Source organism: Amycolatopsis sp. cmx-11-32 (assembly GCF_047608695.1).
Lineage (GTDB): Bacteria > Actinomycetota > Actinomycetes > Mycobacteriales > Pseudonocardiaceae > Amycolatopsis.
In genome coordinates this window covers 284,493-341,628 of sequence record NZ_JADNQN010000006.1, presented here as the reverse complement: position 1 = coordinate 341,628, position 57,136 = coordinate 284,493, and the positions used below count along the sequence as shown (strand labels likewise).

The 57,136-nt window shown below is 68.5% G+C and carries 49 protein-coding genes and 3 pseudogenes (2 of these 52 only partly in view); 24 read left to right on the top strand and 28 right to left on the bottom strand.

Annotated elements, in window-relative coordinates:
* The 3 genes from ACM6LR_RS21275 to ACM6LR_RS21265 all read right to left on the bottom strand — a co-directional run.
* Window positions 1–1,638, bottom strand: partial view of an acyclic terpene utilization AtuA family protein gene (locus tag ACM6LR_RS21275; RefSeq protein ID WP_414944365.1) — the 5' portion only. It extends 60 nt beyond the left edge of the window; 1,638 of the gene's 1,698 nt are visible here — the first part of the coding sequence; its start codon is at window positions 1,636–1,638; its stop codon lies off the left edge, out of view.
* Entirely contained in the window at window positions 1,635–2,429 is a 795-nt protein-coding gene (locus tag ACM6LR_RS21270) for a TIGR03084 family metal-binding protein (protein ID WP_414937738.1), read from the bottom strand. The genes ACM6LR_RS21275 and ACM6LR_RS21270 overlap by 4 nt, the downstream gene beginning before the upstream one ends.
* Before the next feature lie 150 nt (window positions 2,430–2,579).
* Complete coding sequence (locus ACM6LR_RS21265) at window positions 2,580–3,995, bottom strand: hypothetical protein (RefSeq protein WP_414944364.1); 1,416 nt, start codon at window positions 3,993–3,995, stop codon at window positions 2,580–2,582.
* Window positions 3,996–4,226: 231 nt separating this feature from the next.
* On the opposite strand from ACM6LR_RS21265, the pseudogene ACM6LR_RS21260 reads away from it, so the two are divergent.
* Window positions 4,227–5,141 (top strand): annotated as a pseudogene (locus tag ACM6LR_RS21260) (DUF222 domain-containing protein); the annotation flags it as partial.
* Window positions 5,104–5,487, top strand: a complete 384-nt coding sequence (locus ACM6LR_RS21255) for an HNH endonuclease signature motif containing protein (RefSeq protein WP_414944402.1) — start codon at window positions 5,104–5,106, stop codon at window positions 5,485–5,487. The pseudogene ACM6LR_RS21260 and the gene ACM6LR_RS21255, both read left to right, overlap by 38 nt.
* 223 nt (window positions 5,488–5,710) lie before the next feature.
* Here ACM6LR_RS21255 and ACM6LR_RS21250 read toward each other — a convergent pair whose 3' ends face one another.
* The 3 genes from ACM6LR_RS21250 to ACM6LR_RS21240 are packed head-to-tail and all read right to left on the bottom strand — an operon-like array spanning window position 5,711 to window position 7,571.
* Complete coding sequence (locus tag ACM6LR_RS21250; protein ID WP_414944363.1) at window positions 5,711–6,055, bottom strand: zinc-binding dehydrogenase; 345 nt, start codon at window positions 6,053–6,055, stop codon at window positions 5,711–5,713.
* A complete protein-coding gene (locus ACM6LR_RS21245; protein WP_414944362.1) occupies window positions 6,052–6,693 on the bottom strand; it encodes an alcohol dehydrogenase catalytic domain-containing protein in 642 nt (213 codons plus the stop codon). The genes ACM6LR_RS21250 and ACM6LR_RS21245 overlap by 4 nt, the downstream gene beginning before the upstream one ends.
* A gap of 17 nt (window positions 6,694–6,710) precedes the next feature.
* A complete protein-coding gene (locus tag ACM6LR_RS21240; RefSeq protein ID WP_414944361.1) occupies window positions 6,711–7,571 on the bottom strand; it encodes an NAD(P)-dependent oxidoreductase in 861 nt (286 codons plus the stop codon).
* A 50-nt stretch (window positions 7,572–7,621) separates the two neighbouring features.
* Here ACM6LR_RS21240 and ACM6LR_RS21235 point away from each other — a divergent pair, with 50 nt between their 5' ends.
* From ACM6LR_RS21235 to ACM6LR_RS21190, 10 genes are all read left to right on the top strand, one after another.
* The gene (locus ACM6LR_RS21235) at window positions 7,622–8,014 is read left to right on the top strand and encodes a MerR family transcriptional regulator (protein WP_414944360.1); all 393 of its coding nucleotides are present in this window, start codon (window positions 7,622–7,624) and stop codon (window positions 8,012–8,014) included.
* Entirely contained in the window at window positions 8,011–8,490 is a 480-nt protein-coding gene (locus tag ACM6LR_RS21230; RefSeq protein WP_414944359.1) for a tetratricopeptide repeat protein, read from the top strand. Before ACM6LR_RS21235 ends, ACM6LR_RS21230 begins: the two co-directional genes overlap by 4 nt.
* Window positions 8,491–8,531: 41 nt before the next feature.
* Window positions 8,532–9,371: an enoyl-CoA hydratase-related protein gene (locus ACM6LR_RS21225; RefSeq protein WP_414937731.1), complete on the top strand. Its 840-nt coding sequence runs from the start codon at window positions 8,532–8,534 to the stop codon at window positions 9,369–9,371.
* On the top strand, window positions 9,368–9,976 hold the full coding sequence (locus ACM6LR_RS21220; protein ID WP_414944358.1) for an acetoacetate decarboxylase family protein: 609 nt from the start codon (window positions 9,368–9,370) through the stop codon (window positions 9,974–9,976). Before ACM6LR_RS21225 ends, ACM6LR_RS21220 begins: the two co-directional genes overlap by 4 nt.
* A 222-nt stretch (window positions 9,977–10,198) precedes the next feature.
* Window positions 10,199–13,165 (top strand): ribonucleoside-diphosphate reductase subunit alpha, encoded by a 2,967-nt coding sequence (locus ACM6LR_RS21215; RefSeq protein WP_414944357.1) that lies wholly within the window; start codon window positions 10,199–10,201, stop codon window positions 13,163–13,165.
* Window positions 13,166–13,240: 75 nt separating this feature from the next.
* Window positions 13,241–14,317, top strand: a complete 1,077-nt coding sequence (locus ACM6LR_RS21210) for a ribonucleotide-diphosphate reductase subunit beta (RefSeq protein WP_414944356.1) — start codon at window positions 13,241–13,243, stop codon at window positions 14,315–14,317.
* 90 nt (window positions 14,318–14,407) lie between these two features.
* Window positions 14,408–14,656 carry a hypothetical protein gene (locus tag ACM6LR_RS21205; RefSeq protein WP_414944401.1) on the top strand — a complete coding sequence of 83 codons (249 nt, stop codon included), beginning with the start codon at window positions 14,408–14,410 and terminating at the stop codon, window positions 14,654–14,656.
* A gap of 150 nt (window positions 14,657–14,806) precedes the next feature.
* The gene (locus tag ACM6LR_RS21200; RefSeq protein WP_414937965.1) at window positions 14,807–16,252 is read left to right on the top strand and encodes a cytochrome P450; all 1,446 of its coding nucleotides are present in this window, start codon (window positions 14,807–14,809) and stop codon (window positions 16,250–16,252) included.
* Window positions 16,253–16,478: 226 nt separating this feature from the next.
* Window positions 16,479–18,329, top strand: a complete 1,851-nt coding sequence (locus ACM6LR_RS21195; RefSeq protein WP_414937726.1) for a putative bifunctional diguanylate cyclase/phosphodiesterase — start codon at window positions 16,479–16,481, stop codon at window positions 18,327–18,329.
* Window positions 18,330–18,346: 17 nt separating this feature from the next.
* The gene (locus ACM6LR_RS21190) at window positions 18,347–18,811 is read left to right on the top strand and encodes a peroxiredoxin (protein WP_414937725.1); all 465 of its coding nucleotides are present in this window, start codon (window positions 18,347–18,349) and stop codon (window positions 18,809–18,811) included.
* Here the strand turns inward: ACM6LR_RS21190 and ACM6LR_RS21185 are convergent.
* The 4 genes from ACM6LR_RS21185 to ACM6LR_RS21170 all read right to left on the bottom strand — a co-directional run bounded on the left by ACM6LR_RS21185 (window position 18,798) and on the right by ACM6LR_RS21170 (window position 22,696).
* Window positions 18,798–19,328 (bottom strand): GNAT family N-acetyltransferase, encoded by a 531-nt coding sequence (locus tag ACM6LR_RS21185; RefSeq protein WP_414944355.1) that lies wholly within the window; start codon window positions 19,326–19,328, stop codon window positions 18,798–18,800. The two genes, ACM6LR_RS21190 and ACM6LR_RS21185, sit on opposite strands and share 14 nt — an antisense overlap.
* An 84-nt stretch (window positions 19,329–19,412) precedes the next feature.
* Window positions 19,413–20,621, bottom strand: a complete 1,209-nt coding sequence (locus ACM6LR_RS21180; protein ID WP_414944354.1) for an LCP family protein — start codon at window positions 20,619–20,621, stop codon at window positions 19,413–19,415.
* Window positions 20,622–20,714: 93 nt separating this feature from the next.
* Complete coding sequence (locus ACM6LR_RS21175) at window positions 20,715–21,977, bottom strand: class I SAM-dependent methyltransferase (RefSeq protein ID WP_414944353.1); 1,263 nt, start codon at window positions 21,975–21,977, stop codon at window positions 20,715–20,717.
* A 23-nt stretch (window positions 21,978–22,000) separates the two neighbouring features.
* On the bottom strand, window positions 22,001–22,696 hold the full coding sequence (locus ACM6LR_RS21170) for an alpha/beta hydrolase (protein WP_414944352.1): 696 nt from the start codon (window positions 22,694–22,696) through the stop codon (window positions 22,001–22,003).
* A 130-nt stretch (window positions 22,697–22,826) separates the two neighbouring features.
* Here ACM6LR_RS21170 and ACM6LR_RS21165 point away from each other — a divergent pair, with 130 nt between their 5' ends.
* A complete protein-coding gene (locus ACM6LR_RS21165; protein ID WP_414937720.1) occupies window positions 22,827–23,555 on the top strand; it encodes a sugar isomerase domain-containing protein in 729 nt (242 codons plus the stop codon).
* A 247-nt stretch (window positions 23,556–23,802) separates the two neighbouring features.
* Here the strand turns inward: ACM6LR_RS21165 and ACM6LR_RS21160 are convergent, their stop codons facing one another.
* Window positions 23,803–25,668: an ABC transporter ATP-binding protein gene (locus tag ACM6LR_RS21160; RefSeq protein WP_414937719.1), complete on the bottom strand. Its 1,866-nt coding sequence runs from the start codon at window positions 25,666–25,668 to the stop codon at window positions 23,803–23,805.
* A gap of 148 nt (window positions 25,669–25,816) precedes the next feature.
* Between ACM6LR_RS21160 and ACM6LR_RS21155 the strand changes: the two genes are divergently transcribed.
* A complete protein-coding gene (locus ACM6LR_RS21155; protein ID WP_414944351.1) occupies window positions 25,817–27,112 on the top strand; it encodes a glycosyltransferase family 87 protein in 1,296 nt (431 codons plus the stop codon).
* On the opposite strand, the gene ACM6LR_RS21150 is transcribed toward ACM6LR_RS21155, so the two are convergent.
* The 5 genes from ACM6LR_RS21150 to ACM6LR_RS21130 form a co-directional block, all read right to left on the bottom strand.
* The gene (locus ACM6LR_RS21150; RefSeq protein ID WP_003071237.1) at window positions 27,113–27,322 is read right to left on the bottom strand and encodes a helix-turn-helix domain-containing protein; all 210 of its coding nucleotides are present in this window, start codon (window positions 27,320–27,322) and stop codon (window positions 27,113–27,115) included.
* 178 nt (window positions 27,323–27,500) lie between these two features.
* Window positions 27,501–29,129, bottom strand: a complete 1,629-nt coding sequence (locus tag ACM6LR_RS21145) for an ABC-F family ATP-binding cassette domain-containing protein (RefSeq protein ID WP_414937717.1) — start codon at window positions 29,127–29,129, stop codon at window positions 27,501–27,503.
* Window positions 29,130–29,271: 142 nt separating this feature from the next.
* Entirely contained in the window at window positions 29,272–29,940 is a 669-nt protein-coding gene (locus tag ACM6LR_RS21140) for an acVLRF1 family peptidyl-tRNA hydrolase (protein WP_414937716.1), read from the bottom strand.
* 199 nt (window positions 29,941–30,139) lie between these two features.
* On the bottom strand, window positions 30,140–33,013 hold the full coding sequence (locus tag ACM6LR_RS21135) for a S8 family serine peptidase (protein WP_414937964.1): 2,874 nt from the start codon (window positions 33,011–33,013) through the stop codon (window positions 30,140–30,142).
* 237 nt (window positions 33,014–33,250) lie between these two features.
* Entirely contained in the window at window positions 33,251–34,813 is a 1,563-nt protein-coding gene (locus tag ACM6LR_RS21130; protein WP_414937715.1) for a deoxyguanosinetriphosphate triphosphohydrolase family protein, read from the bottom strand.
* Between the two features lie 43 nt (window positions 34,814–34,856).
* On the opposite strand from ACM6LR_RS21130, the gene ACM6LR_RS21125 reads away from it, so the two are divergent.
* The 3 genes and pseudogenes from ACM6LR_RS21125 to ACM6LR_RS21115 form a co-directional block, all read left to right on the top strand.
* Complete coding sequence (locus tag ACM6LR_RS21125) at window positions 34,857–35,984, top strand: lycopene cyclase family protein (protein WP_414937714.1); 1,128 nt, start codon at window positions 34,857–34,859, stop codon at window positions 35,982–35,984.
* Between the two features lie 72 nt (window positions 35,985–36,056).
* Entirely contained in the window at window positions 36,057–37,739 is a 1,683-nt protein-coding gene (locus tag ACM6LR_RS21120) for a GGDEF domain-containing protein (RefSeq protein WP_414937713.1), read from the top strand.
* 81 nt (window positions 37,740–37,820) lie between these two features.
* A pseudogene (locus tag ACM6LR_RS21115) lies at window positions 37,821–37,964 on the top strand (adenylyl-sulfate kinase); the annotation flags it as partial.
* A 327-nt stretch (window positions 37,965–38,291) separates the two neighbouring features.
* Here ACM6LR_RS21115 and ACM6LR_RS21110 read toward each other — a convergent pair.
* The 4 genes and pseudogenes from ACM6LR_RS21110 to ACM6LR_RS21095 all read right to left on the bottom strand — a co-directional run.
* Window positions 38,292–38,915 (bottom strand): annotated as a pseudogene (locus ACM6LR_RS21110) (serine hydrolase); the annotation flags it as partial.
* 186 nt (window positions 38,916–39,101) lie between these two features.
* Complete coding sequence (locus ACM6LR_RS21105; RefSeq protein WP_414937711.1) at window positions 39,102–39,755, bottom strand: response regulator; 654 nt, start codon at window positions 39,753–39,755, stop codon at window positions 39,102–39,104.
* Complete coding sequence (locus ACM6LR_RS21100; protein WP_414937710.1) at window positions 39,752–40,981, bottom strand: sensor histidine kinase; 1,230 nt, start codon at window positions 40,979–40,981, stop codon at window positions 39,752–39,754. Before ACM6LR_RS21100 ends, ACM6LR_RS21105 begins: the two co-directional genes overlap by 4 nt.
* Window positions 40,982–40,990: 9 nt before the next feature.
* Window positions 40,991–41,560 (bottom strand): TetR/AcrR family transcriptional regulator, encoded by a 570-nt coding sequence (locus tag ACM6LR_RS21095; protein WP_414944350.1) that lies wholly within the window; start codon window positions 41,558–41,560, stop codon window positions 40,991–40,993.
* An 89-nt stretch (window positions 41,561–41,649) separates the two neighbouring features.
* Between ACM6LR_RS21095 and ACM6LR_RS21090 the strand changes: the two genes are divergently transcribed.
* Together ACM6LR_RS21090 and ACM6LR_RS21085 are read left to right on the top strand one after the other, a co-directional pair.
* A complete protein-coding gene (locus ACM6LR_RS21090) occupies window positions 41,650–42,867 on the top strand; it encodes an MFS transporter (protein ID WP_414944349.1) in 1,218 nt (405 codons plus the stop codon).
* A gap of 12 nt (window positions 42,868–42,879) precedes the next feature.
* A complete protein-coding gene (locus ACM6LR_RS21085; protein WP_414944348.1) occupies window positions 42,880–44,847 on the top strand; it encodes an AarF/UbiB family protein in 1,968 nt (655 codons plus the stop codon).
* 10 nt (window positions 44,848–44,857) lie between these two features.
* On the opposite strand, the gene ACM6LR_RS21080 is transcribed toward ACM6LR_RS21085, so the two are convergent.
* From ACM6LR_RS21080 to ACM6LR_RS21045, 8 genes are all read right to left on the bottom strand, one after another.
* Window positions 44,858–45,187 carry a YnfA family protein gene (locus tag ACM6LR_RS21080; RefSeq protein ID WP_414944347.1) on the bottom strand — a complete coding sequence of 110 codons (330 nt, stop codon included), beginning with the start codon at window positions 45,185–45,187 and terminating at the stop codon, window positions 44,858–44,860.
* A gap of 220 nt (window positions 45,188–45,407) precedes the next feature.
* Window positions 45,408–45,815 carry a metal-sulfur cluster assembly factor gene (locus ACM6LR_RS21075; RefSeq protein WP_414937706.1) on the bottom strand — a complete coding sequence of 136 codons (408 nt, stop codon included), beginning with the start codon at window positions 45,813–45,815 and terminating at the stop codon, window positions 45,408–45,410.
* Entirely contained in the window at window positions 45,812–46,261 is a 450-nt protein-coding gene (gene sufU / locus ACM6LR_RS21070) for a Fe-S cluster assembly sulfur transfer protein SufU (RefSeq protein WP_076163767.1), read from the bottom strand. Before sufU ends, ACM6LR_RS21075 begins: the two co-directional genes overlap by 4 nt.
* A complete protein-coding gene (locus ACM6LR_RS21065) occupies window positions 46,258–47,619 on the bottom strand; it encodes a cysteine desulfurase (protein WP_414937705.1) in 1,362 nt (453 codons plus the stop codon). The genes sufU and ACM6LR_RS21065 overlap by 4 nt, the downstream gene beginning before the upstream one ends.
* 40 nt (window positions 47,620–47,659) lie before the next feature.
* Complete coding sequence (gene sufC / locus ACM6LR_RS21060; protein ID WP_396561227.1) at window positions 47,660–48,430, bottom strand: Fe-S cluster assembly ATPase SufC; 771 nt, start codon at window positions 48,428–48,430, stop codon at window positions 47,660–47,662.
* A 35-nt stretch (window positions 48,431–48,465) separates the two neighbouring features.
* Window positions 48,466–49,665 (bottom strand): Fe-S cluster assembly protein SufD, encoded by a 1,200-nt coding sequence (gene sufD / locus ACM6LR_RS21055; RefSeq protein WP_414944346.1) that lies wholly within the window; start codon window positions 49,663–49,665, stop codon window positions 48,466–48,468.
* 2 nt (window positions 49,666–49,667) lie between these two features.
* Entirely contained in the window at window positions 49,668–51,074 is a 1,407-nt protein-coding gene (gene sufB, locus ACM6LR_RS21050; RefSeq protein ID WP_409492618.1) for a Fe-S cluster assembly protein SufB, read from the bottom strand.
* 38 nt (window positions 51,075–51,112) lie between these two features.
* Window positions 51,113–51,874 carry a helix-turn-helix transcriptional regulator gene (locus ACM6LR_RS21045; protein WP_414937963.1) on the bottom strand — a complete coding sequence of 254 codons (762 nt, stop codon included), beginning with the start codon at window positions 51,872–51,874 and terminating at the stop codon, window positions 51,113–51,115.
* Window positions 51,875–52,202: 328 nt separating this feature from the next.
* On the opposite strand from ACM6LR_RS21045, the gene mptB reads away from it, so the two are divergent.
* The 5 genes from mptB to ACM6LR_RS21020 form a co-directional block, all read left to right on the top strand.
* Entirely contained in the window at window positions 52,203–53,789 is a 1,587-nt protein-coding gene (gene mptB, locus ACM6LR_RS21040) for a polyprenol phosphomannose-dependent alpha 1,6 mannosyltransferase MptB (RefSeq protein WP_414944400.1), read from the top strand.
* A gap of 19 nt (window positions 53,790–53,808) precedes the next feature.
* Window positions 53,809–54,735 carry an ABC transporter ATP-binding protein gene (locus tag ACM6LR_RS21035; protein ID WP_414937703.1) on the top strand — a complete coding sequence of 309 codons (927 nt, stop codon included), beginning with the start codon at window positions 53,809–53,811 and terminating at the stop codon, window positions 54,733–54,735.
* Window positions 54,732–55,532, top strand: coding sequence for an ABC transporter permease (locus tag ACM6LR_RS21030; protein WP_414937702.1), 801 nt, complete (start codon window positions 54,732–54,734; stop codon window positions 55,530–55,532). The genes ACM6LR_RS21035 and ACM6LR_RS21030 overlap by 4 nt, the downstream gene beginning before the upstream one ends.
* Before the next feature lie 65 nt (window positions 55,533–55,597).
* Window positions 55,598–56,566, top strand: a complete 969-nt coding sequence (locus tag ACM6LR_RS21025; RefSeq protein WP_414937701.1) for a COX15/CtaA family protein — start codon at window positions 55,598–55,600, stop codon at window positions 56,564–56,566.
* A gap of 114 nt (window positions 56,567–56,680) precedes the next feature.
* Window positions 56,681–57,136: the start of an acyl-CoA desaturase gene (locus ACM6LR_RS21020; RefSeq protein WP_414937700.1), read on the top strand. Its footprint extends 492 nt past the window's final position; the window shows 456 of its 948 coding nt (coding positions 1–456); the start codon lies at window positions 56,681–56,683; its stop codon lies beyond the right edge, outside the window.

Here is a 57,136-nt window from a genome sequence, read left to right as displayed (position 1 = left end):
CGCCTGCGGATCGAACCGCGCCTGCGACGCGACGCCCTCGCCGAGGATGCCTTCGACGACGAAGTTGATCGCCCGCAGGTTCGGCAGCAGATGACGCTGGACCTCCAGGTCGGCGGTCTCCGGAAGCAGCAGTTTGAACTCGGTGACGGTGAGCCGGTGCGCGAGCCAGCGCCACGCCTCGTCGGAGCGAGCCCAGACGCCGACGTTCGCGTTGCCGCCCTTGTCCCCGCTGCGGGCGCCGATCACCTTGCCGAGCGGTGCCCGGCGGACCTGTGCCTGCGTGTAGGGGGCGGGCAGACCGTATTCGTCCACATCGGACAGAGCCAAGGTGTCGTCGGCTTGCGCGATGTCGCGGCGCTCTCCGTCCGGCAGGACGGCGACGTGTGGAACCTCTTTCGCGTCAACGAAAGCGGCCCGGTAGACGCCGTACGGCGAGGCGGCCGCGGGAGGCGCGGTGACGTGGAAGCCGGGATAACTCGCCAGGGCGAGTTCGATCGCCGCACCGCTGAACGCGCGCCCGGCGACCTCCAGATCGGCGTCCTTCACCGCGACGTGCAGCAACGCACTCGCTTGCTGTTCGGTTTCGGCGTCGGCCTGATCGGTACGGGCCAGCGTCCAGCGGACCTCCGACGGCGGGCGGGCTTTGAGCGCGCCACCGAGTTGTTCCTTGACCAGCGCGGCTTTCGCTTCGATGTCGAGTCCGGTGAGGACGAACGTGGTCTCGTTGCGGAAGCCACCGAGCCCGTTCAGGCAGACTTTGAGCGTCGGGGGCGGCGGCTCCCCGGTGACACCGGTGATCCGGACGCGGTCCGGGCCGTCGTCGGTCAGGGTCAGCGTGTCGAACCGTGTCGTGACGTCCGGCCCGGCGTAACGGGCACCGGTGATCTCGTAAAGCAGTTGCGCGGTCACGGTTCCGGCGTTCACCACGCCGCCGGTGCCGGGATGTTTGGTGATCACGCTGGTGCCGTCGGCGGAGATCTCGGCGATCGGGAAGCCAGGGACGCCGATCTCCTGCTCGGTGAAGAACGCGTAGTTGCCGCCGGTGGCCTGCGTGCCGCATTCGATCACGTGCCCGGCCGCGACCGCGCCGGCGAGCGCGTCGTAGTCGTCGCGCGCCCAGCCGAAGTGCGCGGCGGCCGGACCGACGATCACCGAAGCATCGGTGACGCGTCCGGTCACCACGATGTCGGCACCCGCGTTCAGACATTCCGCGATCCCCCACGCGCCGAGATAGGCGTTGGCGGTCAACGTCTTGCCGAAACCGAGCTCTTCGGCGCGCTGGATCAGGTCGTCGCCTTCGACGTGCGCGATGGCGACGTCGACCCCGAGTTTCGAGGCCAGCTCACGGAGCGCGTCGGCGAGCCCGGCGGGGTTGAGCCCCCCGGCGTTCGCGACGATCTTGACGCCCTTCTCCTTGGCCAGCGCTAGGTTTTCCTCCATCTGCCGGAGGAACGTCTTGGCGTAGCCGCGGTTCGGGTCCTTCATCCGGTCGCGGCCGAGGATGAGCATGGTCAGCTCGGCCAGGTAGTCGCCGGTCAGCACGTCGAGCGGGCCATCGGTGAGCATCTCGCGGACAGCGGAGAACCGGTCGCCGTAGAACCCGGACGCGTTGCCGATCCTGATCGGGGCCGCGGTCATGTGAACTGCCCCGGCCGCCGTCCGGCACCGGGAGGCCCGGCGAAGGCCTGCGCGATCCCGAGCCACTCCACGACGTCGGCGCCGGTGGTGACGAGGTCGGTGTCGTCAGGATGACGGCGCTGGGTGATGACGAGGCAGAAGTCGACCGCGCTCCCGGTGAGCCGCTGCCCGGCGTCCTCGGGCCCGAACGCCCAGGTGGAGCCGTCCGGCGCGGTCAACTCGACCCGGAACTCTTCGGCCGGCGGGGCCAGCGAGTTGAGCTTGTAGGCGAAGTCGCGCGTGCGGGTGCCGAAGCGGGCGATGTGCCACAGCCTGCCGGTGTTCTCGCGCGCGACGCCGAACGTGTCGAAGATGTCCTGACCGTGCGCCCAGGTCTCCATGAGCCGCGCGGTCACCATGGACGCGGCGCTCATCGGCGGGCCGTACCAAGGGATCTTTTGTCCATCGGGCACCGCGGCAAGCGCTTCGGCCAGTTCCGCGCGGACGGCACGCCACCCGGCCAGCAACTCCCGGGGCGGTGTCTTCGCTCCCTCGGCCGCACCGTCGTCGACGTAGGTCTCCCCCGTCGCGAGCAGCCCTTCGATCTCCGTCTGCCACTCGGCCTCGGACCCACGCGCCGCGATCAGCGCCTTCTTGTCCGTCCAGGCCAGATGGGCGATCTGATGAGCGATCGTCCAGCCTTCGGCCGGGGTCTGCCGCGCCCAGTCCGACGCGGGCAGCTTCGCCACCACGTCGTCGATGGCCTGCGATTCCGCCGCGAGATCCCCAAGGATCACGCCAAGGTCAGCCATGCCCGCCTCCTCGCGTCCTCCCCAGGCTCGCACCCCCCACCGGAAAAATCAAGCACGCCTGATTGTTTTGATGCGGGCTGAAGGGGCCCTTCACCGCATGCGACGCGGTGAAGGGCCCCTTACCTGCATGTCATGCGGGGAAAGTCCCCTTCAGCCCCCGTAGAGGGAGCCGACCGCGGAGTGGACCGAAGTCGAGTACACGGGGTCGTAGGTGTGACGCCCGGTCAGGACGTCACCGCCCTTGCGGCCGTAGGTCCAGCCACCGTCGGCCTCGAAGCCGGGGTTCGCGACGTGGCAGCCGGTCAGGCTGATGTCGTCCATCCGGGCCGTGACCGAATAGCTGGTGACGGCCTTCTTCTCGTACAGGCGCAGGGTGAGCGTCGCCGACCCGCCGCTCAGGCGAGGGGTGATGTCGATCGGCGAAGAGGTGTACCACTCGGTCCCCTCGCTGGCGACGTCTCGCTCCCACACCTGCGTCCCGCCGACGATCGCCTGCTTCGCGTGGTAGCCGAGCGGGCTCGTGGCGGGCCGGTCGTCGGTGTGCCACACGACCATCCGGCAGGACGTCGACCCCGCGTCGAGGCGAACGGTCGCGCTGGCGGCCGCGTAGTCCCCCGCCGTCGTGGCGTTGTCGGGATGCACCGTGAACACCAGCGCACTGTTCCCGGTGTGCGCGACGCGTTCGTCTCCCGACTGCGCCCGTCCCGGCGTCAAGGGCAGCGCGTATTGGATGACCCCGGCGAGCTTCCCGGCCGCCGCGTACTCCAGGCCGACCGCGGTCACCGTTCGGACGTACTCGACGTCAGGGGTGATCGTGGTGCGTGACAGGGTGGAGGCGTACACCATCAGAATGGCCTTGCGGCTCTTGCTCGCGAGTCGCGCGACGACCTGGTCCAGCTGCGAGCGGAGGCTCCCGGTCCACAACGTGTTGCGGTACGGGTCGTCACGGAACGGCAGGATGAGACTGTCGATGCCCGCGGCGTAGGAATCCACAAAGGACTGGGTGACGGCGTTGGCGTACACCACCGGGTAGAAGTCGAGCGACGGCTGGATCGCCCTGGCGGCGTTGCGCATCTTGGCCGTGTAGGTCGTGTTGAACGTGCTCGTGTTGGCGTTGAAGTCGTCCATCGCCCAGGCCTTGAGCACCGGATACCGCACCGAGAGCCGGGCGATCGCCTGTCCCCACGCGACATAGTCCTTCTTGTAGGGCAGATACTCCGCGCAGCTCGTGCCGCCGGGACACTCTGTCGGTGGGACAAGGTAGACCCAGACCGCGAGGCCGCTCGCCTGGGCGGCGGGCAGGAACTCCTGCTCCAGATCGGCCCAATCGGTGGACTTGTTGACCAGGAACGCGTACGTGTCCGCGTTCATCGCACGGAGCCGGTCCACCGTCGCTTTGGCGTCGACGTGCCCGTCGGCCTTGCGAACCGGATTGGCGTAACTGGCGCGGATCCCCTGCGCGGGCACCGCCTCGGCGGGCAGCGCGAGCAGCGAACCCACGAACGCGAGCAGCAGCGCGACCACGGACCATCTCGCGGCCTGCCGTGAGGACAAGGATGTCGTCATGACCCCGGAGCCTGCCTGGATCGCGCATAAGTTCCGTACACGCCCGATCGCGGCGGTCCGAGTCGATGCCGGAGTTCGTGAGTGGCAGGCCGCGTTCACTGTGGATCCGTCCCGGCACGCATTTTTGCCTTCCTGGCCCGCCATTACCGCCCGCACGACTCTGCGTAGTTCATTCACCGTCTTTTGTTCCCCATCGAGTGAAATGGTCCGCTCGGGATCGCTACGCAAATCGTGCTAGCACAGGTGTCGAACAGGGGTATTGTTGATTCTGTGGCCAGCGAAAACAGTCCTCAGACAGCGCGCACCGAGTGGTGGCGTGCTGATACTGCGGCGCTGCATGTCCGTAAGCAGGAGATCGAAGTCTTGAAGCGGCGATTGGACGCGGAGCAGTATGCGATTTTGGCGGAGTTGAATGCGCGTGGGGTTCGTGGATGCTATGGGCATTCGACGTTGGCGGGCCTGATTTTTCAGGACTTCCAAATGTCGGAGAAGGAGGTCAGTGCCCGTGCCGATCGGGCGCTTGCCCTTCATCCCGGGGTGGTCATCGGTGGGGATATGGCGCCGCCGTTGGCGCCGTTGACCGCTGAAGCTGCGGCGGAGGGCGCGATCGGAGGTGGTCAGATCGACGCGGTCATCGGCGCGCTGAGTCGTGTCCCCTCGTTGGTGCCCGCCGAGGACGTGCGGGCCGGGCCGAAGGAGATCGCCAAGGCCGGTCGTCGGATGCTGGACAGGATGGACCCCGACGGTAGAGAACCCCGCACCGAAGACCCCCAGGACACCCGTCCGGAGTTGCGGTTCGTCAAACACCGTGATGGCACGCTCGGGTTCGCGGGAACCTTGGATCTGGAAACCTACGCCCGGTTGAAGTCCGATCTCGATCCGCTGGCCAAACCGCACAAGGCCGTCGACGGTGTCCGCGACACCCGCAGTCAGGGTGAACGCTACGGGGACGCGTTCGCTGACTATGTACGGTTGAAGACCGCCAGCCCCGATCTTCCCGGTCAGGCCGGGGAGTCGACGCAGATCCTGGTCACCATGGCCTACGGCGACCTGATGAACGAGGTCGGCGACGGCGTCCTCGATCCGGTCGGCCCGATCTCCGCCACCGATGTCCGGATCCTCGCCTGCGACGCCCGCATCCGCCCGGTCGTTCTCTCCGGTGCTGGGCAACCGCTGGACGTGGGACGCTCCAGCCGTTCCGCCACCACCCCGGCAGAAACACGCGCTGAAAATCCGGGACGGCGGCTGCGCGTGTCCAGGTTGCGCCATACCGGTCCAACGGTGCACGGCGCATCATCTGGTTTTCTGGCGGCACCGCGGCGAAACGAAAACCGACAACCTCGTGCTCCTCTGCACGAGACACCATCGGCTGATCCACAAAAGCGAATGGAAAGTCCAGATCACCCAAGACGGGCTACCGGAATTCATCGCACCCACCTACCTCGACCCAAGCGGGGAACCGAGACGCAACACCATGCACCTACGGACATAGACCGAAAGCCTTCCCGAACTGGGACTGCGCCTAGCGTCTCTCAAAGCGTGCTTTCAGATTTCCGAGGCCTCCGGCCGAAAAACGCACGCTCGTGTCCTCGCCCAACCTGCCAACCCCAGTTTGAGAGACACACCCTTGCCACCTGCCTGCAACAACCAAGGCAGACGGCCACAAACCGAGCAAGCCGCCAAACGAGGTCGCCCAAGCGACTACGAGCCCAGCGTCAACCCACCCGGACGACCAGTTTCCCCACCGCTTCCCCGGCCTCCATCACCCGATGCGCCTCCGCGATCTCCTCGAACGCGTACACCTGATGGATCGTCAGCGGTAGCCGTCCGGCCTCGACCAAGTCGACATAGCGCTGAAGCGCCTCAGCGGGCAGGTCACTGCTCTCGCCGCCGTACGCGGTGAGCCGGACACCGTTCGGGATCACGGCCATCGGGTAGAAGTCCGGGATCGACCAGACGTCGCTGAGCATCCCGGTGAAGCACACGGTCCCGTGCACGGCCGTCGCGCGCAGCGTGTCCGGCAGGACGTTGGTGCCGACCAGTTCCAGTGCCGCGTTCACCCCGCCGGCACGATTTCGCGCACCGCGCCGGTGATCGAACCGTCGTCCACCAGCGGGTGATCGACGCCGAATTTCCGCAAGACATTCAAACGAGCAGGGTTCCGCGTGGTCGACAGGACGGTCAGGCCCTGTTCCTTCGCCAGCACCGCAGCCGCGACGCCGATCGACGACGTCCCGCCGCGGATCAGGATCGTCTGCCCCGCGCGGATGTCGAGCCCGGCGTACAGCGAGCCGTGCGCGGTCTGCAGCATCTCCGGCAACGCCCCGAGCGTCGCCCAGTCCAGTTTCGTGCGCACAGGGATCACCGAGGAGGCGGGCACGGCGGTGTATTCCGCGTAGCCACCGTCGAAGGCGCGCCCCATCCCGCCCATCATGGCGACGACGGTCTGTCCCACCGGGAACTCCCCGCCCGGCGCCGCGTCGACGGTCCCGACGGCCTCGATCCCCGGCACGATCGGAAACTTCGCGTTCGTGGCGACACCGGTGCGCAGGTGGTACTCGGACCGGTTGAGCCCGAACGCCTCGACCTTGACCCGCACCCAGCCGTCGCCGACCTCGGGCACCGGGACGTCCTTGATCCGCAACGCCTCGGGCGGGCCGGGTCCGTCGAGCACGATCGCACGCGTGTCGGCGCCCAATCCGACCCGCCTGACCTTTATTCCCCCGCCCGCTCGAACTCCCGGATCAGCACGGGGTACTGCTCCCCGCCGTGCCCCGCCGCGATCGCGCGGTCGGCCATCGCTTTGATCAGCTTCGGCAGTTCGGCGTTCACGCCCAGCGCTTCGCTCTCCTCGACCATATGCGCCATCGCCCGCGCGTCGGTCTCCAAGGCGGACACCTCCGCCGGGAACGAGCCCTTGTCGACCTGCTCGGCGTAACCGGGCAGCCAGCCCGCCACGCCGACAGCGATCTGCTGCGCGAAGGGCGCGTACGTCGCGGCGTCGACACCGGCGGTCCGGAGCATCGCGGTGCCCTGCAGCCACGCGTTCAGGACGCTCCACATCATCGCCAGACCCGCGACGTCGTACAGCGAAGCCAGCCCGGGGTCGGCGCCGAGGTGACTGATCGTGCCGAGCGCGCCGAGGTCGAAGTCCGGCGCCGGGCCGCTGAGCAGGATCACCGCCTCAGCGGTCCCGATCGATGAGGGGATGGCCATGATCGCGCCGTCCAGATACCGGGCACCCCGTTTTTCGGCCCAGACGGCGGTTTCCCGCGCTTGGGCGGAGTCACCCGAGGTCAGGTTGACCAGGGTCGTGCCCTCCAGCCCGGCGTCGCCGAGCAGGTCACGCACGGCCGGGTAGTCGGTGAGGCACACGATCGTCACGCCGCCCGCCTCGAGCGCGTCGCCGATCGTGGGCGCGAGCCGCGCCCCTTCGGTCACCAGCGAACCGGCCTTGGCGGCCGTCCGGTTCCACACGGCCGTGGGATGCCCGGCTTTCAGGAACGCGCGGGCGAGCGCTTGGCCCATCAGTCCGAGGCCGAGAACCGTGATCGGGGTATCTTTGTTGTCAGGCATGGCACCATCGTCAACGTTGATACCGGTATGAAGGTCAAGTGGGGAAAGCGATGAAGATCGGGGAACTGAGTCGTCGGACGGGCGTCAACGCCCATCAGTTGCGCTACTACGAGGCCCATGGCCTGCTGGAGGCGGACCGCGGCACGAACGGCTATCGCGAGTACGACGAGACGGCCTTGCTGCGGGTGAAGCAGATCCGGCATCTGCTCGCCGCCGGCCTGTCGTCCGAGGACATCGCGTATCTGCTGCCCTGCGCGGTCGGTGAGAAGCCCGAGCTGATCGGCTGCCCTGAGTTGCTGGCCGCGATGCGGGAGCGGCTGGGACGCCTGGACGAGCAGCTGGCCAAGCTCGCGCGTTCACGTGACGCGCTCGCCGACTACATCGTCGTGGCCGAGCGCGTCGGTGGCGAGACCTACCCGCCTTTCGACGGCGCCGCCGCATGAGCGAGACGCAGGAGGCGATCCGGCTCCGGGAAAAGGGTACCGACGACGCGCGACGGCAACTGGTCGCGTTGTCCGAACGGAACCCCCGCGACGCCGTGATCGCCTATCAGACAGCATGGGCACACGACTCCGCCGGGCTGGAGGCCGAAGCAGCCCCCTTCTACGAGCGGGCACTCAACGGTGACGGTCTGTCCACTGAGGACAGGCACGGCGTGTTCGTCGGGCTCGGCAGCACGTATCGCGTCCTCGGCCGGTACGACGAATCGCTCAAGACCTTGCGCCGCGGCCTCGACGAGTTCCCGGAGGACGCGGCCCTGAGGACGTTCCTGGCGATGGCGCTCTACAACGTCGGCGAGGCGCGCGACGCGGCGGGAACGCTGCTGAAGGTGCTCGCGGCGACCAGCACCGACGCCGGGGTCCAGCGGTACCGGCGAGCGGTCGAGTACTACGCGGATCATCTGGACGACGTCGAGTAAGCCTTATTGACACCTTGTCAACATAGCCTTACTTTCACGTCATGAGCGCGTACGCCGAAATCACCTACGAGGTTTCCGACCGCATCGCGACGGTCACGCTCAACCGGCCCGAGGCCCGCAACGGCTACACCATCCGCATGGCCGACGAACTCGGCGACGCGATGGACCGGGCCGACCGCGACGAAGACGTCCGGGTGGTGATCCTGACCGGCAACGGCAAGGACTTCTCGGTGGGCGCCGACCTTTCGCAGGGCGGTTTCGACTTCGATCCGGAGTCCGGCCCGGACGCGGCATGGCAGGAGCCGGCGGGACGCTGCTCGAAGCGGATCTTCACGATGAACAAGCCGGTGATCGCGGCCCTGCGGGGCGCGGCCGTCGGCGGCGGCGTCACGATCACACTGTCGTGCGACTACCGGCTGGCGTCCACGGATTCGCGCTTCGGCTTCGTGTTCGTCCGCCGCGGGATCTACCCGGAAGGCGCGTCCGCGTGGTTCCTCCCCCGGCTGGTCGGGATGGGCACGGCACTCGACTGGATGATCAGCGGCCGGGTCTTCGGCGCCGAGGAAGCGAAAAGTGCCGGACTGGTCCACAGTGTTCACGAGCCCGGCGAAGTGCTCGCCAAAGCCCGCGAACTGGCTTTCGAAATCGCCATGACCACGGCTCCCGTCTCGGTCGCGGTGACCCGCCAGCTGCTGTACCGGATGGCGAGCGCCCCCTCACCGTTCCCCGTGCACGAACTGGACTCCCGGCTGATCGGCGGCCTGGGCACCAGTCCGGACGCGATCGAAGGAGTCATGTCCTTCCTGCAGAAACGACCACCGGAGTTCTCCATGCGCGTCGACACCGACCAGCCCGCCTACCTGCCGTGGCGGAACGCGTGACCGCCTATCCCCCGGAGCCGTGGAACCTGGCGGGCCAGGCGTACCTGTCCGTCTGGCGTGTCCAGGTGAGCGAACTGCCCGAGTTGCCCGACGGCGTCGAACCGGCCGTGGCGGGCGGCCGCGCGCAGGTGTTCGCCGCCTGGATCGACTACCAGGAGCCAGGGCAGCTCCGATATCACGAGCTGCTGGCGGCGGTCGCGGTCCGCGGCAGGCGTCTCTCCAGTTCGATCACCGACATCTGGGTCGACAGCGAGGTCTCGCTCGCCGGCGGGCGCGCGCTGTGGGGCATCCCGAAGGACCTCGCCGCGCTCGACTTCACCCACGGGCGGACCTTCACCGCCTCAGCGACCACCCAGGAGGACTGGATCGCGACGGCCGCCTTCACCGCTCGGCCGAGCCTCCCGGTGAGGATGCCCGCCGCCTTCGACGTCATCCAGATCCTGGACGGACGTCTCAAAAGGAGCCCCGTCCGGGCGAAGACACGCCCACACCCGGCGGCCGCGGACTGGCGGATCAACGAGGCCGGGCCACTCGGCTTCCTGGCCGGTCAACGGCCAGTTCTGAGCGCTCACCTGCGTGATTTCAAGATCGTTTTCGGCGGCTGAGCAGCCGCTGAGCGTGATCGCCTAACCCGCCAGGGTGAGACCACGACACGCCACCCATTGGGGCACGTGCAGCCTCCAACCCCTACATGTAGTCTCTGAGAACCGGCACCGCCCAGCGACGGGGAGACCGCTCGGGAGCGGTTGCCGGACAGATTCGTGAACCTGCAGCACACGGCCTTGCCAGGCCGCGTGCCGTTCCAACGCGCCCTCTTGGAGACACGCATGTCAGTGGAAACCGGCCAGCGGCCACCCTCGTCTTCGGACGCCACGCCCGCGACCGTGCGAGTCATCCGGCGGGACGGCAGCGTGTCCCCCTTCGACGCGAACAAGATCTCGGTCGCCGTGACCAAGGCCTTCCTCGCCGTCGAAGGAGGTGACGCGGCCGCCTCGTCGCGAATCCACCACCTGGTCAACGAATTGACCGAGCAGATCGAGGCCACCCTGCTCCGCCACGCCGGCCCTGAGACCGCCCTGCACATCGAGCAGATCCAGGACATCGTCGAGCTCGCGCTGATGCGCGGCGAGCACCACAAGGTCGCCCGCGCGTACGTCCTCTACCGCGACGAGCGCGCGAAGGCCCGCGAGTCCGAGAAGCCCGCGTCGTCCGACGTCGCCATCAGCGTCAAGGCCGCCGACGGCACCATCCGCCCGCTCGACTGGGCCCGCGTCTCGCACGTGGTCGGCGAGGCCGTCGCCGGACTCGACGACGTCTCCGCGGAGCCGGTGCTGGCCGAGGCCAAGCGCAACCTCTACGACGGCATCAGCGCCGACGAACTCGCCCTCGCCCAGATCATGGCCGCGCGCGTGCTCGTCGAGCAGGAGCCGAACTACTCCTATGTCAGCGCCCGGCTGCTCGCGGACAAACTCCGCGGCGAAGCGCTCACCTATCTCGCGGGCTCGCCGCAGCTGGCCAGCCAGGACGAGATGACCGCCCGGTACCCGCAGTACTTCCGCGACTACCTCAAGCGCGCCATCGAGCTGGAGCTGGTCAACCCCGAGCTGCAGACGTTCGATCTGGACAAGATCACCGCGGCCATCCACGCCGAGCGTGACCTCGACTTCGGCTTCCTCGGCCTGCAGACCCTGTACGACCGGTACTTCCAGCACCACGACGGCGTCCGTTTCGAGCTGCCGCAGGCGTTCTTCATGCGCGTCGCCATGGGTCTCGCGATCCGCGAGGACGACCGTGAAGCCCGCGCGATCGAGTTCTACGAGCTGCTCTCGTCGTTCCACTTCATGGCGTCCACCCCGACGCTGTTCAACTCGGGCACCACCCGCCCGCAGCTGTCGTCCTGCTTCCTGACCACGGTGGACGACGACCTGGACTCGATCTTCCAGGCGTACAAGAACAACGCGTTGCTGGCCAAGTACTCGGGCGGTCTCGGCAACGACTGGACCCCGGTCCGCGGCCTCGGCGCGCACATCAAGGGCACCAACGGCCAGTCGCAGGGTGTCGTGCCGTTCCTCAAGATCGCCAACGACACCGCGGTCGCGGTGAACCAGGGCGGCAAGCGCAAGGGCGCGGCCTGCGCGTACCTCGAGACCTGGCACGTCGACATCGAGGAATTCCTCGACCTGCGCAAGAACACCGGTGACGACCGTCGTCGTACGCACGACATGAACACCGCGAACTGGGTGCCGGACGAGTTCCTCCGCCGCGTCGAGGCCGACGCGCAGTGGACGCTGTTCTCGCCGAACGAGACCCCGGACCTGCACGACCTCTACGGCACCGCGTTCGCCGAGCGCTACCGAGAGTACGAGGCCGCCGCCGAACGCGGTGAGCTGAAGGTGTTCCGCAAGATCCGCGCGGTCGACCTGTGGCGCCGCATGCTGACCATGCTGTTCGAGACCGGCCACCCGTGGATCACCTTCAAGGACCCGTGCAACCTGCGTTCGCCGCAGCAGCACGTGGGTGTCGTGCACTCGTCCAACCTGTGCACCGAGATCACGCTGAACACCACCACCGACGAGGTCGCGGTCTGCAACCTCGGCTCGGTGAACCTGCTCAAGCACGTCACCCCCGAAGGCCTGGACACCCAGCGCCTCGAGAAGACCGTGCGCACCGCGGTCCGCATGCTCGACAACGTGATCGACATCAACTTCTACACGATCCCGGAGGCGCGCCGCTCCAACCTGCGCCACCGCCCGATCGGGCTTGGCCTGATGGGCTTCCAGGACGCGCTGTTCGAGATCGGCGTGCCGCTGTCCTCGGACGAGGCCGTCCAGTTCGCGGACACCAGCATGGAGCACATCAGCTACTACGCGATCTCGGCATCGACCGACCTCGCCGAGCAGCGCGGCCAGTACCAGACGTTCGAAGGTTCCTTGTGGAGCAAGGGAATCCTGCCGATCGACTCGCTGCAGCTGCTGATCGACGCACGACAGGGCGACGCGCTCGACGTCGACACCTCGTCCACTTTGGACTGGGCGCCGCTGCGTGAGCGGGTCAAGACCGTCGGCATGCGCAACTCCAACGTGATGGCGATCGCGCCGACCGCGACGATCTCCAACATCTGCGGTGTCGGGCAGTCGATCGAGCCGCTGTTCCAGAACCTGTTCGTCAAGTCGAACATGTCCGGCGACTTCACCGTGGTGAACCCGCACCTGGTCCGCTCGCTCAAGGAGCGCGGGCTGTGGGACGAGGTCATGGTGTCGGACCTGAAGTACTTCGACGGCAGCCTCGGCCAGATCGACCGCGTGCCGGACGACCTGAAGGCGCTGTACGCCACCGCGTTCGAGATCGAGTCGAAGTGGCTGGTGGACGCCGGTTCGCGTCGTCAGAAGTGGATCGACCAGGCGCAGTCGCTGAACCTGTACATCGCGGCGCCCAGCGGCCGCAAGCTCGACGAGCTGTACCGCTACGCCTGGCACAAGGGCCTCAAGACCACGTACTACCTGCGGGCGCGGTCCGCGACGCACGTGGAGAAGAGCACCCTGCGCGGCACCGACGGCAAGCTGAACGCGGTCTCGGCCACCCCGGCCCCGGCCACACCCAAGCCTGCCGCCGCCGCTCCGGCTCCCGCCGCGGTCTCGCCGTCGCCTGCCGCCGCTGTTCCCGCGGTGCCGGTGACCGCCCCTGCCGCCAAGCCGGAGCCGAAGGAGATCCCGCAGGTCTCCGACGTCGACTTCGTCGCCACCGACGGCGCCGCCTGCCGCATCGACGACCCCGACTGCGAAGCCTGCCAGTAGACGCCCTCGTGAGTGGTAAGGGCGGTTCTAACCGTCCTTACCACTCACGACCCCCTCGTGAAGTGAGCCTCTTTTATGACCACCTTTGACGCCTCCGCCGACGCCACCGGCCTCGGTGAGATCGAAGTCGGCGCCGCCCGGATCAACGTCGACGACAAGCGGATGATCAACGCCCGCGCCGACGTCAACCAGCTGCTGCCGATGAAGTACACCTGGGCCTGGGAGAAGTACCTCGCCGGCTGCAACAACCACTGGATGCCGACCGAGGTCGCCATGCAGGCCGACATCGCGCTGTGGAAGTCGGCCGACGGCCTCACCGAGGACGAGCGCACCATGCTCAAGCGCAACCTCGGCTTCTTCGCCACCGCGGAATCGCTGGTGGCCAACAACATCGTGCTCGCGGTGTACCGGCAGATCACCAACCCCGAATGCCGCCAGTACCTGCTGCGCCAGGCGTTCGAGGAGGCCGTGCACACGCACACCTTCCAGTACATCTGCGAGAGCCTCGGCCTGGTCGAGGGCGAGCTGTTCAACATGTACCGCGAGGTCCCGTCCATCTCCGAAAAGGACGCGTGGGCGCTGAAGTACACGCAGAACCTGGAGAACCCGGATTTCGAGACCGGGACCCCGGAAGCCGACCAGAACTTCCTGCGTGACCTCGTCGCGTTCTACGTGATCTTCGAGGGCATGTGGTTCTACACCGGCTTCGCGCAGATCCTCTCGCTCGGCCGCCGGAACAAGATGATCGGCATCGCCGAGCAGTACCAGTACATCCTGCGCGACGAGTCGATCCACCTGAACTTCGGCATCGACTGCATCAACCAGATCAAGATCGAGAACCCGCACCTGTGGACCGAAGAGTTCCAGGCCGAGATCCGCGGCATGCTGACCGAGGCCTGCCGGCTCGAGGTCGCCTACGCCCGCGACACCATGCCGCGCGGCATGCTCGGGCTCTCGGCCGAGCTGATCGAGCAGTACATGCACTTCATCACCGACCGGCGGGCGCAGCAGATCGGTCTCCAGCCGATCTTCGGCGAGACGGAGAACCCGTTTCCGTGGATGTCGGAGGCGATGGACCTCAAGAAGGAGAAGAACTTCTTCGAGACCCGCGTCATCGAGTACCAGTCCGGCGGGGCCCTCGACTGGGACTGATCACGTGAGTTGTCCGTCTGGTCACGCGAGTTCGCCATCTGGTCACGCGAGTTGTCCGTCTGGTCACGCGAGTTCGCCATCTGGTCACGCATGGCGTCCGGTTCATCACATGTCCAGCGGGCCAGTAGCGCGCCTGAGTACGTTTTAGGGTGCTACTGGTACTCGCCGCGGGTTCCCGACGTCGACGAGGTCAGCGGGCTGCTGCGGACCGCCGTGTCCGCCGGGTGGATCCGGGTCAACCCGGACTGCGGCCTGAAGACCCGCGGGTACGCCGAGGTCGAACCGGCTCTGCAGAACCTGGTCGCCGCCGCGAACACGCTCCGCTCCGAACTGGCCTGACCCGTCGGGAAAGGGTCTTTCAGGACGGAACACGTCCTGAAAGACCCTTTCCTGACACTCTGAGCAGATACACCCGCCGGAGTATTGTCAACCTGTCAACAAGGGTGCGAAGGTGGAGTGGTAGCCGATCTCACCGGGGAGATGGTCACCATGGGGAAAACCGTCGAAAAGGTCACCGGGGCGCTGCGTGAGCGGGTCCCGCCGCTCACCTCGATCCCGTTGCCGCGTTCGGTCGACCAGCGCTGGCTCGGCGCGACCTGGCCGGTCCGCGAACTCGCACCCGCCCCGCCGGGCCTCAAACCCGTCCTCGGCGACGAAGGCCCGCCGGTCATCGGACACGCGCTGGACTTCATGCGCTTCGGCATCGAGTTCGGCCTCAAACGCTACGAGACCTACGGCCCGGTGTCGTGGATGGGCGCGTTCGGCCGCCGCATCGTCGCCCTCTCCGGTCCCGAAGCCACCCAGATCGCGCTGGTGAACAAGGACAAGGCCTTCTCCCAGGAGGGCTGGAAGTTCTTCATCGAGCAGTTCTTCGACCGCGGCCTGATGCTGCTCGATTTCGGCGAGCACCACCTGCACCGCCGGATCATGCAGGCGGCGTTCACCCGGCAACGGCTCACCGGCTACGTCGACCGGATGGGACCGGCGCTGCGCGAAGGCGTCGCGGCATGGGCGGACAAGCCGAACCCGCGGGTCTACTGGTCCCTCAAGCAACTCACGCTCGACGTCGCGACGCGCGTGTTCATGGGCATGCGTTCCGGCGACGACTCGGCCTCGATCAACCGCGCGTTCGTGAATTCCGTGCGCGCGGGCACGGCCATCGTCCGGTTCCCCGTCCCCGGCGGCCGTTGGGCGGCTGGTTTGCACGGTCGCAAGGTCCTCGAACGCCACTTCGCGGCGAATCTGCCCGCGAAACGGCGAAGCGACGGCGACGACCTCTTCACCGCCTTGTGCCACGCCACCACCGAGGACGGCGACCGCTTCACCGACTCCGACGTCGTCAACCACATGATCTTCCTGATGATGGCCGCGCACGACACGTCGACCATCACCAGCGCCGCCGCCGTCTACCACCTCGCCAAGAACCCCGAGTGGCAGGAACGCGCGCGCCAGGAGTCCCTCGCGCTCGGCGACGACGTGCCGGACATCGAAGCGCTGGAGACCCTGACGACGCTGGATCTGGTGATCAAGGAATCCCTGCGGATGGTGGCCCCAGTGCCGTCGCTGGCCAGGAAAACCGTGAAGGACACCGAGGTTCTCGGGCATTTCATTCCTGAAGGGACACTGGTCGGGGTCTCCCCCACCGTCAACCATTTCGCGCCGGAGCACTGGACTGACCCGATGCGTTTTGACCCGGGCCGTTTCAGCGCGGAGCGCCGCGAAGACAAGTCGCACCGCTACGCGTGGATGCCCTTCGGCGGCGGCGCGCACAAGTGCGTCGGCCTGCATTTCGGGACGTTCGAAGTGAAGGCGCTGCTGCACGAGATGCTGCGCGCGTATCGATGGTCGGTCCCGGCGGACTACACCGCGCGTTGGGACTACGTCTCGCTGCCCGTCCCGGCGGACGGCCTGCCGATCCGGCTGACACCCTGTTGATTTCAAGACCGGGCTGAATCCCGACCAAAGGGACAACCACGATCGAGTACTCTTGGTAACTTCCGGTCACCACTCGTGTAGTGGTGATCACCCTTTCAGCCGGTAGACACCCCGTATCGCGCATGATGCCGTGGCACTACTCCCGGTCGGCTCGTACCTAGTGTGGGCCTTTGAGCTCGGACACCCCGTCTGAGCTGGCCATCAACCGCGCATGAAGAGGTGAAGTGTGCCTGAGCCTGGTGCTGCACCAGGGTTGGTGGACGTCGCTCGAAGATGGGCCGCGACGCTCGCTGACACTAAAGGAGTATCGCTTCCCCAAGAGCAACTCGAACAGCTCCTGCTCGGCGTCGCCAAGGACGCCGTGCGGACCGAGCCCGACCACAAGCCCGCTCTGTTGCGCTTCTCCAAACTCTATTCCGCCTCTCCGGTCGGAATCGCGCTCGCTGATTCCGACGGCAGGATCGTCGAGGCGAACGCCGCGCTCGGCAAACTCCTCGGCTGCCGCCCCTCGACGCTGCGCGGGCGGACCATCCCCGAACTCGGCTCCACCGACCACGACGTCACCCGGCTGCGGAACGGGCTCTCCCAGCTCAGGCAACTCGACCGGCCGGCGCAGCAGGAACGCCTGCTGCTGGACCACAGCGAGGAAGGCGCGCTCTGGGTCGACGTGACCCTGACCGACCTTCCCGGTGACCGGCCCGACTCGACCTACCCCGTGCTGATGGTCGCCGACGCCAACGAGATCCATCTGCTGCAGGAGCGACTGCTGCACCAGAACGTGCACGACCCGCTGACCGGACTGCCGAACGCCACCGCGTTCGACAACGCCCTCGAAGCCGCGCTGGCCGGTTCGGGCAGTGAGCAGGTCGCTCTCGTCTACCTCGACGTCGACGGTTTCAAGGTGATCAACGACGGTCTCGGCGCCGGTGTCGGCGACCAGGTGCTGCGCGGGGTCGCCACCAAGCTCAAGTCCGTGTTCGCCGGCAGGCACAACGGTTCCGTCGCCAGGCTGTCCGGCGACGGGTTCGCCGTCCTGCTGCGCGGTGAATTCACGTCGCCGCAGGTGATCGCGCTGGTCGAGCAAGCGCTGGAAGAGCTGGTCGAGCCGATCTACCTCGGCGGGCACGGCATCGGGGTCAGCGCGAGCGCCGGCATCGTCGTCCGCCCGGTCACCGACGGCGGGCCGGAAGACCTTCTCCGGGCCGCGGAGATCGCCCTGCACCGCGCCAAGGAGGCAGGCAAGGCGCAGTGGATGCTGTTCGACCCGGAACTCGACGCGCGCGACCGCGGCCGTTACCAGCTCGGCGCGGTCATCGCGGGCGCGCTGGAGAACGGCGAGTTCTCGCTGATCTACCAGCCGACGGTCAAGCTCGCGAACCCGGATCAGCTGGCCGCGGTCAACGCCGGGCTGCGCTGGAACCACCCGGAGAGGGGCGAGCTGGACTCCGACGAGTTCTACCCGCTGGCGCAGACCACCGGGATGACCATCCCGCTCGGCCGGTGGCTGCTGGCGGAATCGCTCGCCGCCACCGCGCGCTGGCGGAACAGGTTCGGCGAGGCCGCCCCGGACGTCTGCGTGCGGCTGCCGAACCGGCTGGCCATCGACCCCGATCTGGTGCTGCTGATCAAAGAACAGCTCGACCGGCACGACCTTCCCGCACAGGCACTGCGGCTGTGCACCGACCGCGAGTCCGTCCTCAATCCGCGGGGCAGTGAGGTGCTGGACTCCTTCGCCGTGCTCGCCGATCTGGGCGCCCAGCTGGTACTGACCATCTCCGGCTCGGCCGATCTGGAGCTGATCCCCCAGCATCGGCTGCCGGTCCGCCACGTGATCCTCTCCGGTGCGGTAATCGACGCGCTGGCCGACGGTGAGGACGAGGCCGACGTCCGCCACCTGTGCCAGTTGGTCGCCAGGGCCAAGGAACTGAAGCTGCGCATCGGCGCGGAAGGCGTCCGAAGCCACGAACAGGCCGAGCGGCTGCGACGGCACGGTGTGCTCGCGGCGCGCGGCTCGTTCGTCGCCGATTCCGCGACCGGGGACGAGGTCGACGAGCTCATCGAACGGCACGCCCACTGACGTGACAGGATCCGTCCATGGACCAAGGTGACATCGCCCCGGACTTCACCCTGCCCGACGACAAGGGTGCGGAGCGCACGCTGTCGGACTTCCTCTCGTCCGGCCCGGTCGTGCTGTTCTTCTACCCCGCCGCGATGACCACTGGCTGCACGGCGGAGAGCTGCCACTTCCGCGATCTCGCCGCGGAATTCGCCGAAGTCGGCGCGCACCGCGTCGGAATCAGCCCGGACGCCGTCGCCAAGCAGCAGGAGTTCTCGGCCAAACACGGTTTCGACTACCCGCTGCTGTCCGATGTGGACGGTGTGGTGGCCAGGCAGTTCGGCGTATGGCGCAAATTCAGCCCACTGCACGCCAAACGGCACACGTTCGTCATCGACACCGACCGCAAGGTGCTCGAAGTGATCAAGAGTGAACTGAAGTTCACCGTGCACGCCGACAAGGCGCTGGCGTCCTTGCGCGAGCGCAAGACTAAGGACGCTTGAGCCGCCAGACCCGGTGGACGCCCGCGCAGGCGGGGGCGAACGGCGGTTCGGCGGCCTCTTCGCCGATCATCGTGAACCCCAGTCGCGCGGGCACGGCGCCGCTCGCGACGTTCTTCTCGTCGTGCCGGATCTCGACCTCCGGCGCGCCGAGACGGAAGGCCTCGGCAATCAGCAGCCGCGCCGCTCTGGTCACGAAACCACGCCCGGTGTGGTGGCGGCCGAGCCAGTAGCCGATCTCGATCCTGCCCGGACGCGTCAGCATGCCGGTGCCGCCGACGACCTCACCTTCGGCGAAGATCGCGAAGTCGTAGGTCTTGCCTTCGGCCCAGTTGCGCGCCGCGCTCTCGAGGAACTCCTTGGCCTCGGGCTCGCCGTAGCCGCCGGTGGCCCAGATCATCCAGGCACCGAGGTGCGCGGCGGAGTCTCCCGCGACGGCCGCCAGGGTGTCGAGCTGTTCCGGCTTCCAGCGGCGCAGGACGATGACGTCGTCACTGAGGGTTTCCGCGGGGGCTTCCATCGGTCCATGGTGACTTACCGGCGCTGCGGGCGCCTCCCGTTTTCGCGCCGGTCTCGGACCATGAGAGACCGCTCCCCCAGGCGATCAGGTCAGGATCGCGCTGTCCGGGATCTCCGTGTCGTTCTTCAACGCGTCGAACAGCAGCTTCGACTTCGTCTTGTCCCAGTTCTCCGCCGACCCGCTCGTCACCGGGACCGTCGTGGTGACGACGCCGCCCGACGAGATCCCGCGCATCGCCAGCGCCAGACCCACCAGGTTGTGCACGTGGTCGCCCGAATCCATGGTCAGCGCGTCGGGCGCGGTCGACAGCAGCGGGAACAGCGAGAACGGGTTCAGCAGCGTGCCGGGGCTGCCGATCTCGCTGACCAGCGCGCCGATGAACTTCCGCTGGTTGGCGACGCGGTCGAGGTCCGACCGCGGGGTGGCCGCGCTGTGCCGCATGCGGACGAATCCGAGCGCCTGCGGGCCCTGGAGGTCCTGGCAGCCCGGCTCGATCTTGATCCCGGTGAGGGTGTCCTGCATCGGCTTCTCGACGCACATGTGGACGCCGCCGATCGCGTCGACGATCTTGGCGAATCCGCCGAAACCGATCTCGGCGTAGTGGTCGATCCGCAGGCCGGTGGCGCCTTCGACGGTCTGCGCGAGCAGCGCCGGGCCGCCGATCGAGAACGCGGCGTTGATCTTGTTCGTCCCGTGTCCGGGGATCTTCACCTGGGAGTCACGCGGCAGGCTCAGCAGGGTCGGCTTCGTGCTGTTGTCCGGGATGTGCGCGACCATGATGGTGTCGGTGCGCCTGCCACCGCCGGCGGCCTTGCTGTCGCCGGTGACCAGCTTCTCCTGCTCCTCGGGGGTCAACCCGTCCCGGCTGTCGGAGCCCACGATCAGCCAGTTGGTGCCCTCGGCCGCGGCGGGACGGCCGGAGTAGTCGGCCAGCGCGTCGACGCGGTTGATCGAGAACTCCAGGTACACCCACACGCCGGCGAGGAACACCACGAACACGGTCAGCAGCGTGAGCAGCACCTTGCCGAAGCCCAAGCGCTTACGTCGCCGCGGCGGGCGCGCACCGTCGGCGGGACGGCCGGGAGGGGGCTGCGGAGGGCCTGGACGGCGCGGAGGCGGGCCCGCGGGGCGCTGCTCGCCACGCGAACCCATCGGCCGCGTCCGCTCGTCGTACGGGCTGGTACCCCGGCCAGGCAGCGGCATCATCTGCGCCGGCTGGTGCTGTCTGGGGCGGCCGGACGGCGGCCGTTGTGGCGGCATCCGTCGCCCTCGGTCGTCGCCTCCATACGTCATGCCGAATCACCCGTCCCGATATCGCGTGTGGGCCCAGTCAACCGCAGACCCTAGGTGAAGGACGTACGGCACCCCGCATCGGTTGGGTGGCGTTCACCGTCCGTTTTCGGCGAATCCGAACTGGTGGACCTTGAGATATCCCGACCGGAACCCCGCCTCGGAGTAGGCCAGGTAGAACTCCCACATCCGCTTGAAGCCGTCGTCGAAGCCCAATTCGGTGATTTCGTCCCACCGCTGGGTGAACTTCTCCCGCCACAACCGCAACGTGTGGGCGTAGTCCTGGCCGAACTCGCGCACTCCTTGCAGTTTCAGCCGCGTGTGCTCCAGCATCCCTTGCTCGACCGAGGTGGTCGATGGGATGAGGCCGCCGGGGAAGACGTACTTGTGCACCCAGGTGTACGAACGGGCCGCGGCGAGCATGCGTTCGTGGTCCATGGTGATGGCCTGGAGCCCGAACCGGCCGCCCGGCTTCAGCCGCTTCCCGATGGTCTCGAAGAACGTCGGCCAGTACGACTCGCCGACGGCCTCGATCATCTCGACGCTCACCACGGCGTCGTACTCGCCGGTGGAGTCTCGGTAGTCGCACAGTTTCACGTCGACGCGGTCGGCGTAGCCCGCCGCCGCGACGCGCTCGGTCGCCAGCGCCGCCTGCTCCGCGGAAATGGTCAGTGACGTGACCTTCGCCCCACGCGCCGCCGCGCGGATCGAGAGTTCGCCCCAGCCCGTGCCGATCTCGAGCACCGTGCTGCCCTCGCGGACACCGGCGTAGTCGAGGACGCTGTCGATCTTGCGGTGCTGGGCGGTGGTGAGGTCGTCGTCCGGGCCGAACAACGCCGACGAATACATCATCGACGGGTCGAGGAACGCGCCGAACAGGTCGTTGGACAGGTCGTAGTGGCGGTGGATGTTCGCCCGCGACCCCTTGATGGTGTTCTCCTCGTCCGCCGGGTGACCGCGGTCGACGAACCGGCGGAATCGTTGCAGCAGCGGCGGAATGAGCGTCGCCATCCGCTCCGCGAACGGGGTCAGCACCTCGGCGAGCGCGTCACTGGTCCAGTCGCCGACCATGTAGGCCTCGCCGAAGCCGATCTTCGCGTCCACGCCGAGGCGGTGGAAGAAGGCCGCGGGACGGTTGACGCGCATCTCGGGCGCGTCCGGGCCGCCGGAGCCGAGCCAGGAACCGTCGGGCATCCGCACGCGGACGTTCAGCGGGCGCACGGCTTGCCGGAACAGCTGCTCGGCGATCCGCGCGCGAAAAGGCGAATGCGGCGGGGTGGCCAGGCCCGGCCACCGCGATTCGTCGGGTGTGGGCAGGCGGGACGTGCCCGCCGTCCGGTCGATACTCGATGTGGACATAAAGGTGCTTCCTCCAGCCCGGTCTAGACCGGGATCCGCAGCCGCTCGGAACTCGGCCGACCCCAGGCCGCGCTCAGCGTTTCGTCGTTTCCGCCGGCTTCGACCAGCTCAAGGGTGAAAGCCCGCACGAGACGGTTCCAGACGCGGGACCTCCGTAGCATCGCGTGCCCTTCACCATCGATTTCGAATCGCGCGGACCGCGATGTCACCTTCGCGGCGCGTTCCGCGAAAGCGTGTGAGGCCACCGGATCGGTCATCCGGTCCTTGGTCCCGTGCGCGATGAGCACGGCACGGCCTTCGACGGCGCCGACGGGTTCACCCGGTGGTGTCCACGGCGCCAGCCCGCACACCCCGATGACGGCGGGGTCGTCCGCGACGCGCAGCGCGACCCGCCCCCCCATCGAATGGCCGACGAGGATCACCGGCACGCCGGGGTGATCCACCTGGATTCGTTTCAAGGCCCAGCGCGCGTCGGCGATCGCGTCGGTACCGTGGTCGTTCCAGCCGTAGATCCGGTTGCGCAGGAGCCGCACCTCGACCCCGTGCTCCCGGCCCGCCCGGTGGATTTCCTTCGCCAGCGGAACCATCCGCTGATATGCCAGCCGCCACGGCGCCACACCGGCATGACTGTGCTCCGCACCGCCGTGCAGCACCACCACCACGGCTTTCACCTGGCCGCGTGCTCGCCAAGTCCGCACCGCGGGATCAGCCTCGCTCACCCTGGACCCTCCAGTCTCCGAAACCCGGCCGTAGCGAACGGGTCAACCTCGATCATGACCCGATGCATTCCACTCCTGCCATTGGTCCACGCGATACATTCGTCGCTGATCTCCAGACGGAAGGGCGGATGTGGTGAGCACCACCGAACGTTGTGCAGACGTCGCCGAGCGGCTCGCGAAGGCCGAACGGGGCAACGCGGAGCAGATCCGGAAGTCGGCCGAGCTGATACTGGGGGTCATCCGGGCCGACGCCCTGGTGTTCACCGCCGGGGCCGGGCATTCGCTGGCCGCGGTCGCCGAGACCTTCTACCGCGCGGGCGGGCTCGCCTGCGTGTACCCGGTGTACCACCCCGAACTGCTGCCGCTGCACGGCGCGCAGCACAGCACCAAGACCGAGCGCCGCTCCGGACTGGCCGAAGAGGTGCTGGCCGAACGCGCGCCGGGACCGGACGACCTGCTGGTGGTGTTCTCGACCTCGGGTGTCAATCCGTACCCGGTCGAACTGGCCGCCGGGGCGCGGGCACGCGGGGCGTCGGTCATCGCGGTGAGCTCGGCGGCGTCCGTGGCCGCGGCGCCGAAGCGCGCGGCGACGACGTTGATCGAAGAGGCCGGCATCGTACTGGACTCCCACGTCCGTCCCGGCGACTCGAGCTACCCGCCGGACGCGCCGCGGACCGCCCCACTGTCCACAGTGATCAACGCGTTCCTGTGGAACCTCGTTCTCGCCGAGGTCGTGGACCTCGGTGCGGCGCAGGGTGTCGACATCCCGCTGTGGCGCAGTTCCAACGTGGACGGTGGCGACGAGGCCAACGCCGCGCTGCTGGCCAAGTACAGCGCGCGGGTCCCCGCTCTCCGGTAGTCGCGACCCTTCCACGGTCGGATACCGACTGTTCGGTTTCCAGGAAGGTCGCGCTCATGGGACTTCCGAGATTCAGGGTGGCGGGACGATCCGCGGAAGATGACGCTGGTGAACGCGACCGCGTGCGGGCTGAAGGGGACTTTCCCCGCATGGCATGCGGGGAAAGCGTCCTTCACGTGGCAAGGCCCCCTTCCTTGCGTCTAGCGCATGGAAGGGGGCCTTCATGTACTTGGGGAGATGAAGGGGGTCACACCGCCGCAGGCTCCTCCGAGAACTGCGTCAGGTACAGAGTCGCGTAGCGCCCACCCCGACCGAGAAGCTCTTCGTGCGTCCCTCGCTCGACGATCTCCCCGTGTTCGACGACCAGGATCTGGTCCGCCGCCCGCACCGTCGACAGCCGGTGCGCGATGACCAGCGCGGTCCGCCCCTCGAGCGCGTCGGTCAGCGCCTCGCCGACGGCCGCTTCCGACTGCGAGTCCAGATGCGCCGTCGCCTCGTCGAGGACGACGACCCTCGGCTGCGCCAGCAGGAGCCGGGCGATGGTCAGCCGCTGCCGTTCGCCGCCGGAGAGCCGGTAGCCCCGCTCCCCCACCACGGTCTCCAGCCCGTCCGGCAGCTCCCGGATCAGCTCGGCGAGCCGGGCGCGGTCCAGCGCCGACCAGATCTCGGCGTCGGTGATACCGGGCCGCGAGTATTCGAGGTTCGCCCGGATCGTCTCGTGGAAGAGGTGCCCGTCCTGCGTCACCACACCGACGGTTTCCCGCAGTGAAGCGAAACTCAGCTCACGAACGTCCACATCGGACAGCCGGACGGAGCCGGCGTCGACGTCGTAGAGGCGCGGCAGCAGTGAGGCGATCGTCGACTTGCCCGCACCGGAAGAACCTACCAGCGCCACCATCTGCCCCGGTTCGGCACGAAAGCTGATGCCGTGCAGCACCTCCTCACCGCCCCGGTGGTCCAAAGTGGACACGTCCTCCAGTGACGCCAGCGAGTACCGGTCCGCCGCGGGGTAGCCGAACCGGACGTCGGAGAACTCCACCGCGACCGGGCCTTCCGGTAGTTCGCGCGGGGACGGTTTCTCTTCGATCATCGGCTTGAGATCGAGCACTTCGAAGACCCGCTCGAACGACACCAGGGCGGTCATCACGTCCACCCGGACGTTCGCCAGCGCGGTCAGCGGCGAGTACAGCCTGGTCAGCAGCAACGCCAGCGCCACGACGGTGCCCGGCGCGAGCGCCCCGGTCATGGCGAGGTATCCGCCCAATCCGTAGACCAGGGCCTGCGCCAGCGCGGAGACCGTGGTCAGACTGGTCAGGAACCAGCGCGTCAGCATCGCCGTCCGCACCCCGATGTCACGCACTCGCCCGGCCCGCGCGCCGAAGTCGCCCACTTCCCGCGCCGGGTCGCCGAAGAGCTTCACCAGCGTCGCGCCGGGCGCCGAGAACCGTTCGGTCATCTGCGTGGTCATCGACGCGTTGAGCTGCCCGGCCTCCCGCTGCAGCCCGGCCATCTTCCGGCCGAGCCGCCGCGTCGGCAGGATGAACACCGGCAGCAACACCAGCGCCAGGAGGGTGACCTGCCAGGACAGCGTCATCATGACCACCAGCGACAGCACCAGCTGGATCACGTTGGTGACCAAACCGGACAGTGTCGCGGTGAACGTCCGCTGCGCGCCGATGACGTCGTTGTTGAGCCTGCTCACCAGCGCGCCGGTGCGGGTGCGCGTGAAGAACGCGACCGGCATCCGCTGGACGTGCCGGTACACCGCGACCCGCAGGTCGAGGATGATCCCCTCACCGATCCTCGACGACTGCGCCCGTTCCGCCAGCCCGAGTCCGGCGTCGATCAGCGCCAGCGCGGCGATCACCACGGCCAGCCACACCACCAGCGAGACGTCGTGGCCGCCGACGATCGTGTCGACCACCTTCCCGGCCAGCACCGGCGTACTCACCGCCAGCACCGCCGAGACGACGGTGAGCGCCAGGAATATCAGCAGCCTTCGCCAGTGCGGCCTGGCGAACCTCGCGACGCGGCGGAGCGTCCCCTTGTGCAGCCCTTTCGGAACGTCGGCCGACTTCATCGCCGAGTTCATCAGCGTCCAGGTGTTGTCCATGGAATCCCTCTCCTCGCCCCCAGCAAACCTCGACATTGGTCGAGATTTTTCCCGGATACAACCAGCACCAACACCGAAGGACACCGGATCCTTCCCGATTCCCGCGTCCTCTTTCCGGTGGAAATCGCCGCGTCGGTAACCTGAGCCGGTGACCAAGGACTCGCGACAGCTGACCATCGACCTGGTCTTCTACGCCGGCTGCCTGCTCTTCGCGGGAATCAACACAGCCGTCGCGGAGTTCTACGGATACCGCGTGTGGGCCAATTTCGCTGTCGCAGGTTACGGCCTCGCCGTGGTCCACACCAGCTGGCTGATGATCGCCGCCCGGCGCGGCAAGCCCCTCTCCGGCGCGCTCGGCTCGCGGTGGATCGGTATCGGCGTCATCGGCTTGTTCGCCATGATCCTTCCGTTGGGAATGCTCGTCATTCGCCGTCTGACCGGAACGGACTGGCTCATCACCCCGAACTCGTGGGCCGCTCAGCCCGAGGTCTGGGTGATCGAACGGTCGGCGAAACTCCTCCTGGAAAACGGAACCCCGTACGTCGACGTCACCGCGCTCGGACGCGCGGTGGAAGTAAACGATTACACACCATACGGTCCGGTAATGACCGTCTTCGGCCTGCCGCGAGCCTTGTTCGGCGGCGGACCGGTCGCCGACGCCCTCACCGACGCACGTTGGATGTTCGCACTGGCGGCCGTCGCGTGTGTCCTGCTGACACTGCGGCTGCTGAAGTGGCCGAAAATCCCGGTGAGCGCGGCACAACTCGCGCTCGCGTGCCCGTTGACCGCGCTGACCTGGGCCGTCGCCGGCCCGGATCTGGCCATCGTCGGCCTGCTGGTGCTTTCCGTCGCACTGGCCACGACCGGCCGCACGGTCTTGTCGGGTCCCGTGCTGGCACTGGTGATCAGCGCGAAACTCATCGTCGCGCCCGCGGCGGTGGTGCTGGGTGTCCTCCTGCTCACGCGGCGTGGCCCTCGCGCACTGGGCGGATATTCCGTGGCACTCGTGGTGACGACCGCCGTCCTGCACGTACCGGTGTATCTCGTGGACCCGAAAGCGTTCATCGAGCACGTCTTTCGGTTCCCGCTGGGAATGGGCGTGATCGAGTCACCGGCGGCGAGCCCGTTACCGGGGCATCTCATCGCCTCGTTCGGCCCTGTCGGCACGGCGGTTTCCTTCGCCCTGCTGGGGCTCGCGGCGGTCGCGATCCTGGTCTGGCTGGTGCGCCGTCCCCCCGCGACCGGTTCGGACGCACTCTTGCGTATCGCCGTCGGGCTCGGCGCGCTGATCCTGCTCACTCCCGCGACCAGGTACGGCTACCTGGTGTATCCGCTGGTCCTGCTTGGCGCCAGGCTGATCTTCGCCTCCAGCGAATCCCGCGAAACAGCGGTCCCCGGAAAGGGAACTGCGCCCCCCGCGCAGCAGTCCGCTACTTCTTCGTAGCTACTTCTTCTTGACCCTGGTGGCACCGCCACGGCCACGCAGCTGGACACCGGACTCCGAGAGGACCCGGTGCACGAACCCGTACGAGCGACCCGTGGACTCCGCGAGGGCGCGGATGCTCGAGCCCTTCTCGTATTTCTTCTTCAGGTCAGCGGCCAGCTTGTCACGCGTGTTGCCGGTGATCCGCGCGCCTTTCTTGAGATCAGCCACGTCGATCGCCTTCCCGCCGAGAGTGTTCTGGGCCACATTGCGGCCCCTGTCGCCGCAATGATCGAACACTGAGCGCCGGAATGCCAGACGACGAGCGCAAAACTGCTGAAACCGCGATCACATTGGGCCATTTCAGTGGCCGGATGGCATCGATCAAGCACCCGAACGGACGCAGAGCTCACGCAAGCTGGACAAGTTCCAGATAATCGGCGGACCAATGGTCCTCGGTTCCATCCGGCAGCAGGATCACGCGTTCCGGCTCCAGCGCCTCGACCGCGCCAGGGTCGTGCGTCACCAGGACGACGGCTCCGGCGAAGCTGCGTAAAGCGTCCAGGACCTGGGCACGGCTGGCCGGGTCCAGGTTGTTCGTCGGCTCGTCGAGCAGCAAAACGTTGGCAGCGCTGGACACCAGACCGGCCAGGGCGAGCCTGGTCTTCTCGCCGCCGGAAAGCGTGCCTGCGGTCTGATCGAGCTGCTCGCCGGTGAAGAGGAACGACCCGAGAAGGTTCCGCAACTCCTGCGCGCCCGTGTCCGGCGCGAGGTGCCGGATATTTTCCCACACGGAAGCATCGTGGTCGAGCGTTTCATGTTCCTGTGCGTAATAGCCCAAACGCAATCCGTGACCCGGAATGGTCTCGCCGGTATCCGGAGTTTCCATTCCGCCGAGTAGCCGGAGCAAAGTCGTCTTTCCGGCACCGTTCAATCCGAGTACGACGACCTTCGAACCGCGATCGATCGCGAGATCGACCCCGGTGAAGATCTCGAGCGAACCGTAGGACTTCGAGAGCCCCTCCGCGGTGAGCGGGGTCCGGCCGCACGGGGCGGGCTCGGGGAACTTGATCCTGGCGACCTTGTCGGCCTGACGGGTGTCGTCGAGCGCGGAGAGCATCTGCTCGGCGCGGCGGGCCATGTTCTTGGCGGCCACCGCTTTCGTCGCCTTCGCACCGAGTTTCGCGGCCTGCTGCTGCAGCGTGGCCGCCTTCTTCTCGGCGTTCGCACGCTCGCGGCGGCGGCGCTTCTCGTCGGTGGCCCGCGCGTCGAGGTAGCGCTGCCAGCCCATGTTGTACAGGTCCAGCTCGCTGCGGGTCGCGTCGAGGAACCACACCTTGTTGACCACGTCGCCGAGCAGTTCGACGTCGTGGCTGATCACCACGAGACCACCGTCGTGCTGCTTCAGGAAGCCGCGCAGCCAGTTGATGGAGTCGGCGTCGAGGTGGTTGGTGGGCTCGTCGAGCAGGAGGATCGTCTCGGATTTGCCGCCGGCGCCCGCCTCGGCCGCGGCGAACAGGATCCTGGCCAGCTCCACGCGGCGGCGCTGTCCACCCGAGAGGGTCTGCAGCGTCTGCGTGAGCACGCGGTCGGCGAGGCCGAGGTTGGAGCAGATCCGCGCGGCCTCGCTTTCGGCGGCGTAGCCACCGAGTGAGGCGAACCGCTCTTCGAGGCGGCTGTAGCGGTTGATCGCCTTGTCGCGCTCCTTGTCGTCCGCCAGCTCCGACATCGCGGTCTGCGCCTTTTCCATGTTGCGCATCAACGAGTCGAGGCCGCGGGCGGAGAGCACCCGGTCTTTCGCGGTGACGGACAGGTCGCCCTCACGTGGATCCTGCGGCAGGTAGCCGAGCGCGCTGCTGCGGCGGACCTCGCCGGCGTGCGGCTCACCCTCCCCCGCCAGCACCTTGAGCGAGGTGGTCTTGCCGGCGCCGTTACGGCCGACCAGGCCGATGCGGTCGCCCTGCTGGATGCGGACGTTGGTTTCGTCGAGCAGAATGCGCGAGCCCGCGCGCAGCTGCAGGCCAGAGGCCGTGATCACGGGAACTCCCGGTGAAAGGGGTGGATGAGTGGACAGCTTCGACTCGCCTGCCGACGGCAGGCGAGGAGCTCACTCCAAGAGGATGTCCACGCGATCAGTGTACGGGCCGCTGTCGAGCGATTTTATCCGACCGTGCCCGACGTCACGGCCCGGAGAGGGTGATTTCGACCGCGACCGCGCGTTCGGCGGCGTCGTCGAGCACCGTGCGGCGTGGTTCGGCGATGTCGAGGACGCGGAGTTCCGCACGAGCGAACAACGGCGCCAGCCGTCGGTCCTCGCGCAGTGTTTCCAGTGCCCGGCGGTCACCTCCGAGCACGACAGCGTCCACTTCGGACAGTTGCGGGACGAGTACTTCGAACGCGTCCTCGGCGGCGGAACGAAGTGCGACACGCGCCTGCCCCTCCCGGCGCCGCGCGAACCGCTGCTGCGACCAGCCGCCCGCCGCGGACCGGCCCTGCACGAGATGCCGGTCCGTTCTGGACTGGACGATCACTCCCCCGCGCGCGATCCCGACGCTGTGCCCGCCGCGGCGCACCAGCAGGAGCGCGATCCTCCGCGACATCAGCGCGTGCTCGACGAGCGGGGTGATGGCCAGCCCGTCCACGGTTCCTTCCGCGTCCAGCGGTCCGAAAGGGACGGTCGCGACGGCGGCGACTCCGTTGTCCGCGGTGACCGTGACGGTGTCGGGGCTCAGTTCGGTCTCGCGGACGCCTTCGTTGCGGACGGCGAAGCGGGCGTACCAGCCTTCGAGGCGGTCCGGGGCGACTTCGACCGCCCTGCCGCCGCCGGCTACCTGCCGCTCCTTCGCCATGTGCTCAATTTACGTGAAGGACCCTGTCCTGTACCTAGGCGCAAGCAAGGGAGCCTTCAAGTACTTGCCGAGCAGGTGGCAAGTCCGTGAGGGCCTCCTTGAGGGACTCTGGGTCCCTTAAGGAGGCCTTCACGGACTTCAGGATGGGCGCTGGTGTCACAGGCGCATTAGGGTGACGCCCCACAAGCGCGTGTAAGGGCTAGACCGGCTTCACCGGACCACGCCCGACCGACTTCCCGACGTTCGCGGGCCGCTCAGCCACCCCGGGCTGCACGAAACCGTTGACGTGCAAGGAAATCGAGCGGATCGAGCCGGTGTCGCCACCGGCGACGTCCACCGCGGTGAACTTCCAGACCCCGTCGGCCGCCGTACCGGTGGTCAGGCCGCCGAGCGGCTGTACCGGCTTGTAGGTACCGGTGAACGGAGCGCTCGCCGCGGGCGCCGAGCTGAACAGAGCGGCCGCGGTGTCGGCGAAGACGACCTGGCACAGGTTGTTACCCGAGCCGCCGCCGCGCTGGAACACGGTCACCTTGGCGCCCGAAGGCGAGGTCAGCGTGCCGACCAGGTCACCGGCGTACGAGTGGTTGATGCCCACCGTCGTCGACGTCTGGTCGGTGTCGCACGTGGCCCCGTCCACCGAGAACGTCAGCTTCGACGCGCGCCCGACACCGCTGACCGTGATCGGCACGGTCACGCCGGTCGGGTCGCTGTCCGGGATGGCAACGGCGTCACCGGCGTAGGCGAAGTTCCGCGTCACCGGCGACGGGGTGCCGACCGGCAGCGAGAACGTCGACGTGGTCGGCGAGAACGAACCGGCGAACGTCACCCTGGCGTTCAGCACCACCGGAACACCCAGTTCCTGCGTGGCGGGAACGGTGATGGTGAAGTCGTTCACGCCGGTCTGGCCGGGGCTGATCGTGCCGTACGACTTCGCCCGCGGTGCCACCGTGACACCGGGGGTCGGGCTGGTGAGCACGACGCTGGTCGAGTTCGCGGTGCCGTCGCCGCGGTTGGTCACCGGCAGGGTCACCTTGGCGGTGTCACCCGGGTCGAGTGCGGAACCCCCGTCGGCAGGGGTGACCGTCGGCCGGCCCGCGGTCGCGAGCGGCTGCGGGCTGGCACCGGTGTAGGCGAGCACCTTGTCGGCGAGGATGACCCCGGCGCCGCTGGAGTTGTCGCGGCCGGGGGTCAGGATGTCGACGGCGGTGTTGATCAGCGCCTCGCGCACGTCGGCCGGGGGCAGCCCCGGGTTACCCGAGAGCACCAGGCCCGCGATCGCGGCGGCGTGCGGCGCGGCGGCCGACGTGCCGTAGAACGTGGTGAAGCCGGTGACACTGGTGGAGACACCGTCGGCCGCGGTGATATCCGGCTTGGCGCGGACCTCACCTCCGGTCCCGGACACGTTGCCCGGGGTGATCGGGGTGCCGTCGGCCTGGTAGAACATCCGCCGCGGACCGTCCGATGTGAACCGTTCGACCTTCGTGGTGGCGCCGAAAGCGCCGGGGAACGGGCCCGTCGGGTTGGCCGGGTCTCCCGGTTCGAGTGCACGCGGGAACGCCTTGGCCGCCGGGGCCGCCGCGACGCTGAACGCGTCCCGAGCGGCCGAGTGGCCCACGGTCACGCCGGGGCTGGTGTAGGCCTTCAGGCCGTCGGCCGAATCGGTGAACCGGCCGCGCAGCGCGGACAGCGACAGGTAGCGGCCCTCACCGGAGAACTTGACGATGGCCAGCCGGAGCCCGGCCGCACCGGTGGTGTCCACCCGCTCGTAGGCGTCCTGGGTCCCGGTCTGGTTGTCCTGGCTGAAGTCCACGACGTTGCCGGCCGCGTTCAGCAGGTACAGGTCGTAGTCGTTGTTCGAACGGCCCAGCGGGTCCGACCAGAACAGCGTGACCGGCACGGCGCCGGACGCGTTCGAGATCGGCTCGAAGATCTGGTTGCCCGCGGCGCCGGCGAAGTTGTGCGCGGTGCCGGCGAACTTGCCGACGCCCTTGCCGGAGTCGACGAAGTCGCCTTCCCAGTGGCCCGAGGTGCCGTCGGCGACGTTGCCCTCGTTACCGGCCGAGGAGAAGTACAGCGCGCCGTTGGCGGTCACGTCGTTCACGGCCTGGGCGATGATCCAGTCCTGGAACGGCGATTCCTTGAAGTACAGGACGTCGTCGACGATGACGTCGCAGTGCGCGTCGAAGCGCAGCTTGCGGATGTTGTCGGCGAAACTGGCGTCGGAGTTGAACGCGCTGGCGAAACCGAGCGACGCGTTCGGCGCGAGATCGTGGATGATCTCGAGCATCGCGGTGCCTTCGTCGCCGTCACCCTCCTGTCCGGGGATCACGTCGACGCCCGCCGGGAGTTCGCCGCGCGCCTGCGAGGTCGCGAGCGAGTCGATACCGTCGGACAGCGCGCAGATCTTGGTGCCCACCCCGGTGACGCCGAACTGCTGGCGCGCGGTGTCGACGTTGTGCGCGCGGTCCCCTTCACTGTTGATCGGCCCGGCGGCGGTGCCGACCTGCCCCTTGGCCTCGACGGCCTTCTTCAGCTCTGCCGCGATCCGGTCGGCCTTCTCCTGTTTGCTCTCCCGCCTGCCCGCGACGGCGGGTTCGGCGAGCTGGCGGGCGGTGAACGCCTCGTTGGCGGTTTCGACCTTCTTGACGTCGGCGCGGCCCGCGATCGCCGGAACCGCGTTCAGCGGCACCTCGGCGCGGACACTTCCGTAACGTTCGGAGACCGCGCGAATCCCCGCACCGGATTCACGGAGGCCCTTCAGGAGTCCTTCCGAGACCTGGCCCCGGATGTCCACGAGTACGGTGCCGGCCGCGGAGACCTTCGCCCCAGACCCCAGTGCGGGAACCGCGGAGGCCGACATACGCTGAGCGCGGAGTTTCTGTTCGACGAGCAATCGGCTGTCCACTTTGGACTCACCGGTGCTCTGACTCTTTTTGATCGACTGCAGGGCCTCGATCTGCCGGACGGTGTTCTCCGAGAACGCGTCCGGGGACTGGCCGGTTTCCGCCGCCGCGACGGGCGGGCCGACCAGGCCGAGCGCGGTGACGAGCACCGCGCTGCCCGCGGTCAGGATCGTTCTTCTTCTTCTACTAGAACGGGTTGGACGCACGTGCGCCTCCGATTTCTGGGCGCGTGCCCCGACTCACGCTGACCAATACCGGCGATCACCGGCTGGATCAAGCTAAGTACCGCGCGTGCACCGTTGGCAGAGGCCGTTCGAGTGACGTCAGAATGGGATTTTCCGTTTTCGGCCGCAGAACGTAGGCCGAACAGCGTAATCGCATGGTCACGGTGCACTGGGGGACCGGCCTCAAAGGACGAAAGAGTCCGACCAAGGCTGCGAGGCACGGCCGGACAAGCCGTCCAAAAGGGTCACCGCCTGTTTGTCCGTCAGCGACGCCACGAAGTCGACCACCGCCCGCCCGCGCGCGAGCCCGCGCAGGGCGTCGGCACCGGTGACCGGCTCCCCGGTCGCTCCGACGAGCAGCTCCGGCGCCGTCCGCGCGAGGTCGTTGAATTCCGACCGCGCCAGCTCCACCAGATCGTGCAGCCGCCGCGGGAGCCGGTAGAACTCGTCACGGTCGAGCAGCCAAGCGTCGAGCGCGTCGACCAGCGTGGTCACCAGGCTCGCCTGTCCGCGCTGGTGCAGCGCCAGTTCCGGACGCAGCAGCACGAACCGGCGGTGCACGAATTTCAGCACCTGCACCTCGTGCCACTGCGCGGGCCGCAGCGTGAGATGGCCTGTCCTGGTCGAAGGTGACGGCACCACCTGTACGCCGTCGACGAGCCGCGCGGTCCACTTCGAGGAGAAGGCGGCGGTGGCCTGCTCGGCCTCGATGGAACCGTCGAACCCGGTGGCGAGCAGGCCGTCGACGAGTTCGGCGCGGACACGGGCGACGGCGCTGGTGAAGGCGTCGTCGTCGACGATCCAGCCGTCCTTGGCGTGCATCCGGCGGCGCAGCCGTTCCAGCGAACGCCCCGGGAGCCGCCGTTCGGCGGTCAGTGTCGTGTCGTCCAGCCCGGCCAGGTCCACCGCGTGGTCGACCCAGCCGCTGAACTCGGCCGCGACCGGCGCGTGCTGCAGGACGCCGATCCGGTGGAAGTCCTGGAGGTCGTGGATGGCGTACGCGATGTCGTCGGCAGTGTCCATCACGGACGCTTCGACGGTCTGCTGCCACGGCTCGATACGCCCCTCGAAGGGCACTCGCGCCTGAGTGAAGTCGTCGAGTTCGGTGCTGTAGGCGGAGAACTTGCTCGCGCCGGTGCCGGGGGCGTCGGCCGGTTCTGCCGCGCCACGCGGCTGGACGTCCATCGACGTCGGATGCGGATCGGGGACGTGCAGCCGCGCCCACGGGTACTTCAGCACCGCGGCACGTACCGCCGTGGTGAGGTCGAGCCCGGACGCGGACGGCCCGCGGACGTCGGTCGTCGTGATGATCCGGAACGACTGCGCGTTGCCTTCGAAGCCGTCGGCGAGGCCGAACCGGTGCCGGGCGATCCGATCGAGGGTCTGTTCCCCCAGGTGCCCGAACGGCGGATGCCCCAGATCGTGCGCGAGCGCGGCGGCCTCGGCGACGTCCGGGTCGCAGCCGCCCAGTTTCGCGGCGAGTTCGGCGGAATCGCTGCTCGCGTTGATCCGCTCGGCGATCGCGCGCGCGACCTGCGCGACCTTGAGGCTGTGCGTGAGCCGGTTGTGCAGCAGCCCGGCGCCCCCGGCGCTCACCACCTGGGTCACCCCGCCGAGCCGGGCGAAGAACGGCGACGCCGCGATCCGGTCCCGGTCGATCCGGAACGGGCTCGTGGCGAGATCGCTGAACCCGGCGCTCTCGCTCTCCGGGTCTCGCCGCCACGTCCTCGGATCCGTCTGTTCCATGCGTCACACCGTATCCGTCGCGGTGCCGTGATGAGATGCCCAGGTGGCGGACGTGGTGATCGCGGGCGGCGGCCCGGCCGGGCGGGCCCTCGCGCGTGCCTGCGCGAGACGCGGACTGGCGACGACCCTGGTCGACCCGGCTCCGGGCAGGCGCTGGCCGGCGACCTACGGGCTGTGGGCCGACGAGCTGCCGGCGTTGCCCGCGAGCGCCGTCGCCTGCGCGCCTTCGACGACGCTCGCCTTCGGAACCGGACCGCATGTCCTCGATCGGCGGTACCTCGTGGTGGACAACGCCGGTCTGCGCGACTGGCTGACCGGCGGCTATGACGTCGCCGCCGGGACGGTGTCCGGAGTCGATCACGGCAAACACGGAACATCGGTGCGCCTCGAGGACGGGCGGGTCCTCGCGGCAGGTCTGTACTTCGACGCCACGGGTGCCCGGCCCCGGGGAAACCGGTACGAACAGACTGCGTTCGGCGCCGTCCTTCCCGCCGAGGACGCACTAAGACTGGTCGACAGCCCGGACACCGCCGTGTTCATGGACTGGCGCGGCAGCGAACAGGCCTTCCTGTACGTGCTGCCGCTCGGCGACGGCACCGTCCTGGTCGAGGAAACCTCGCTGGCCCGCAGGCCCGGCCTGCCGCTGGACGTACTGGCGGCGCGGCTGCGAGCCCGCCTGACGGACGCCGGGCTGACGTCGCGCGGGCGCGAAGAGCGCGTCCGGATCGTGCTCGATGTGCCGTCGCCCCGGCGCGGCCGGACGGTGCCGTTCGGGGCGGCCGCCGGGCTGGTGCATCCGGCGACCGGGTACAGCGTGGCGACGTCGGTGCGGCTCGCGGATCCGGTCGCCGACGCCGTAGCCCAGGCCTGGGAGCGAGGGCCCGCGGAAGCCGCGTCGGCCGCTCACCGCGCGCTGTGGCCGTCCTCGGCCCGCACCGTGCACGGGTTGCGGCGGCACGGACTGCGGGCGTTGTGCGGGATGCCGCCCGAACTGGTCCCGGCGTTCTTCGAGCTGTTCTTCACCCTGCCCACCGGACTCCAACGGGCTTTCACGTCCGGTAGCGAAGACGTTTCGGGTACCGCCGAAGCGATGTCGGCACTTTTCCGAATAGCGCCATGGCAAGTAAGAAAACACCTGATCGGGTGGCGTGCACTACGCCGTTCTAGGTAACCCTGGTGCCTGCACGATGAACATCAGTCGACACGTGTTTCGTTTCGTGACATCTCCAGCGAACATTCGCTTGTGACGTTGCAGATCGCGGTCCGCTTCGCTTACCAGCCGTTGTACAGCCTGCACACCGGTGGCGTCGTCGCGTTCGAAGCCCTGGCACGGCCGGGCCGCGGCACCGCCCACGAACTGCTCGCCGACGCCCGGCGCAGCGGCAGGCTGGCCGAGGTCGACATCGGCCTGGCCGCCGAAGCCGTCCGGCAGCAGAACGAGCCGCAGACCACACTCCCACTGCACCTGAACCTGTCCGCGCGGACGCTGGCCGCGCCGCCGTCGAGGTTCGAGCCGCTGACCGACGCGCTCGGGCTGTCCGGCCGCCGGACCAGGGACGTCGTGCTGGAGATCGGGCCGCCCTTCTCCCAGGTCCCCGCCGACCAGCTGCTCAGCGGAATGCGGCGGCTCACCGAACTCGGCTTCCGGCTCGCGCTCGACGGCCTCGGCCGTGGCGACCTCCCGCTCACGCTGCTCGCCTCCGCTCCGATCGACCTGGTGAAACTGGACCGCAGCGTGCTGCGCGGCCTGCCGCACGACCCGGCCGCCGTCGCGGTGGTCGAGTCGGTGCTGCATTTCGCGTCGCGCACCGACAACCGGCTGGTCGCCACCGGGCTCGAAACCACCGAGCAGCTGGAGTCCGCACGCAAACTCGGCGTGCGGATCGCGCAGGGCAACCTGCTCGCCCCGCCGGACGGCGACCACGCGCCGCTGCCCGCTCCGGACGCGCCAGGCCCGTTCATCCCCGGCACCGCCCGCGCGCGCCGAGTCGGCGACTTCCTCCGGCCCGCGACCACCCTGCCGGAGGACGCGACCTGCGACGACGTGCGCGAGGTGCTGGCCGCCTCCGACGGGCCGAGCGGCATCGTCGGCATCGACGACCGGCACCGTCCACAGTGGTCGATCGACCGGACGCGGTTCCTGGTCGCGGTGACCGGGTTGTACGGCCACGCCCTGCACGCCAAACGGCCCGCGTCACGGCTCGCCGACCAGCCGCACACGATCCACGCCGACGCGAGCGCGCTGGAGTTCCTCGAACTGGTCACCGACGCGGACTGGAGCCGGACCGGTGACGACGTCGTGGTGGTCGACGACCGCGGGCGCTGCCTCGGGGTGGTGCTGGTGAACGAGGTCGTCCGCGGGGTCGCGGAGGCGAAGGTCGAAGAGGCCGTCTCCCTCAGCCCGCTGACGCGGCTGCCCGGCAGCGACGCCGTCGCCAGGGACGTCGACCGCCGGATCAACGCGCGGGAACCGTTCGTCGCGGCCTGGCTGGACGTCGACTCGTTCAAGACGGTCAACGACACGGCGGGGTTCGCCGCGGGCGACGACCTGATCCGCACGCTCGGCCGGACGCTCACCGACCTGGAGTCCCGGCTGCGCCGGATGCGCGTCAGCCACGTCGGCGGGGACGACTTCCTGATCGCCTGCGACGTCGACGAGATCGGCACGGTCGCCGCCGCGCTGCTGGACACGCCGTGGTCGGCGGACGGGCTGCCGGTGACGGTGTCGCTCGCGACCCTGGTGTGCGGCAACGGCGCGATCCGGTCCTACAAGGACGCTTCTCGGCTCTTGGCGCCGTTGAAGAAGCGCGCCAAGGAGGTTCCCGGGTCGAGCTGGGTGCTCGGGCGGCCGGGCTCGGAGCGCGTCGAGGTGCTGCGCGGGATCACGACGCGAGGTCTCCCCGCCCAACGCGCCGCCGGCTTCTGACCCCCTCCGCGTTTCGTCCTCTAGTTGCGGTAGTTGGTAGCGCGAACTACCGCAACTAGAGGACGGAACGCGGGAGTGTCAGAGGGGATGTACGCGAAGGCGAGGGCGGGCGAGATCACCGGGGTGGACGCTCCCTACAAGCGTCCCGAGACCCCGGATCTGGTGCTGCGCCCGGAAAACGGGGATCCCGCCTCGATGGCCGCGCTGATCCTCGCCGCCCTCGACTGGCTGAAGGGCGCTTTCCCCGCATGCGATGCGGGGAAAGCGCCCTTCACCGCGTCCTATGCGGGGAAAGTCCCCTTCAGCCGCCGTTGGAGGCCCGGTACGGAGCGGTCGCGTAGGTGCGGTGGTGGCGGTCAGCTTCTCGACCGAACGGAACATCGCCTTGCCGAGCCTGGTCCGCGCCTTCAACGCCGGGTGCGTCGAGGCGTAGTCGTCCTTGTTGACCGCCGCGTCGCCCGAGAACGCGCCCGACGCGAACAGCGAGTAGGTGAGGATCGGCTTGCCGTCCGCGCTGAACATCACGCCCGCCTCGTTGCGGCCGTCGTTGAACCAGCCGGCCTTGGTGGCGACCCGCAGCCGCTCGGCCGAAGTCAGGTCGAGCCGCACGCCGTCGGTGAACGCGCTGAGCGAACGCAGGATGGTGAGCAGGTACTCGGTCGACTTCGCCGAAAGCAGCGTTCCGCCGACCAGTTTCCGCAGCAGCGTATGCGTCTCGGCCGGGGTGGTCCTGCCGAGGAAGAACCGGTTCGGGTTCGCGACGGGAACGACCTGCGTGTGCACGAAACCCTTGCCACGCAGGATCTCATTGACTTCGGCGGCGGGGCAGACCAGCCCGCACAAGCGGACGGCGGTGTTGTCGGACAGCGTCAGCAGCGCGGCCATCGCGTGCCCGAGGGTCACCGAACTGGGGTACGCGCCGTCGAGGCCGAAGATGCCGTCGGTGTCCTTGATGACGATGTCGGCCGTGACGTCGACGCGCTGGTCCAAAGTGAGCAGTCCGCGGTCGATCTTGTCGAGCACCGCGGCGGCGACTGCGATCTTGTTGACGCTGTAGGCCTCGACGACCTCGTCGGCCCGCTCGGCGACGGCGGGAACCAAGTCCCCGGCGGAGTCCGCGACGCTGACGTAGGACGACCAGGTTCCGCCCGCCTCCGCGGTTTCCCGGGCGTACACCTGGAAAATCCGGCGCGCGGCGGACGAGGCGTCTTTGGCCACTGTGTCTACTTCGGTGTCTACTTCGGCGTCTTCAGCGCCGGCGACCTGTGCCGTTCCGAGCACCGCACCCGCGGCCGCGACCGTGCCCAGACCCAATAAGCGACGGCGGTTCACGTTCGTTTCCACCTGGGAACCCTACCGCGCTCAGCCCGCCGGTGTGACGAATCCGGTGTCGTACGCCTTGATCACCGCTTGCGTCCGGTCTCTCGCGCCCAGTTTCGAGAGCACGTTCCCGACGTGCGTCTTCACCGTCTGCACACCGAGGTACAGCTCGCCCGCGATCTCCACATTGGACAGTCCACCCGCCATCAGCCGCAGCACCTCGCGTTCGCGTTCGGTGAGCCCGGCTCCGGCGAGACCGTCCTGCGGGCCCCGGTTCGCCTGCTGCGCGGCCAGCCGCCGGATCGCGGCCGGGAACAGCAGGGACTCTCCCGCCGCCACGGTCCGGATCGCCGCGACGATCTCCTCGGGCCGGGCCCGCTTCAGCAGGAAACCGCTCGCACCGGCGAGCAGGGCGTCGTAGACGTAGTCGTCGTTTTCGAAGGTGGTCACCACGATCACCTTCGGCGGGTTGGCAAGAGTGGACATCAGATGGGTGGTCGCCCGGATCCCGTCGATCGAGGGCATCCGGACGTCCATCAGCACGACGTCGGGCCGGAACCGCGAGACCATACCCGGCACCTCGGCACCGTCGGCCGCCTCACCGACGACCTCCAGATCGGGCTCGGAAGCGACGATCGCCCGCAGCCCGGCCCGGATCAGCTGTTCGTCGTCGACCAGCAGCACCTTCGTGCTCATCGCCGTTTCCCCCATGGCACCGCCACCTCGACCCTCCAGCATCCGTCCGCACGGCCCGCGGTGATCGTGCCGCCGAGCACGTCCACCCGTTCCGCCATTCCCCGCAGCCCCCGGCCGCCCCCGTCCCGTGACGGGGCCGCGGCACCGAGCGGGTTGGTCACCCGCAGCCGCAACAGCTCCGATCCGGCGTCGACGAGCACCGACACCGGCACCTTACCGGCGTGCCGCAGCGCGTTCGTCAGGCATTCCTGCAAGATCCGGTACGCCTCGCGCGAAACGACCGGCGGCACCGACGACGGTTCGCCCCGCACCTCCGCCGTCACCTCGGCGCCCGCCAGTCGCGTGGCCTCGATCAGCGCGGACAGCTCCGCCAGCCCCGACTGCGGCATCCGCGACGAGGCCTCCTCCCGCAGCAGGCCCAGCACGTGGTCGAGGTCGCCCAGCGCGGCGCGGGCGGAGTCCTCGATGGCGGTGAGCGCCTGCTCGGTGAAGTCCGGATCGGACCGGAGGGTCCGGCGCGCGGCCCCGGCCTGGATGGTCACGACGCTGAGCGCGTGCCCCACCGAGTCGTGCAGTTCCCGCGCCAGCCGGTTGCGTTCGGCGAGTTGTTCGGTGCGCTTCTCCAGCTGGGCGATCCGTTCGGCGGCCGAGACACCCAGCAGGCTCCGGGCGACGCGGGTCAGCACCGCACCCGCTCCCCACACCACATACGCCAGCGCGACGACGCCGAGCAGGAAGGCCAGCGGGATCCACGCGCTCGCCCAGCCATCCGGCACCACGATCGGGTCCTCTGTGGACAGTGCGATTTGGCCGGTGAACGGGGCCGCGATGGTGAAACCGAATCCGACCGGGACGAACAGGCTCGCCAGGCTGATGACGCAACCCGTGCCCACGTGCAGCAGGTACATCGCCGTCGACCGCAGCCGGACGGGCCAGCTTCCCGCGGGCCCGAACGTCACTCCCGGCACGGGATCGTCCAGCAGTTCCCGTACGGCCGCGCCCTCCAGCACCCGGACGGCGGGGATGAACGACGACGCGATGATCACCAGGACGAGGGTGATCATCGCGATGACGACCCCGCGCTCCACCGTCACGACGAGGGGCAGCAGCGACGGCACCACGATGGCGGCGAAGAGCACATACGGCACGCTCAGGGCGCCGCCGAGGATGAAATAGACCCACCTGCGGTAGGTCGCCCGGTCCACGAGCGGGCCGAAAAGTCGCATGCGCTCTTTCTAGCGTGTGAGGGATCCTCGCGGATCCCTCAGCAGTATCTCCGCGATCTCCCTCGCGAGCGTGACCCTATGCGCGTCGCCGTCGATACCGGTGTGCGCGACGGCGCCCTCCAGCAGGAGGAAGAGCTGCTCCGCGAGCCGCTCCGGATCGGCGGCACCCGGAACGTCCTCGCGGAGGAGTTCGGTGAACTTCGCCCGTACCGCCGCCTTATGCCGCCGGATCACGTCGAGCCCGGGATGTCCCGCGGGCAGTTCGGCGGCCGCGTTGAGGAAGGCGCACCCCCGGTCGCTCCCGAGCTTCGGGTGCTCGACGTAGGCGTCGAAGACCGTCAAGGCCCGGGGCGCGTCGGCCTCCGCCAGCCGCTGTTCGAGATACGCCCACCAGACGTCATGACGGCTTCGCAGGTACGCGACCGTGAGGTCCGTCTTCGATCCGAAGCACGCGTACAGCGTCTTCTTCGTGACGCCCGCGGCTTCGGCGATGGCAGCGACGCCCACGGCGGTCAGACCGTCTCGATAGAACAACGTGCTCGCCGCGCTCAGGACGCGCTCGCCCGCCGGTGTCAGCATGCCTCGACTATACCGATCGGTTGACCCGAGCGCGAAATGCGGGAACACTCCCGATGTATACCGATCGGTATACCTCTGGAGGAGAGCTGATGGTTTCTTCGTACAAACACGAGCTGACGCTCACCGTGGCCGGGTTGTCGCTGATCGCGGTCTCCTACGGACTCGCGAGGTACGCGTACGGCCTGTTCGCGCCGACTCTCCGGGATGTTTTCAACCTTGACGGCGGCATGCTCGGCGCCATCGCCGCGGGCAGTTACGTCGCGTACTGCCTCGCCGTCATCGCCTCGACCGCCGTCACGAGCCGCTGGGGTGCGCGGACGGGCGCGCTCGCCGCCGGGGCGACCGCCACCGCGGGGACCTCGCTGATCGCGGCCGCGCCGAACGCCGCCGTCCTCGCCCTCGGCGTCGTCCTGGCCGGAGCCAGCACCGGGCTGGCCTCCCCGTCGCTCGCGGACGCGGTCTCCCGCGTCGTCCGCGTGACCCGCCGCGACCGAGCCCAGTCCGTCGTGAACGCCGGAACCGGGCTCGGCGTTCTGGTGTCCGGCCCGGTCTTCCTGCTCGCGATCGGCGACTGGCGGCTGGCCTGGTGGGCCTTCGCCGGGGCATCGGCGCTGGTGACACTGTGGATCTCCCGCGTCGTGCCGTCGGTCAAGGAAGGCCGGAAGATCGGTTTGCCGTCGCCGCTGTTCCCGCCAGCCACCGGTCGGCTGCTGCCTGCCGCCGCGGCACTCGGCCTGGCCAGCGCGGCGATCTGGACGTTCGGCCGGGACATCGCCGTGAGTGTCGGCGGTCTCAGTGAGACGGCCTCGACGGTGGTGTGGATCGTCCTCGGCGCCGTCGGCCTCGCCGGCGCGTTCACCGCCGAGCTGACCTCACGGGCAGGACTGCGCCGAGCCTGGTCGGCGGGGATGGTCCTGTTCGCCGTCGCCACCGCGCTCTTCGCTCTCGCCACCCGGTCGCTCCCGGCGCTCATCATCGCGGCGGCACTTTTCGGGGCCGTCTACATCGGACTGACCGGAGTGCTGATCCTCTGGGGCACCAGGGCCTATCCGACGGCACCAGCCTTCGGTGTCGGCGTGTCCTTTCTGATGCTGGCGCTCGGTCAGGCCATCGGAGCGCCGCTCATCGGCCTCCTCGGCGACCTCATCGACCTTCGCGCCGGGTTCCTCGCCGCCGCCGCGATCGCGGTCCTCGGTGTCCTGTTCGCGCCCCGAGAGGCGACCACGACCTACAACTTCGGGGTCCGTTCCCTCTCAGGGGTGAGTACCGTCCCGCCGGAGCAGGAATCCCGTGCGGACTGCGCGTGATGTACTCCTCGCATGAACCTGCTGCTCGGCCTGCTCACCCTACCCGTGTACGCGCTGATGCTGTGGCCGCTCGTCGTCGCCGCCCGCCGCGTGCTGGGAGTGCGGATCGGCGTGGTCCGCGCGTTCTGCGCCGCCGGTTTCGGCTGGCTCGTCGCGGGCGGCATCCTCAGCGCGTTCCCCACACCGATGTACGCGAGTGGCGGCGCCTTCGTCGGACTGATCATCCCGGTGGCGGGCGGTGCTTTCCTGGCGACGCTGATCTTCCTGTTCGTCGCGGAATTCGTCCTGCCGTCAGGCGCCGGACTCGGGCTGATCGGCCGGATCCGGTCCCTGCGCCGTCGCGTGGCCCGGACGCGGCGCTACTCGCAGATCACCCGGATCGCGATCAAGCACGGCCTCGGCCGCTACCTCACCGGCCGCCGCGAACCCGGCCTCGCCAAGGTCCGGCACGCCAAACTGGCGCGATCGCTGCGACGCGCGCTTGAAGAGGGCGGCGTGACGTTCGTGAAGCTCGGCCAACTGCTCTCGACGCGGTCCGACCTGCTCCCGCCGGTGTTCATCGAGGAGCTGAGCAAACTCCAGGACCAGGTCGCCTTCGCGGACGCCGACGAGATCGCCACCGTGCTCCGGGAGGAACTGGGCGGCGACCCGGACGAGATCTTCGCCGAGTTCGACCCGAAGCCGATCGCGGCCGCGTCGATCGCGCAGGTCTACCGGGCGAAGCTGCGTGACGGGCAGGACGTCGTCGTCAAGGCGCAGCGGCCCGGTGTGCAGGTACTGGTCGACCGTGACCTCGACATCGTCCGCCGGGTGGCGGCCGCGCTGGACCAGCGCGCGGACTGGGCACGTTCGCTCGGCGTCGTCGACCTCGCCGAAGGGTTCGCCGACGCGCTGGTCGAGGAGCTCGATTTTCGCACGGAGGCCAGGAACATCGAAGCGGTCGCCGCGGCCTACCCCGGCACCGAGGTCGCGCTGCCGACCGTCCACAAGGCACTGTCCACCGAACGTGTGCTGGTGATGCGGCATCTCGACGGCAAGCCGCTCGCCACCGCCCGGGAGCAGGTGCCGGTCGCGGAGCGGGCCAAGCTCGCGCGGTCGATGCTGCGATGCGTGCTCGGCCAGGTGATGGGCAGCGGCGTCTTCCACGCCGACCCGCATCCCGGCAACGTCCTGCTGCTCACCGACGGCAGGCTGGGCCTGCTCGACTTCGGCTCTGTGGGACGGCTGGACTCGGGACTGCGCGGCGGGCTGCAGAACCTGATCCTCGCCCTCGACCGCGGTGACCCGGCCGCGTTGCGCGACGGGCTGCTGGAGATCGTCGACCGGCCGGACGAGATCGAGGAGCAACGGCTGGATCGGGCGCTGGGCGCCTTGGTGGCCAAGCATTTCAACCACGGGCAGGCCCCGGATCTGGACATGTTCACCGACCTGTTCCGGGTGATCGCCGACTTCCGGCTCAGCGTGCCCCCGCCGATCGCCGCGGTGTTCCGCGCACTGGCCACTTTGGAGGGAACGCTGGCCGCGCTGGCGCCGGGATTCAACATCGTCGTCGAATCCCGCGCCTACGCCGCCGAGCAAGTAGGTGCCGGATTGCGGCGGGAGTCGCTGCGCGCCACCGCCACCAACGAACTGCTGGCGCTCCTGCCGGTGCTGCGCCGCCTGCCCCGCCGCGTCGACCGGATCGGCAACGCACTGGAGCAGGGCAGGCTTTCGATCAATGTCCGGCTGTTCTCCGACGAACGCGACCGCGACGTGATCACCGGCCTGGTGCACGAAATCCTGCTGGCGTTCGTCGGCGCGGCCACCGGACTGATGGCCGTGCTGTTGCTGGCAAGCGCGACCGGCCCGGAGATGCTGCCCGGCGTCACGCTGCACCAGATGTTCGGCTACAACCTGCTGGTGGTCAGTGCCCTGGTGGGATTGCGACTGCTTTTCGTCGTTTTCCGGCGGACCGGGCAACGCTCACGATCGCCCCGATGACCCCGGTCACTCAACCCCGGGGCGCGTACATGATGACCCCGACCCCCGCCAGGCAGATCAGCGCGCCGAGGACGTCGTAGCGATCCGGCCGGTAGCCGTCGGCGACCATGCCCCACGCCAGCGATCCCGCGACAAACACTCCCCCGTACGCGGCGAGGATACGGCCGAAGTTCGCGTCGGGTTGCAGTGTCGCGACGAAGCCGTAGAGGCCCAGCGCGACGACGCCCGCACCGATCCAAAGGTAACCGCGATGCTCCCGCACGCCTTGCCAGATCAGCCAGGCGCCGCCGATCTCGAGGAGCGCGGCGAGCGCGAAGAGGGAGATGGAGCGAAAGACCATGCCGTTACCCAACCAGGCACGCGCGCCCTCGCCGCACCGTATATGTCGTTATACAAATACGTGACTGTGTGGAAATAGAAACACTCAACATTCCTATTTCCCCACACCCCTTGGCAGCCAATCCGTGAAGGCCTCCTTAAGGGACTCTGGGTCCCTTAAGGAGGCCTTCACGGACTTGGGGCATTCCAGGCCTACCCAGGCTGGGAGTACATGAAGGAGGTCAGACGGTGAAGCCGAGCGCCCGCAACTGTTCGCGGCCGTCCTCGGTGATCTTCTCCGGGCCCCACGGCGGCATCCAGACCCAGTTGATCCGGAAGTCCTTGACCAGTCCGGTTCCTCCGCCGACGAGCGCGGCACCGGTCTGGTCTTCGATGACGTCGGTCAGCGGGCAGGCCGCGGACGTCAGGGTCATGTCGATGGTGGCGGTGTTGTCCGCCTCGACCCGGATGTCGTAGACCAGCCCGAGGTCGACGACGTTGATGCCCAGTTCGGGGTCGACGACGTCGCGCATCGCCTCTTCGAGGTCCTCGACCTTCGCCACGTCGGCGGTGTCCGGGGCGGCGGCGGTCTCGGCATCGAGGTCGGCTGCGGTGCGCCCCTCGCGGGTTTCGGTCTGCTGTTCGGTCATGCCGTCTCAACTCCGTTGGTCGTGCGGGCGACGGCGTCCTTGAACGCCATCCATCCGAGCAGGGCGCATTTCACGCGGGCCGGGTACTTGGCGACGCCGGCGAAGGCGATGCCGTCCTCCAGCACCTCCTCGTCCGGCTCGATCTGCCCCTTGCCCTGCATCAGCTCGACGAAGGCGTCCATGGTGGTGAACGCCTCCTCCACGGTGTGCCCGACGACGAGATCCGTCAAGACCGACGTGGACGCCTGGCTGATCGAGCAACCTTGTCCCTCGTAGGAGATGTCGGCGACCTTCCCGTCGTCGACCTTCACCCGCAGGGTCACCTCGTCGCCGCAGGTCGGGTTGACCTGGAACGACTCACCGTCGAACGGCTCGCGCAGACCGCGGCCGTGCGGGTTCTTGTAGTGGTCCAGGATGATCTCCTGGTACATGCTCTCCAGGTTCACTGTGCGGAACTCCCCTGGGCGACCCCGAAGAACTTCTGCGCCTCACGCACACCGTTCACCAGCGCGTCCACTTCGGTCAGCGTGTTGTAGACGTAGAACGACGCGCGCACGGTCGCCGGGACCGAGCAGGCCCGGTGCAGCGGCCACGCGCAGTGGTGCCCGACGCGGACGGCGATGCCGAGGCTGTCCAGCACCTGGCCCGAATCGTGCGGGTGGACGCCGTCGATGACGAACGAGACCAGTCCGCCGCGGTCGGCCATGTCGGTGGGGCCGATGATCCGCACGCCGGGGATCTCACCGAGCCCGGCCAGCGTCGCCTCGGTGAGGACGTGTTCGTGCGCGGCGACCCGGTCCATGCCGATCGACGACAGGTAGTCGGCGGCCGCGCCAAGACCGACGGCCTGCGACGTCATCGGGGTGCCCGCCTCGAACCGCTGCGGCGGCGCGGCGAACGTGGTCTGCTCCATGCGGACCATCTCGATCATCGAGCCACCGGTCAGGAACGGCGGCATCGCTTCGAGCAACTCGCGGCGGCCGTAGAGGACACCGATGCCGTACGGGCCGACCATCTTGTGTCCGGCGAAAACGGCGAAGTCGACGTCCAGGTCGTGGAGGTCCACGGGACCCTGCCCGTGAACACCGTGCGGCACCGACTGGCAAGCGTCCAGCACGACCAGCGCGCCGACCTTGCGGGCCTTCTCCACCAGGAACTTGACCGGGTTGATCGTGCCGAGCACGTTGGACTGGTGCGTGAACGCGAGCACCTTGGTCCGCTCGGTGATCAGCTCGTCCACATTGGACAGATCGAGACGGCCGTCGGCGGTGACGGAGAACCACTTCAGCGTCGCGCCGGTGCGCTGGCAGAGCTGCTGCCACGGCACCAGGTTCGCGTGGTGCTCCATCTCGGTGATGACGATCTCGTCGCCGGGACCGATCTTGAACCGCTCGGCACCGGGTCCGGCCGTGGCGGCGTTGCTCATCGCGTAGGCGACGAGGTTGATTCCCTCGGTGGCGTTCTTGGTGAACACCAGCTCGTGCGGGGAGGCGCCGACGAACTCCGCGATCCGCACCCGGGCGGACTCGTAGGCGTCGGTCGCCTCCTCGGCGAGCTGGTGCGCGCCGCGGTGCACCGCGGCGTTCGAGGTCTCGAGGAACCGACGCTCGGCTTCGAGCACCTGCGCCGGTTTCTGGGACGTCGCACCGGAATCCAGATACACCAAGGGTTTCCCGTCCCGCACGGTGCGGGTCAGGATGGGGAAGTCGGCCCTGATGGTCGCTACGTCCAGCGGTGCGGCCCGACCCGACGTACTTGTTCCAGCGGAGGGTCCATCAGGAGAGTTAGCCGTGGTGGTGGTCATCGGGCCAACTCCTCTCGGTGTAGTCGCGAAATTCCCAGGATCAGACAGCGGCGGTCTCGGCGGAGCCGGTGTACTTGACGTACCCGTTCTCCTCCAGCTCGTCCGCGAGTTCACGGCCGCCGGACTCGACGATCTTGCCGCCGGCGAAGACGTGCACGAAGTCGGGCGTGATGTGCCGCAGGATCCGCGTGTAGTGCGTGATCAGCATGACGCCGGCGTCGTTGCTCGCCTTGAACTCGTTGACGCCCTCGGACACGACGCGCAGCGCGTCGACGTCGAGGCCGGAGTCGGTCTCGTCGAGGATGGCGATCTTCGGCTTGAGCAGCGCCAGCTGCAGGATCTCGTGGCGCTTCTTCTCGCCGCCGGAGAAGCCCTCGTTCACCGAACGCTCGGCGAACTCGGACGAGATCTCCAGTTTGCCCATCTCCTCCTTGACCTCCTTGACCCAGTGGCGCAGCTTGGGGGCCTCGCCACGGACCGCGGTGGCCGCGGTGCGGAGGAAGTTGGACATGGACACGCCCGGTACCTCGACCGGGTACTGCATGGCGAGGAACAGGCCCGCGCGGGCGCGCTCGTCGACGCTCATCTCCAGCACGTCCTCACCGTCGAGCAGGACCTGCCCGGAGGTGACTTCGTACTTGGGGTGACCGGCGATGGCGTAGGACAGTGTGGACTTGCCCGAACCGTTGGGGCCCATGATCGCGTGGGTCTCGCCCGACTTGATGGTCAGGTTGACGCCCTTGAGGATCTCCTTGGGGCCCTCCTCGGTCGTGACCGAGGCGTGCAGATCCTTGATTTCCAGCGTAGGCATTTCTTTCCTAAAGTCTGATGTGGACGGACGAGGGCTTAGACGCCCACGGCTTCGAGCTCGGCTTCGATCGCGGCCTCGAGACGCTCGCGCACCTCGGGAACGCCGATCTTGACCAGGATCTCGTGGAAGAACCCGCGTACGACCAGGCGCCGCGCGGCGTCCTCGCCGATTCCACGCGACTGAAGGTAGAACAACTGCTCGTCGTCGAACCTTCCCGTCGCGCTCGCGTGCCCGGCGCCTTCGATCTCACCGGTCTCGATCTCCAGGTTCGGGATCGAGTCCGCCCGCGCGCCCGGCGTCAGCACCAGGTTGCGGTTGAGCTCGTAGGTGTCGGTGGCCTCGGCGGCCGCCCGGATCAGCACGTCGCCGACCCACACGGTGTGCGCGCCGTCACCCTGTAGTGCGCCCTTGTACATCACCCGCGACTTGCAGTTCGGCACGGCGTGGTCGACGAAGAGACGGTGCTCCTGGTGCTGTCCTTCGTCCGCGAAGTACAGGCCGAGCATCTCGACATCGCCGCCCTTGTCGGCGAAGGTCGCCGTCGGCGAGACGCGAACCAGGTCACCGCCAAGGGTGATGACGATGTGCTTGAGCGTGGCGTCGCGGCCGAGCTTCAGGTGCTGCTCGGACACGTGCACCGCGTCGTCGGCCCAGTCCTGGACGCTGACCACGGTCACGTTCGCCGAATCGCCGATGACGAACTCGACGTTGTCGGCGTAGGTGCCGGAGCCGACGTGGTCGAGGACGATGACGGCCTCGGAGAACTGCTCGGCGCGGACCTGCAGATGCCCGTAGGCGACCTCGCCCTCGCCGGGGCCGGTGATCTTCACCGTCGACGGCTTCGACGCCTTGGTCTCCTTGGGCACCGTGATGACGGTGGCCTCGGTGAACGCCGAGTACGCCTGCGCGGCGATCCGGTCGCTCGGGACACCCGCGACGCCGAGGCGCTCGTCGTCCCGGCCGACCTGTTCGATCTTCAGTTCGGGCGCGGCGTCGGACTCGACGGTGGCCGAAGCCGAAGCGGTGGCGGACCCGTCGTGCAGACCGCGCAGCCGCTTCATCGGAGTGAAGCGCCAGTTCTCCTCACGACCGCCGGGGACCTCGAAGGCCTCGACGTCGTGGGAGGTGAAGCGCTCCGCGCGAGAGGTCGCCGGCACCACTGTGCCTCCAGAGCCGGCGGGCTCGCGAACCCCTTCGCGCATCGCTTCGGAAACGTTGTTCTCGGTAACCGACATGACTAGCCGACGGACCCTTCCATCTGAAGCTCGATCAGGCGGTTCAGCTCGAGCGCGTACTCCATCGGCAGCTCACGCGCGATGGGCTCGACGAACCCGCGCACGATCATCGCCATGGCCTCGGCCTCGTCGAGACCGCGCGACATGAGGTAGAACATCTGGTCTTCGCTGACCTTCGAGACGGTCGCCTCGTGGCCCATGGAGACCTCGTCGTTGCGGATGTCGACGTACGGGTACGTGTCCGACCGCGAGATCGTGTCGACCAGCAGCGCGTCACAGACCACGCTGGACCGCGAGTGGTGTGCCCGCTTCGCGATCTTGATCAGGCCGCGATAGGAGGTGCGGCCACCGCCGCGCGCCACCGACTTCGACACGATGGTCGAGGAGGTGTGCGGCGCCAGGTGCTCCATCTTCGCGCCGGCGTCCTGGTGCTGGCCCTCGCCCGCGAAGGCGACCGAGAGGACCTCGCCCTTGGCGTGCTCGCCCATCAGGAAGACGGACGGGTACTTCATCGTGACCTTGGAACCGATGTTGCCGTCGATCCACTCCATGGTCGCGCCCTCTTCGCACTTGGCGCGCTTGGTGACCAGGTTGTAGACGTTGTTCGACCAGTTCTGGATGGTCGTGTAACGGCAGCGGGCGCCCTTCTTCACGATGATCTCCACGACCGCCGAGTGCAGCGAGTCGGACTGGTAGATCGGCGCGGTGCAACCCTCGACGTAGTGCACGTAGGCGTCTTCGTCGACGATGATCAGGGTCCGCTCGAACTGGCCCATGTTCTCGGTGTTGATCCGGAAGTAGGCCTGCAGCGGGATGTCCACCTTGACGCCCTTGGGCACGTAGATGAACGAGCCGCCGGACCACACCGCGGTGTTCAGCGCGGAGAACTTGTTGTCCCCGGCCGGGATCACGGAGCCGAAGTACTCCTTGAAGATCTCCGGGTGCTCCTTGAGCGCGGTGTCGGTGTCCAGGAACAGGACGCCCTGCGCCTCCAGATCCTCACGGATCGAGTGGTAGACGACCTCGGACTCGTACTGCGCGGCGACACCGGCGACGAGGCGCTGCTTCTCCGCCTCGGGGATGCCGAGCCGGTCGTACGTGTTCTTGATGTCCTCGGGCAGGTCTTCCCAGGAGGTGGCCTGCTTCTCACTGGACCGCACGAAGTACTTGATGTTGTCGAAGTCGATCCCGGAGAGGTCCGCACCCCAGTTAGGCATCGGCTTCAAGTCGAAGAGCTTGAGCGCCTTCAGTCGTGCTTCGCGCATCCACTCCGGCTCGGACTTCTTCGAGGAGATGTCGGTGACGACGTCCTCGTTCAGTCCGCGACGGGCAGTAGAGCCCGCCTCGTCGGAGTCCGCCCAGCCGAACGCGTACTTGCCAAGGGACTCGATGGTCTCTTCCTGGCTCATGGGCGCGGTGGTGGGAGTGCGCTGCTCGGCAGCGGCAGTCATGCGGGTTTCCCTCCATTCGGGATCCGTGCTGTGCGCCCTGGAGAGGGCGCCGTGCTTCCCGGCGCGGGTGTGGCCGGGTGACCCGCCGAAGCGACGGGTACGTGTGTGGTGCACGCGTTGTCACCGCGTGCGATGGTCGCCAGTCGCTGCACGTGAGTACCCAGGAGTTCCGCGAAAGCCTCTGTCTCGGCTTCACACAACTGGGGGAACTCGGCGGCGACGTGGGCGACCGGGCAATGGTGCTGGCAGAGCTGTTCACCGACCCCGACCTGGCGGGTCGACGCAGCGTAACCCTCCCTGGTCAGCGCCGCAGCGAGGGCCTCGGCGCGAGCGGCGGGATCCGTGTGCTTGGCGATGGCCTCTTGATGCGGGCCGACCAGCGAAGCTACACGGGCCTCCGCGAAGGCCTTCACGGCGTCTTCGCCGGCGTGTTCGGAGAGGAACCGGATGGCCGAGGACGCGAGATCGTCGTAAGCGTGTCCGAACCGGGCGCGGCCCGCTTCGGTGAGCAGGAAGTTCTTGGCGGGACGGCCTCGTCCACGGGGGCCACGACGGGGCGCGTCGCGGGTCTCGGCCTCGCCGTCGGCCAGGAGCGCGTCCAGATGACGGCGGACGGCGGCGGCGCTGATCCCCAGCTGCTCGGCGACCACGATGGCGGTCATCGGACCCTGTTCCAGCAGCAAGCGGGCCACTTCGTGCCTGGTCCGGCCCTCGGGGCCGACCTGGACGGGGACAGGCTGGACGTCGGCGCGCGACATGTCGCCACCGGCCTCGTCCCGTGTCTCCGTCTTTTTCACAACACAAGTGTGACGTATTTCCGGGGAGACGGCAAAGAGGGGTGCCTCACGGAGTGGCGCGGGTCACTTCGTCCCTGCCGGAGCTGAAGGACGCTTTACCCGCATGCGATGAGACGAAAGCGTCCTTCACCGCGTCCTACGCGGGGATGGTCCCCTTCGGCCCCGGCGGTAACCACGTACCCGTTCAGTCTGTTCCCGCGATCGCTACCCTTCGTGCGTGGCAGTGGGCGAACACCCGGCACAGCGGGACACGGACGGGGCGGTACCGGAAGACCCGGCGCCGGGATCGGTGGCGACGCTGTCCCCGGCACGCCCGCACGAACCCGAACCGCTCGACGACAGGGAACTGCGCGGGCTGAACGTGGTCCGCCGGTTCGGCGCGGTCGGTTCCCTGTTCCTCGCCCTCGGCTCGCTCGGCGCGGGTGCCGCACCGGTGATCAACCCGGTGCAGAACATCCCGGTCCTGCGGCTGTTCACCCGTATCCCCACCGTCTCGCTCGCGATGGGCCTGGCCGGGATGGCGATCATCGTGCTGAGCTGGCTGCTGCTCGGCCGGTTCGCACAGCCCGCGCGCCGCCGCCTCGCCACCCAGGGCCAGCTCGCCCGCACGATCGCGCTCTGGTGCGCGCCGCTGCTGTTCATCCCGCCACTGTTCTCCCGCGACGTCTACAGCTATCTCGCGCAGAGCGAGATCGTGGCGCGCGGGATGGATCCGTACTCCCTCGGCCCCGCCGAAGCGCTCGGTGTCTCCGATCCGCTGACCTCGGGTGTCTCCAACATGTGGCGCGAGACCCCGGCTCCCTACGGGCCGCTGCTGCTGCGCCTCGGCGGCTGGCTCGCCCCGCTGAGCAACGGGAGCATCGTCACCGGGGTACTGCTGCAGCGCGGTCTCGCGCTGATCGGCGTCATCCTGATCATCTGGGCGCTGCCCCGGCTGGCCCGGCGCTTCGGCGTGCAACCCGCCACCGCGCTGTGGCTCGGCGCGGCGAACCCGCTGCTGATCTTCCACTTCGTCGCGGGCGCCCACAACGACGCGCTGGCGATCGGCCTCATGGTGGCCGGGCTGGAGGTCGGCCTCAGCCGGATGCCGGTGCGGTTCAAGGGCGACGCTCCCCCGCCACTGGCCAAGGGCGAACTGCTGTTCATCGGGCTCGGGGTGGCGATCATCACCCTCGGCGTCGCGGTGAAGCTGAACGCGATCCTGGCGTTGCCGTTCTTCACGGTGATGGTGGCGAGACGCTGGCACGGCAAGCTCAAGGACCTGCTCACCGCGGCGGCGCCGATGGCGCTGATGTTCGGCGTCGTGCTGGTCGCGGTCTGTTACGGCACCGGCCTCGGCTTCGGCTGGGTCGGCGCGCTCGGGACCCCTGGACTGGTCCGCTCGTGGATCTCGCCGACGTCGGAACTCGCCGCTCTCGGCGGCGTCCTCGGCATCGCGCTCGGCCTCGGCAACCACACCAACGCGATGGTGCCGATCCTCGGCACCCTCGGCTACCTCGTCGCGGGCGCCGTGACACTCAAGTTCCTCTGGGACAGCTTCAACTGGCGCTACCGGCCGATCATCGGCCTCGGCGTCTCGCTGGGCGCGGTGATGGTGCTGCACGTGGCACTGCAGCCCTGGTACCTGCTGTGGGCGATCATCCCGCTCGCCGCGGCCGCGGGAACGTCGCGGTTCCGCATCGCCGCGACGATCGTCACCGCCGTCCTGCCGTTCCTGCTGCCCACGACGGGCAGCACCTTCGACGGCCGCGGTTACGTCCTGCCGTTCGCGTGGGCCGCCGCGGGGGCGGTCACACTTCTGGGGCTGTTCATCGTCCACCGCATCTCGCCGCTGCTGCTGTCCAGACCGTCCCCGGAGCATTCGGTCCCGGCGTGAGGCCGTATCGTGACCTGTCGTGAACACCCCCGCCGTCGAGATCACCGGGCTGGTGAAACGCTACGGATCCACCACCGCGGTCGATGGACTCGACCTGCGGATGGAACGTGGCACACTGCTCGCTCTGCTCGGCCCGAACGGGGCCGGCAAGACCACCACCGTCGAGATCTGCGAAGGCTTCCTGCGCGCGGACGACGGCGAAGTCCGCGTGCTGGGCATGGACCCGGCACGGGACGGGACGGCGCTGCGGCCGCGGATCGGCGTGATGCCCCAGGGCGGCGGCGCGTATCCCGGTGTCCGGGCCGACGAAATGCTCGGACTGGTCGCGGCGTGTGCCGCGAACCCGCTCGATCCGGCCTGGCTGCTGGACATCCTCGGACTTTCGGGCGCGCGGAAGACGCCGTTCAAACGGCTTTCCGGTGGGCAGCAGCAGCGGCTTTCCCTCGCCTGCGCGCTCGTCGGACGCCCGGAACTGCTCTTCCTCGACGAGCCGACGGCGGGCATGGACCCGCAGGCCCGCCGCCTGGTCTGGGAGCTGCTCGGAGCGTTGCGCGCCGACGGGGTCAGCGTGCTGCTCACCACGCACCTGATGGAAGAGGCCGAAACGCTGGCCGACACCGTCGTGATCGTGGACCACGGCAAGGTCGTCGTCGAAGGCTCCCCACAGTCGCTGACCGTCGACGCGGGCGAGGCCGCGCAGCTGCGTTTCAAGGCGAGGACGCGGCTCGACATCGGCCTGCTGACCGCGGCACTGCCCGAAGGTCACCTCGTCCACGAGTCCGCGCCGGGGACGTACCTCGTCGAGGGCCCGATCGACCCGCAGGTCGTGTCGACGGTGACGGCGTGGTGCGCGCAGCAGGGCGTCATGCCCGAGGAACTGCAGGTCGGCAGGCGCACGCTGGAAGAGGTCTTCCTGGAGCTGACCGGACGGGAATTGCGCGCATGATCACGACGCCCGCCCCGCGGTTCGCCGCGGGCACGTTCACCCCGGCCCCCGGTCGCGGTTCGCTCGGCAAGATGCTGCGCACGCACGCGAAGGTCGAGGTGAGTCTGACCCTGCGCCACGGCGAGCAGATCCTGCTGACCCTGCTCATCCCGCTCGCGCTGCTGATCGGCCTGTCGCTGCTGGACATCCTGCCGTCGGCACAGCTCGGTTCGGCGTCCAAAGTGGACTGGATCACGCCGAGGATCCTGGCGCTGGCGGTGATGTCGTCCGCGTTCACCGGACAGGCCATCGCACTCGGCTTCGACCGCCGATACGGTGTCCTCAAACGGCTTTCCGCCACCGCGCTGCCCCGCTGGCTGCTCGTCGCCGGCCGGGTGACCGCCGCGCTGGTCGTGGTCGCGCTGCAGGCCGTGATCCTCGGTGCCGTCGCCGCGCTGCTGGGCTGGTCGCCGTCGCTCGGCGGAATCCTCGGTGCGATCCCGTTCCTGATCGTCGGCACGTTCGCGTTCGGCGCGCTGGGGTTGCTGCTCGGCGGGGCGCTGCGCGCGGAAGCGGTGCTGGCGCTGGCGAACATCGTCTGGTTCGTGCTGCTGCTCGCCGGCGGCATCCTGCTGGCGCCGTCGACGATGCCGTCCGGCGTCGCGACGATCGTGGAATTGCTGCCCTCGGGCGCGCTCGCCGAAGGTCTGCGGTCGGTGCTGCTGAACGGCTCGTTCGGCTGGGGCCCGTTCGCGGTCCTCGTCGGCTGGGGTGTCGTCGCGGGCGCGCTGGCGAGCAAGACCACCCGCCTCACCTGAGGCGGCGGACACAGCGGGTGCGGCCGGTGGAACGCTCTCAGGAACGGCGTTCTAGCATCGAAGGCGTGCCGTTCCAGAGCCTTGTAGCGCGTCTGCCGTATCCCTCGTTCGCGGTTCAGCGAGCGGTCGCGATGGCGGCGGTGATCGCACAGGCCGGAATCGGCGTCACCGGCTCGGTCGTCCGCGTCACCGGCTCGGGCCTCGGCTGCCCGACCTGGCCGCAGTGCGTCGAAGGCAGCATCGTGCCCGTGGCACACCCGGAATTCGACGCGCTCACCCAGTGGATCGAATTCGGGAACCGGATGCTGACCGGCGTCGTCATCGCCGTCGCCGCGCTGTGCGTGATCACCGCCTGGCGTGTACAGATCGAGCACCCGAGCCGCCGTCGTCTGGTGAAACTGGCCTGGACGATGCCCGCGGGCGTGCTGCTGCAGGCCGTCGTCGGCGGGATCACCGTGCTCGCGAAGCTCGAATGGTGGACCGTCGCACTGCACTTCCTTGCCTCCACTCCCCTGGTCTGGCTCGCGGTCCTGCTGCTGCGCGCGTTCAAGGAGGGTGACGAGCCCGCCCGCTGGCTGATCCCGGACGCGGGCCGCAAGACGCTGGTCGTGCTCGCCGCCGTGATGTGGGCCGTCCTCATCGCCGGCACCACGGTCACCGGTGCGGGACCGCACGGCGGCGACCCCGGCACCCACCGGTTCCAGGCGCCGATCGAGACGCTCACGCAGATCCACGGCGGGCTGCTGGTGGCCTACCTGATCGTGCTGGCCGTGTTCGGGCTCCAGCTGATGCGTGGCAGCACGCCGAAGCAGCTGTGGAGGCGCTACAGCGTCGTGTGGGTCATCGCGCTCGCTCAGGGCGTCCTGGGCTCGGTGCAGTACGCGCTGGGTGTGCCGGAGGCGTTGGTCTCGTTCCACGTCCTCGGCTCCGCGGCGGTGATCATCGCGACGGCGGCGTTGTGGTGTGGCTCACGCGATCGCGGTCCCGCGCCGTTTGCCGAGGCCCCCGAGCGGGAACTAGCCACCTCGAACTGACCCCTCGGCAAACCGGACGTAACCCCCGGGCGGCGTGCGCGCCAGACGATGCCCTTACGCTGCGTTCGGTGCCCCACACGGGGGTCACCTCCGAGTCGAGTCACGAGGTGTCGCATGACCGCCAGCACGGAGCCGGACGCACCGGCCAGTCAGTCCAAACCCCTGATCTCCCACCGCAGAGGGGCTGGGGAGATGCTGATACTCAAGACTTTTCTGCTGGTCCCGTTCGTCGCCCTGCTCGCCGCCGTGCCGATCGTGTGGGGCTGGGGCATGACCTGGGTCGACCTCGCGCTGGCGGCCGTGTTCTACACGCTGGGAACGCTCGGGGTGACCGTCGGGTACCACCGCTACTTCACCCACGGCGCCTTCAAGGCCGGCCGCCCGTTGCGGATCGCGCTCGCCATCGCCGGCGGTTTCGCGGTGCAGGGGTCGGTCATCTTCTGGGTGGCCAGCCACCGACGTCACCACGCCTTCGCCGACCGCGAAGGCGACCCGCACTCCCCCTGGCTGTTCGGAACGTCGCCCACGGCGCTGCTGCGCGGGTTCTGGCACGCGCATATGGGCTGGATG

What these genes read in the sequence shown, in the direction of transcription:
- ACM6LR_RS21270 (WP_414937738.1), bottom strand. Translation starts at nt 2,429, where the DNA reads ATGGCTGACCTTGGCGTGATCCTTGGGGATCTCGCGGCGGAATCGCAG.
- ACM6LR_RS21265 (WP_414944364.1), bottom strand. Translation starts at nt 3,995, where the DNA reads ATGACGACATCCTTGTCCTCACGGCAGGCCGCGAGATGGTCCGTGGTC.
- ACM6LR_RS21255 (WP_414944402.1), top strand. Translation starts at nt 5,104, where the DNA reads ATGTCCGGATCCTCGCCTGCGACGCCCGCATCCGCCCGGTCGTTCTCT.
- ACM6LR_RS21240 (WP_414944361.1), bottom strand. Translation starts at nt 7,571, where the DNA reads ATGCCTGACAACAAAGATACCCCGATCACGGTTCTCGGCCTCGGACTG.
- ACM6LR_RS21235 (WP_414944360.1), top strand. Translation starts at nt 7,622, where the DNA reads ATGAAGATCGGGGAACTGAGTCGTCGGACGGGCGTCAACGCCCATCAG.
- ACM6LR_RS21230 (WP_414944359.1), top strand. Translation starts at nt 8,011, where the DNA reads ATGAGCGAGACGCAGGAGGCGATCCGGCTCCGGGAAAAGGGTACCGAC.
- ACM6LR_RS21225 (WP_414937731.1), top strand. Translation starts at nt 8,532, where the DNA reads ATGAGCGCGTACGCCGAAATCACCTACGAGGTTTCCGACCGCATCGCG.
- ACM6LR_RS21215 (WP_414944357.1), top strand. Translation starts at nt 10,199, where the DNA reads ATGTCAGTGGAAACCGGCCAGCGGCCACCCTCGTCTTCGGACGCCACG.
- ACM6LR_RS21210 (WP_414944356.1), top strand. Translation starts at nt 13,241, where the DNA reads ATGACCACCTTTGACGCCTCCGCCGACGCCACCGGCCTCGGTGAGATC.
- ACM6LR_RS21205 (WP_414944401.1), top strand. Translation starts at nt 14,408, where the DNA reads ATGGCGTCCGGTTCATCACATGTCCAGCGGGCCAGTAGCGCGCCTGAG.
- ACM6LR_RS21200 (WP_414937965.1), top strand. Translation starts at nt 14,807, where the DNA reads ATGGGGAAAACCGTCGAAAAGGTCACCGGGGCGCTGCGTGAGCGGGTC.
- ACM6LR_RS21190 (WP_414937725.1), top strand. Translation starts at nt 18,347, where the DNA reads ATGGACCAAGGTGACATCGCCCCGGACTTCACCCTGCCCGACGACAAG.
- ACM6LR_RS21185 (WP_414944355.1), bottom strand. Translation starts at nt 19,328, where the DNA reads ATGGAAGCCCCCGCGGAAACCCTCAGTGACGACGTCATCGTCCTGCGC.
- ACM6LR_RS21180 (WP_414944354.1), bottom strand. Translation starts at nt 20,621, where the DNA reads ATGACGTATGGAGGCGACGACCGAGGGCGACGGATGCCGCCACAACGG.
- ACM6LR_RS21175 (WP_414944353.1), bottom strand. Translation starts at nt 21,977, where the DNA reads ATGTCCACATCGAGTATCGACCGGACGGCGGGCACGTCCCGCCTGCCC.
- ACM6LR_RS21160 (WP_414937719.1), bottom strand. Translation starts at nt 25,668, where the DNA reads ATGGACAACACCTGGACGCTGATGAACTCGGCGATGAAGTCGGCCGAC.
- ACM6LR_RS21140 (WP_414937716.1), bottom strand. Translation starts at nt 29,940, where the DNA reads ATGGCGAAGGAGCGGCAGGTAGCCGGCGGCGGCAGGGCGGTCGAAGTC.
- ACM6LR_RS21130 (WP_414937715.1), bottom strand. Translation starts at nt 34,813, where the DNA reads ATGGAACAGACGGATCCGAGGACGTGGCGGCGAGACCCGGAGAGCGAG.
- ACM6LR_RS21105 (WP_414937711.1), bottom strand. Translation starts at nt 39,755, where the DNA reads ATGAGCACGAAGGTGCTGCTGGTCGACGACGAACAGCTGATCCGGGCC.
- ACM6LR_RS21100 (WP_414937710.1), bottom strand. Translation starts at nt 40,981, where the DNA reads ATGCGACTTTTCGGCCCGCTCGTGGACCGGGCGACCTACCGCAGGTGG.
- ACM6LR_RS21095 (WP_414944350.1), bottom strand. Translation starts at nt 41,560, where the DNA reads ATGCTGACACCGGCGGGCGAGCGCGTCCTGAGCGCGGCGAGCACGTTG.
- ACM6LR_RS21090 (WP_414944349.1), top strand. Translation starts at nt 41,650, where the DNA reads ATGGTTTCTTCGTACAAACACGAGCTGACGCTCACCGTGGCCGGGTTG.
- ACM6LR_RS21085 (WP_414944348.1), top strand. Translation starts at nt 42,880, where the DNA reads ATGAACCTGCTGCTCGGCCTGCTCACCCTACCCGTGTACGCGCTGATG.
- ACM6LR_RS21080 (WP_414944347.1), bottom strand. Translation starts at nt 45,187, where the DNA reads ATGGTCTTTCGCTCCATCTCCCTCTTCGCGCTCGCCGCGCTCCTCGAG.
- ACM6LR_RS21075 (WP_414937706.1), bottom strand. Translation starts at nt 45,815, where the DNA reads ATGACCGAACAGCAGACCGAAACCCGCGAGGGGCGCACCGCAGCCGAC.
- ACM6LR_RS21065 (WP_414937705.1), bottom strand. Translation starts at nt 47,619, where the DNA reads ATGACCACCACCACGGCTAACTCTCCTGATGGACCCTCCGCTGGAACA.
- sufC (WP_396561227.1), bottom strand. Translation starts at nt 48,430, where the DNA reads ATGCCTACGCTGGAAATCAAGGATCTGCACGCCTCGGTCACGACCGAG.
- sufD (WP_414944346.1), bottom strand. Translation starts at nt 49,665, where the DNA reads ATGTCGGTTACCGAGAACAACGTTTCCGAAGCGATGCGCGAAGGGGTT.
- sufB (WP_409492618.1), bottom strand. Translation starts at nt 51,074, where the DNA reads ATGAGCCAGGAAGAGACCATCGAGTCCCTTGGCAAGTACGCGTTCGGC.
- ACM6LR_RS21045 (WP_414937963.1), bottom strand. Translation starts at nt 51,874, where the DNA reads ATGTCGCGCGCCGACGTCCAGCCTGTCCCCGTCCAGGTCGGCCCCGAG.
- ACM6LR_RS21030 (WP_414937702.1), top strand. Translation starts at nt 54,732, where the DNA reads ATGATCACGACGCCCGCCCCGCGGTTCGCCGCGGGCACGTTCACCCCG.